Below are 57,671 nucleotides of genomic sequence, written 5' to 3'. Positions count from 1 at the left end.
TACGGCGTCATGCAGGTAGTCGCGCTGCAGGCTGCCGACCGGACGCCGCTTCAGCAGCAGCGCGTAGAGTTGGGTGGCGCGTTCCTCCATCGCCAGCTGCCCTCGCGCTTCCTCGTAACGACCGGCATCCGCTCCGTAGAGGCGTTTCAGGGTGGCATGGACGCGACTGAAATTCTGCACCAGCGGCAGGCTGCGGCGCTTGCGCGTATATGCCAGCCAGGACCGACCCCGTTCGCTGCAGCCGAGCAGGTGCAGGTAGAGCGGACCGCTCGCCAGCGTTCTCTTCATCAGCGCCCTCTCCACGTCCAGCAGCACATAACAGAGCACGCGCTGAATGCGGGTGCGGGTCAACTGGCGTGATTTGACCGCCGAAACCAGAGCGCTGATCTCGCCGCAGCTGCGGGCAGCCTCCACCAGCCTCTTTTCCAGACCATGGTCGACCTGGTAGATCTCCGTGAGCCTTGCCGGGTTGCGCAGGATGACAGTCGCCAACTGCCGGTAGAGTTGTTCGGGATCGACACATAACCCCTCCAGCCGCGCATCGGTCAGGACAGTCGCGCTTTCATGCGGCAGGTAGTCCGCAACCCCCTCACCTTTTGCCAGCATGGCGCGGATACCGGTGGCGCTGGCGATGCGCCCGCTCGCCTGCAGGTCGTGATAGCCGGTCCCGACCCGCTTCAGCGTCAGGGGCCGGATCGGGCTGTCGAACTGCGCCAACGCCTTGAGATACGCGATTCCAAGGATATTGTTGGGGCCGGCCAGCAGGTTCGCGGTCTCCTCATCCGCCAGCTCCGCGACCACCTGCGCCCGCGCCGCCGGATACGTCACCCCCTGCCGCAGCCGTCGCCGGGTTTCTTTCTCAATAGACTCGCGCTTGCGCGACAGCAGTTCGGCAGCCTTCCGCAGCGGGGCAAGAGAGCCACCCTCACTGCCGAAACAGAGCGCGTCAACCCCACCCAGCGCGTCGAGGCAGCGCACCGCCCCCGCGGCAAACACCGGGGCGCTGTTGCAGGCCCAGGCGAAGGGCAACTCCACCACCACATCCACCCCGGCCGCCAGCGCCATCCGCGTCCGCCGCCACTTGTCCACCAGCGCCGGTTCCCCGCGCTGCAGAAAATGCCCGCTCATCACCGCCACCGCCACCTCGGCACCGGCGAGCCTCCTGCTCTCCCGCAGATGGTGCAGGTGGCCGTTGTGGAAGGGATTGTATTCGGTTATCAGGCCGACAGTTTTCATTTTAATCTCTGTTTTCTGACACCAAGAACGTCAAGAATTTCAACGCTGAGACCGAGAGAAGGAGAGGCAGAGAGAAATCATTATGTTTTTGAACACCTCAAACCCGACTTTGAATTGACTCTGCGCACTCTCCTTCTCAGCGTCTCTCCGTTAAAAAGGCTTTTCTTGGCGGCAAACAGGTTTCACAACCTCACCGGCAACCGCACCCCGATGCGGTTTTCCGTTTCGCTGACGCAGGTCCGGTAAGCCAGGACCTCCACCCCCTTGCCGGCCACGTCCCGCAGCAGGCGTCCATACTCCGGATCGATCTCGTCGGCCGGGGCAAACGTCTCGGCCTCCCCGCGCTGGACGAGAAAGAAGATGACCGCCCGGTAACCCTGCTCCAGCGCCTCGGCCAGTTCCCGCAGGTGCTTCTGCCCGCGAAGGGTGACGGCATCGGGAAACAGCGCCGTGCTGCCGCCGTCGGTGAGGGTGACGTTCTTCACCTCGACCAGGGCGCGCTCCGTGCCGCGCTCGACCAGGAAATCGAGTCGACTGTCGCCGAAACAATATTCCGGCCGCACCTCGCCGCCGGCCAGTTCGACAATCGCCCCGCCGCGCAGCCCCTCCTCAACCACCCGGTTGGTGCGCTGAGTGTGGGTATCGACCCAGCAACCGTTCACGCGGATCAGTTCGAGGGTGTATTTCAGCTTGCGTTTCGGGTTGTCGTTGGCCGAGAGCAGGACCGGGAAACCGGGAACCGCACACTGCAGCATCGATCCGGTATTGGGGGTATGGGCAGTGACCAGGGTGCCGTCATCCAGCTCGATATCGGCAAAGAAACGCTTGTAGCGCCGGACCAGTTTACCGGACAGCAGGGGGGAAGGCAGGCGCATGGGAATCCTTGGTGAAAAAGCATTCAATGTCTGACGCAGAGAGCGCAAAAAAGTAGTCTAAACCTCTGGCGCTTTCTCTGTACCTGAATCAGTGGGTTTGTGCCGGATGAAGAGTGTAAGTGCTTGGCCTGGATGCGATTTTCAAAAATCTAAGGCGCACCCATAGGTTCGCCGGTGATTTTTGGGAAGCGCAGGCAGGTCAATGGCTTGCGCTATTCGCCGGTGGCAAGCTCACTGATTCAGGTGTGTCTCCGCGTCTCTGCGCGAGCATACCCTCGGCCCGGTGACAGGTCAATCGGTCGTGCCGATGCGTGAACAGAGGCGGTAACGACTGCCGGGATGGTAGAGACAGGCACAGCTGACCAGCTGCTGCCCCGACCAGGTCCGGCGGGTCACCAGCAGGCAGGGATCGTGACAATCCATATCCAGCAGCCGCCGGACCCGTTCTTCCGGCAGGATCGCCTCGACGATATGCTCCAGCTCCGAGAGGGGAAACAAGGTACTGAGATACTGGTTCGGCGTCTGCCGGGAAAAATCCTGCGCGCCGTAATCGGCCACGATGTCCCGGCGCACATAACGGTCTTCCAACTGCACCGGGACCCCGTTCTCGAGGTGAACCAGCAGCGAATGCCAGATCTCCGCGCCGACGGCAACCCCCAGCCGGGCGGCAATCCGTTCATCCGCCCGGGCCACCTCCAGACATTCCAGGCGGTTGCTGTAGACGTGATGCCGGTCACGAATCTCGTCGGCGATGTTGCGAATCTCCAGCAACGGGGACTCGGCCCGGACGCTGCTGACAAAGGTGCCGACCCCCTGGCGCCGCAGCAGCAGGCCCTCGGCAACCAGTTCCCGCAGGGCACGATTGACGGTCATGCGACTGACAGCGAACATTTCGGTCAGCTGCTGCTCGGTCGGAATCCGCGCCCCTGCGGGATAGTCTCCGCTGCGGATCTTGTCGCTGATATATTCCTTGACCGCCCGATAGCGCGGCTGAACACCCGGACCCTTCATCGATACCTCGAAAATAAACAAAACGTTCTTGCCATTTGTCTAGCATTGTATATACAATTAAGAGACAAGTCAAAGAATACTCGAAGGAGAGCCGATGCACCCCCCCTGGCAGCAATGCGAACAGATCTGGATCAACGCCAACCTGGCAACCATGGACCCGCAGCGCCCCGGCCCCTACGGTATCGTTGAACAGGGCGTCATCGGTATCTGCCGGGGACGGATCCGGGCGCTGGCCCCCATGACGGAGCTTGATCTGAGCGCCCTGCCGGGCCAACCGATCGATGCCGGGGGCGCCTGGCTGACACCGGGGCTGATCGACAGCCACACCCACCTGATCTGGGGCGGTCAGCGCAGCGACGAATTCACCCGACGGCTCGCCGGCGCCGACTACGCCGAAATCGCCCGGGACGGCGGCGGCATCCTCGCCACCGTCAGGGCCACCCGCGCCCTCAGCGAACGGGAACTGATCACCCGGGCACGCCCCCGTCTGCGGGCCCTGCTCAACGAAGGAGTGACGACGGTCGAAATCAAGTCGGGCTATGGGCTGACCTGCGATGATGAGCTGAAAATTCTGCGGGCCGCCCGCGCCCTGGGCGAAGAATTCCCGGTGCGCGTCCGCACCACCCTGCTGGCCGCCCATGCCGTCCCGCCGGAGTTCATCGGGCGGGCCGATGACTATGTCGAACTGATCTGCGAACGGCTGCTGCCCAAGGTGACAGCAGAAGGTCTGGCCGACGCGATGGACGTCTTCTGCGAGAGCATCGCCTTCGACCCGCAACAGACCGAACGCCTGCTGCTGTCCGCGCGGCGCCATGACCTCGGCCTCAAGCTGCACGCCGAACAGCTCGGCAACAGCGGGGCCGCGGCTCTGGGCGCGCGCCATGGCGCCTGGTCGGTCGACCATCTCGAACACCTCGACAATGAAGGGATTGCCGCTCTCAAGTCATCCGGTACCGTCGCCACACTGCTGCCGGGCGCCTTTTACTTCCTGCGTGAAACCCGGCGGCCGCCAGTACCGGAACTGCGCAAGCAACAGGTTTCCATCGCCCTGGCGACCGATCTCAACCCCGGCAGTTCACCGCTGGCCTCATTGCGGCTGGCGATGAACATGGGCTGCGTGCTGTTCGGGCTCTCGCCCGAGGAAGCACTGGCCGGGGTCACCCGGCATGCCGCCCGCGCCCTGGGGCTGGGCGATCAGCTCGGCATCCTTGCGCCCGGCTACCGGGCCGACATGCTGCTCTGGGAGATCGACCACCCGGACCAACTGGCCGCCGAGGTCGGCACCTTCGCACCACGACAGCGCATCTTTGCCGGAGAAATCGACCATGCGCCGTTCAGCTGAAATGAGCCTCTGGCAGGGGCGTCTCGACTCCGCCGACGGGCCGGACGCTCTGCGCTGGCACCAGCGGACCCATCCCTACCGACCGGACACGCCGCCCGGCACGGTGCTGCTCGGCGTTTGCAGTGACGAAGGAGTGCGCCGCAACCAGGGCCGCCCCGGCGCCGCCGCCGGGCCCGATGCCATCCGCCGCGCCCTGGCCGGACAGGCCTGGCATCTTGACGGCCCTCTCTATGATGCCGGCAACCTGATGATCGACGGGGACAACCTCGAAGCGCTGCAGGAGGAGCAGGCCGGGATGGTCGCGACACTGCTGGATGCCGGTCATTTCCCCCTGCTGCTCGGCGGCGGCCATGAGATCGCCTGCGGCAGCGGTTGCGGCCTGCTGCGCCACCTGCAGAGGAAAAAGCAGACCGGCCGCATCGGGGTCATCAACTGCGACGCCCATTTCGACCTGCGCAACGACCCCCGCGCCAGTTCCGGCACCCCCTTCGCCCAACTCTCCGCCGCGACACAGGAGGCCGGATTCAGCTTCCACTACCTCTGCCTCGGCATCAGCCGTCCGGCCAACAGCGCCGCCCTCTTCCGCCGCGCCGCTGAACTGAGGACCGTCATCATTGAGGACCGCGAGCTGGTCCCCTGGAACCTGGCCCCGGTCGAGAACAGGCTGCACAATTTTATCGCCGACTGCGACGCCCTCTACCTGAGCATCGATCTTGATCTCCTGCCGGCCGCCGTCGCCCCCGGCGTCAGCGCTCCGGCAACCCGCGGCCTGCCGCTGGAGATCCTCGAACACCTGCTGGAACGGATCCGCCGCCAGGCGGGAAAGAAACTGCGCCTGGCCGACATCGCCGAGTACAACCCCACGTACGACATCGACGGACGCACGGCGAAGGTGGCGGCGAGGCTCTGCCACCTGCTGCTGAACAACTCGCCACCAAGTCACCAAGAACACCAAGAAAAACAAAAAACTTGAGGATTTCTTGGTGATCTTAGTGCCTTGGTGGCCAATTTGCCTCTATGGCAGAGCGACAAACGCCTGACAAGGAGAACACTCATGTCCAACCGACACGACCCGAACCGGGTGATCCGCGCCCCGCGCGGCACCGAACTGAGCGCCGGCAGCTGGCTGACCGAAGCGCCGCTGCGGATGCTGATGAACAACCTCGACCCCGAAGTCGCGGAACGCCCCGAAGAGCTGGTGGTCTACGGCGGCATCGGCCGCGCCGCCCGTGACTGGGAGTGTTTCGACAGGATCGTCGAAGTGCTCAGGCGCCTGGGCGACGACGAGACCCTGCTGGTGCAGTCGGGCAAGCCGGTCGGTGTCTTTGCGACCCACCCCGACGCGCCGCGAGTGCTGATCGCCAACTCCAACCTGGTGCCGCACTGGGCGACCTGGGAGCATTTCAACCAGCTCGACCGTGAAGGACTGATGATGTACGGCCAGATGACAGCCGGTTCCTGGATCTACATCGGCTCGCAGGGCATCGTCCAGGGCACCTACGAGACCTTCGTCGAAGTGGCGAAAAAACACTTCGGCGGCGATGCCTCCGGGCGCTGGATTCTCACCGGCGGCCTCGGCGGCATGGGCGGCGCCCAGCCGCTGGCGGCGACCATGGCCGGGTTCTCGATGCTGGCGGTGGAATGCGACGAATCGCGCATCGACAAGCGCCTGCAGACCGGCTACCTCGACCGCAAGACAACTGACCTCGACTACGCCCTGCAACTGATCGAGCAGGCCGGCAAAGAACGCAGGCCGGTCTCCGTCGGGCTGCTCGGCAACTGCGCCGAGGTGCTGCCGGAACTGGTCGAAAGGGGGATCTCCCCCGATGTCTGCACCGACCAGACCAGCGCCCACGATCCGCTCAACGGCTACCTGCCGGCGGGCTGGAGCCTGGGGCAGGCCGATGAGCGGCGGCAGAGCGATCCGCAGGGGGTGGTCAAGGCAGCGAAGCAGTCGATGGCCCGGCACGTCGAGGCAATGCTCGAACTGCAGCGCCGCGGCGCCGCCACCTTCGACTACGGCAACAACATCCGCCAGATGGCTCTCGAAGAGGGGGTAAAAACCGCCTTCGACTTCCCCGGCTTCGTGCCCGCCTACATCCGGCCGCTGTTCTGCGAAGGGATCGGCCCATTCCGCTGGGCGGCACTCTCCGGCGACCCAGAGGACATCTACAAGACCGACGCTAAAGTCAAGGAGCTGATCCCGGACGATCCGCACCTGCACAACTGGCTCGACATGGCGAAGGAACGCATCCATTTCCAGGGACTGCCGGCACGCATCTGCTGGGTCGGACTCAAGGACCGCGCCCGTCTCGGTATCGCCTTCAACCAGATGGTCAAGAGCGGTGAACTGCGGGCCCCGGTGGTGATCGGCCGCGACCATCTCGATTCCGGCTCGGTCGCCAGCCCCAACCGCGAAACCGAGGGGATGCTCGACGGCTCCGACGCGGTTTCCGACTGGCCGCTCCTGAATGCCCTGCTCTCCACCGCCGGCGGCGCCACCTGGGTCAGCCTGCACCACGGCGGCGGGGTCGGCATGGGCTTCAGCCAGCACGCCGGGCTGGTGATCGTCGCCGACGGCACAGACGCGGCCGAAAAACGCCTGCGAAGGGTCTTGTGGAATGATCCCGCCAGCGGCGTCATGCGCCACGCCGACGCCGGGTATCAGATCGCCCGCGACTGCGCGCGGGAGCAGGGGCTGGATCTGCCGATGCTGGACAGCTGATATTTTTTAGCCACCAAGGCACCAAGGACACCAAGAAGAGCCTTTTTGATCAAGATCCCCAATAAATAAACCTGGACAAAGGCTTTGCACTCAGTTTTCTTGTTTTTGTCCCGGTTTCTGATTTTCTTGGTGTTCTTGGTGTCTTGGTGGCCCAATTCTCTACCTGAAAACGGAGTCTCACCATGTTCAAACTGCAACTCACTCCCGGCCAACTCGACCTCGCCACCCTGCGCAAGGTCCAGGCGCAGCCGGTTGAACTCAGTCTCTGTCCTGAAGCCGCGGAGCCAATCGACCGGTCGGCCGCCACCGTTCACGACGTCATCGAGCAGGGCCGGGTGGTCTACGGGGTCAACACCGGCTTCGGCCTGCTGGCCAACACCCGCATCCCCAACGACGAACTGGAAACCCTGCAGCGTTCCATCGTCCTCTCCCATGCCGCCGGCATCGGTACGTTCATGCGCGAAGCGACCGTACGGCTGCTGCTGGTGCTGAAGATCAACAGCCTGGCGCGGGGCTACTCCGGCATCCGCCGCGAGGTGATCGAAGCCCTGATCCGCCTGCTCAACGCCCAGGTTTATCCCTGCATCCCGGAAAAAGGCTCGGTCGGCGCCTCCGGCGATCTGGCGCCGCTGGCGCACATGGCGACGGTGCTGCTCGGCGAGGGGGAGGTACTGCACCACGGCCGGCGGCTGCCGGGTCGCAAGGGGCTGGAGATCGCCGGTCTGAAACCGTTCCGGCTGGCCCCCAAGGAGGGACTGGCGTTGCTCAACGGCACCCAGGCTTCGACCGCGTTCGCCCTGCGCGGACTGTTCGCCGCCGAGGACCTGTTCGCCGCCGCCCTGGTCTGCGGCAGCCTCAGCGTCGAGGCGGCCCTCGGCAGCCGCAAACCCTTCGACGAGCGGATTCACGCCGTCCGCGGTCATCAGAGCTGCATCGACACCGCCGCCGCCTACCGCAGCCTGCTCGACAGCAGCGAGATCGAGGATTCCCACCGCAACTGCGAGGCGGTGCAGGACCCCTACTCGCTGCGCTGCCAGCCGCAGGTGATGGGCGCCTGCCTGGAGCAGATCCGTCATGCCGCGCGGGTACTGGTCACCGAGGCCAATGCCGTTTCCGACAACCCGCTGGTCTTCAGCGCCGACTGCGACATCCTCTCCGGCGGCAACTTCCACGCCGAGTCGGTGGCGATGGCCGCCGACAACCTGGCCCTGGCGATCGCCGAAATCGGCGCCCTGGCCGAGCGGCGTATCGCTCTGCTGATCGACAGCAACCTGAGCAAGCTGCCACCGTTCCTGGTCGAGAAGGGCGGCCTCAACTCCGGGTTCATGATCGCCCAGGTCACCGCCGCGGCCCTGGCGAGCGAGAACAAAACCCTTGCCCACCCGGCCAGCGTCGACAGCCTGCCGACCTCGGCCAACCAGGAGGATCATGTCTCGATGGCGACTTTCGCCGCCCGCCGACTGCGCGACATGGCCGACAACAGCGGCGGAATCCTGGCCGTGGAACTGCTGGCCGCCTGCCAGGGTGTCGATTTCCGCAGACCGCTGAAAACCTCGCGGCCCCTCGAAGAAGCCCGGAGCCGGCTGCGCGCGCGGGTCCCCTTCTACGACCAGGATCGCTACTTCGCGCCGGACATTCAACAGGCCGGGGAACTGGTGCGCAACGGGGCTTACAATGACCTGATCCCGGAGAAACTGCTGCCGAGTCTGTAAGGGGAAGGGAACCCTCCCTTTCCAGGGAAGAGGGATTTACTACAGGCCTTCCCGCAGCCGCTCTTCCACCAGCGCGGCCTCCCGCGAGTGCCGTTCTGCATCCCAGCCGAGTTCCCCCGCCAGCAGTTCCAGCACCCGGGATGCCGCCCGCCGGGCCGCGTCCCGGTCAAGCAGGGCCAGCGGCAGACGTCGGGCCAGCACGTCGACGGCATGCACCGCCATTTCAAAGCGGGCGGCGTAAACAACCTCGGCCTCGATGAAGGGATGGTTCGCGTCCAGCCGCGCCGCCAGCCCCCCGGCTGCCAGTCGGGCCACGTCCGGCGCCCGATCGCCATAGGCATGGTAGAGATGCCCGCTGAGATCCGTGGACAGCCCGAATTCCTCCCGCAGCTCGGCTTCGATCACCTGCCGTTCTCCGCCGGCACCGATCAGCGGCAGCTGTTCGGTGCCGCAGTCCCGCAGCGGATTGAGTCCGAAGACCCTGACGGCATGATCGACGGCATCCTGCGCCATTTTACGGTAGGTGGTCCACTTGCCCCCGGCGATGGTCAGCAAACCGGAAGAACTGACCTCAATAACATGATCGCGCGCAAGCCTGGCGGTATCAGAAGCCTTCGGATCGCGCACCAGCGGCCGCAACCCGCACCAGGCGCTCTTGACATCCCCCAGCGTCACCTGCAGGTTGAAATAGCGGCCGACATGCCGCAACAGGTAGGCGATTTCCTCTTCCAGCGGCCGCGGATGTTCACGGACCTCGGCTGGCTCGTCGGTGGTGCCGATCAACGCGTGCCCCTCCCAGGGCAACACGAACAGCACCCGGCCATCCTCAGTCTTGGGAATCATCAACCCCGTATCAGGGGGGGCAAAGCGTTCATCGAGAACAATGTGAATGCCGGAGCTGGCCTCAAGGATCGGTTCCGCATTCGGGGCATCAAAACGCCGGATGCTGTCCACGAAGGGGCCGGTTGCATTGATAATGCCCCTGGCCCTGAGTGTGAAACGCTCACCGGTCTGTTGCTCTTCCAGGGTGGCGCCAACCAGCCGTCGGCCCTCTTTGAGAAGTTCAACCGCGGCAACATCGTTGACGACCAGAGCTCCCTGCTCACGGGCTGTCATAGCCAGAGTCAGGGCCATACGGGCATCATTGAACTGGCCGTCATAATAGAGGACCCCGGCCTTGAGGCCTTCGGCACGCAACAGCGGGAAACGCCGCAACGCCTCCCGACGGCTGAGCAGGCGACTGCGACCGAGACCCCGCTTCCCGGCCAGGAGATCGTAGAGTTTAAGTCCGGCATAGATATAGGGGATATCGAGCCAGCGATAGAGCGGTGTCACCAGCGGCAGACGACAGGCCAGGTGCGGAGCATTGTTGAGCAGAATCCCCCGCTCATGCAGCCCATCCCGCACCAGATTGTACTGCACCCGGTCAAGATGCTTGACGGCCATTTCCAGGTAGCGCACACCGCCATGCACCAACTTGGTACTGCGACTGCTGGTCCCTTCGGCGAAATCCTGTTTTTCCACCAGCGCCACCTTCAGGCCGCGATTCGCTGCGTCGAGAGCAATGCCGCAGCCGGTGGCGCCGCCACCGATGATCAGTAAATCGAAGGGTTCATCTTGCCGCAATTCGGCAAGGATGTCTGCTCTGGGCATGCTTGTTCTCGGCATAAGTTCTTTTCACCTGATTCAATCCTGAATCCGTGAGTCCCTTGTCAGCGGACAGCACAAGTCATTGATCTGCCTGTGCTTCCCAAAAATCACCAGCGAACCTATGGGTGCGCTTCAGATTCTTGGAAATCTCGTTCAGACCAAGCACTTGCACTCTCAATCCAACTGGGACTTACTGATTCAGGTCAATAGCTGAGCGTCAGACAAAACTCGGGGGCTGGAGCAGCATCCTCCAGCCCCCGTATGATGTGCCAGGTCCATCTGGTCCGGCTCAGCGTACCCGACCGTGGCTCCAGGCTTGAAGCAACTGTTCGTAAGGAACCGTCTCCCCCTTCGGTTTTTCATTTGCCAGCTTCGGCTTGGGCGAACCGGGCTGACTCAGCCAGTAGGAGGCGTCCTTTTTCGGGTTGAGCTTGGGACCGCAGGTCTTCTGGACCTTGGCCCTCTCAAGCCGCTGCATCACCCGGTCCTGCTGTGCAGCCAGACTGTCCATCGCCTGCTGTGGAGTTTTTTCACCCGTAACCGCCTCGGCAACATTCTGCCACCAGAGTTGCGCCAACTTCGGATAATCAGGGACATTGGTACCGGTCGGGGTCCAGGCAACCCGCGCCGGACTGCGATAAAACTCAACCAGGCCGCCAAGTTTCGGCGCCACCTTGGTCATCGCTTCGGACTGCAGATCCGATTCACGAATCGGAGTCAATCCAACCAGGGTTTTCTTCAAGGATACGGTCTTCGAAACAACAAACTGGGCATAGAGCCAGGCCGCCTTGCGCCGTTCCACCGGAGTGCTTTTGAGCAGAGTCCAGGAACCGGCATCCTGGTATCCGAGTTTCATTCCTTCTTCCCAATAGGGGCCATGCGGTGAAGGTGCCATGCGCCACTTGGGAGTACCGTCGGCATTAACCACCGGCAGACCGGGCTTGGTCATGTCAGCGGTAAACGCGGTGTACCAGAAGATCTGCTGAGCAATATTGCCCTGCGCTGGTACCGGTCCGGCTTCAGAGAAGGTCATGCCTGAAGCCTCCGGCGGCGCATACTTTTTCATCCAGTCAACATACTTGGTCAACGAATAAACGGCAGCCGGACCGTTGGTCGCTCCACCGCGCTCGACACTGGAACCGACCGGTCGACAGTTCTCAACCCGAATGCCCCATTCATCCACCGGCTTGCCGTTCGGAATCCCCTTGTCGCCGGCACCGGCCATGGAAAGCCAGGCATCGGTAAAACGCCAGCCGAGGGAAGGATCTTTTTTTCCATAGTCCATGTGACCATAGACCCGTTGACCATCAATGGTCTTGACCTTGTTGCTGAAGAAATCGGCGATATCTTCGTAAGCCGACCAGTTGACAGGTACGCCAAGTTCATAGCCGTAGAGCTGTTTAAATTTCTTCTTCAGGTCGGGCCGCTGGAACCAGTCATAACGGAACCAGTAAAGGTTGGCGAACTGCTGGTCAGGCAACTGGTAGATTTTGCCGTCCGGGCTGGTGGTAAAACTGATGCCGATAAAGTCTTTGACGTCGAGTGTCGGCAAGGTTACCTCCTTGCCCTCGCCGGCCATCCAGTCACTCAAAGGAACCACTTTGCCATAACGAAAATGGGTACCAATGAGGTCAGAGTCGTTGACATAGGCATCATAGATATTGCGTCCCGACTGCATCTGGGTCTGCAATTTTTCAATGACATCCCCTTCCTGGATCAGATCGTGCTTGAGCTTGATGCCGGTAATCTCGGAAAACGCCTTGGCCAGCACCTTCGACTCATACTCATGAGTGGTGATGGTCTCGGAGACAACATTGATCGACTGCCCGCGATAGGGAGCCGCCGCCTTGATGAACCACTCCAGTTCCTTGAGCTGCTCGGCACGAGAAAGGGTCGAAGGATTGAATTCGCTATCAACCCATTTCTCCGCGGCCCGCATATACCCGGAGATGTCTTCTGCCTGAACCGGTCCTGTTGGAAACATTCCCAGAACCAGACCAACAGCCAATACTGCCCGCCACCAGAAATGCCGCGGATGCCTTAAATTCTGTTGCTTTGCCATACCTGTCTCCTCCTGAATGGGTTGCACTTCAGTTGCCGACCGCCTCCGGAATCGAGAAAGCCACCATGCTCCTCTTTTCCCCCGGCAGTGAAAAAGGGTCGTCATCAGCGAGGCCGGCCGATGACGGGTTGAGGCGAAAACGGATAGTCATCTTCATCGAACTCAGCCCCGTTTCATCATCAGAAACATAAAAACCAGGGAGATGGCAAACGCCCACCAGAGGCTCAATTCTGTCAATCCGAGCCAGCCGAGATGAATGTAGGCGCTGCCGAGCAGGCCGATGAACAGCCGATCTCCACGAGTCGTCTTCATTGGCAGCCAGCCGCGTCGTTCGCGGGTGGGTGACACGATCTGCCAGAGCGTCATCGCGACCAGCATCAGCACTATGACGCTGAAAAAGGTTGCGGTCCAGGTTGTCCAGGCCATCCATCCCATAAGAGCCTCCCGCTAAACCCGGCCGAGGGCAAAGCCCTTGGCAACATGATGACGCACAAACCAGATCACCAAGACACCAGGCAAGATAGTCAGCATACCAGCCGCCGCGAGGACTCCCCAGTCCATGCCCGAGGCACTGACGGTGCGAGTCATGACGGCGGCGATGGGCTTGGCATTGACCGATGTCAGGGTTCTGGCCAGCAACAACTCAACCCAGCTGAACATGAAACAGAAAAAAGCTGTCACGCCGACACCGGAACGGATCAACGGCAGAAAGATCGTAAGGAAGAAACGGGGGAAATTGTAGCCGTCAAGGTAGGCTGTTTCATCGATTTCCTTCGGAACCCCGGACATGAAACCTTCGAGAATCCAGACCGCCAGCGGAACATTGAACAGGCAATGCGCCAGGGCCACGGCGATATGGGTATCAAACAGACCGATGCTGGAATAAAGTTGAAAAAAGGGCAGCAGAAAGACTGCCGGCGGCGACATGCGATTGGTCAGCAGCCAGAAAAACATATGCTTGTCGCCAAGAAAACTGTAGCGCGAAAAAGCATAGGCTGCCGGCAGTGCAACCAGCAGTGAAATCACCGTATTGATCGACACATAGCAGATGGAGTTCAGATAGCCGCTGTACCAGGACGCATCGGTGAAGATCACCCGGTAATTTGCCAGAGTCAGATGAGCAGGAAACAGCGTCAGGCCGCCGAGGATCTCTTCATTGGTCTTGAGCGACATGTTCAGCAGCCAGTAGATCGGCAGCAGCAGGAAAACCAGGTAAAGCAACAACAGCAGGTAACGTTTCGGCAGTCGCATGGATAAACTCCTCAGCCTTCCTCTTCGGCGCCCAGGTTGGTCATAATGGTATAAAAGATCCAACTGAAGAGCAGGATAATCAGGAAATAAATCAGTGAAAAGGCCGCAGCCGGTCCCAGATCAAACTGGCCGACCGCCATCTTGGTCAGGAACTGGCTGAGAAAGGTCGTGGCATTACCAGGTCCGCCGCCCGTCAACACAAAGGGTTCGGAATAAATCATAAAACTGTCCATGAAGCGCAACAGCACCGCGATCAGCAGAACACCGCGCAATTTCGGCAACTGGATATAGCGAAAGACCGCCCACCGGGAGGCACCGTCGATGCGGGCCGCCTGGTAGTAGGCATCAGGGATCGCCTGCAGACCGGCATAACAGAGCAGCACCACCAGAGAAGTCCAGTGCCAGACGTCCATCACCAGCACCGTCAACCACGCGGCCAGCGGTGACGCCGAGTAGTTGTACGGGATGCCGAGAGCATTGATCACGGCCCCCCCCAGGCCGACATCCTCACGGCCGAAAATCTGAAAAATTGTTCCGACCACATTCCACGGGATCAGCAACGGCAACGCCAGCAGAACCAGGCAGAGAGAAACCATCCGCCCCTTGTTGGGCATACACAGGGCAATGGAAATGCCCAGCGGGATTTCGATCAACAACACACAGCCGGAGAAGATGAACTGCCGCATCAGGGCACCGTGCAGTCGCGGGTCGTGCAATGCTTCCCGGAACCATTCAGTGCCGACCCAGATCCTGGTATTGGCGTCAAAAATGTCCTGTACCGAATAGTTGACCACCGTCATCAACGGAATGATGGCGCTGAACGCAACCAGCGCAAAAACCGGCAGGACCAGAAACCAGGCCTTGTTATTGGGCGTCTTATTCATCACCATCTCCCGAAACCAGGTGACTGTCGGCGTAAAGCCGTGTCCAGGCTGGAGGGAAGTGGACTCGCAAGGAGCCTCCGGGAAGGGGAACGGCCTCATCCAGCTTGATCTTCAACTGCTGACTCCCCATCGCCACCGTGACAATGCGGTAAGTGCCGAGGTCTTCCACCGTACACAGTTCCACCGGCACCCCGCCAGGGCGTGCCGTGTCAGCGAGCTGCAGGAATTCGGGGCGGATACCAACTTCCAGATTGCCCTGCGCATCGGCAGCAGCCTGCAGCAGCCGTGGCTCAAGGGCGATTTCAAAACCTTCAACCTGAACACCATTCACCCCAAGCCGGCAAGGCATGATATTCATGCCGGGGCTGCCGATAAAATAGCCGACAAAGGTGTGACTCGGCGTTTCGAAAAGTTCCTGCGGACTGCCGATCTGTACCACCTGTCCGGCATGCATGACCACAACCTGATCGGCAAAGGTCAGGGCTTCAAGCTGATCATGAGTTACATAAACCATGGTCAGTTTGAAACGGGCATGAATTTGCTTCAGCTTGCGTCGCAGGGACCACTTCAGATGCGGGTCGATAACCGTCAACGGCTCGTCAAAGAGAATGGCCGCCACATCACTGCGAACCAGACCGCGACCAAGGGAAATCTTCTGTTTTGCATCGGCACTGAGATTGGCGGCCCGCTTGTTCAGCACCTCGCTCAACTCCAGCATCTCAGCAACCTCTTTAACCCTCCGGCGAACCTGAGTGACGGCAACTCCACGATTACGCAACGGAAAAGCGAGGTTGTCGAACACCGTCATGGTGTCGTAGATCACCGGGAACTGGAAGACCTGGGCGATGTTGCGTTGTTCCGGCGGCAGAGCAGTCACCTCCAGGCCGTCGAACAGGACCTGTCCCTCAGAAGGCTTCTGCAGGCCGGAAATGATATTCAGAAGAGTTGTCTTGCCGCATCCGGAAGGTCCAAGCAGAGCGTAGGCCCGGCCGTCCTGCCAGCTGTGGTTCATGCGTCGCAGGGCATAATCGTTTTCCCCGGCGGGATGGGGATGGTAGGAGTGGGCAAGGTTTTTTAATTCGATAAGCGCCATGAGATAACGGCCTCAAAGAGATTCAGGCCGGAGCCTGGCAGGGAAAGAGGATGGAGCCGCAAGCAATTGCCCCTGGGAACTGAAAGCAAAAAGAAGACTGGCGTCGACATAGACCTGCAAGGGTTCACCCAGAGAACAACTGTGCACCCCCGGCTGCTGGGCGACCCAGGCATCACCGTTGTGACGGACATGAATAAAGGTTTCCGAACCACTGATCTCTGTCATATCGGCAATCGCCGGAAAGCTGACATCCCGGTCAGACTGAGGAGTAAGGGCAAGGTGACTGGCTCGCATCCCGAAACGATGATGACCGGCAGCCAGTTCGCTGAGGTGCTCCGGCAACGGCACCGGAGGTGCTGTCCCGAGCCGCAATTCACCGTCACCGATTCTGCCCTCGACAAAGTTCATTGCCGGGTCGCTGAATATTTCCGCGATCCGGGTTGATGCCGGCCGCTGATAGACCTCGACCGTCGGCCCGAACTGCACCAGGCGGCCTTCGTCAAGGACCGCGCAATTACCACCCAGCGTCAAAGCCTCAAGCGGTTCAGTCGTGGCGTAAACAACAATCGACTTACGCCGTTCAAAAATACTGCGCAGTTCCCCGCGTAATTCCTCCCGCAGCTTGTAATCGAGGTTGACCAACGGTTCATCGAGCAACAACAGTTCGGCATCCTTGACCAGAGCCCGCGCCATCGCCGTACGCTGTTGCTGTCCTCCCGAAAGTTCTTCGGGAAAACGATCGAGCAGCGCTTCAATGTGGAGGATTTCTGCAACCTCGCGTACCCGACGATCAATCTCGGCATCCGGCACCCGCGCCAATTTCAGCGGAGAAGCAATATTCCTGTAGACAGAAAGGGAAGGATAATTGATGAACTGCTGGTAAACCATGGCGACATTGCGCTTGCGTACCGGTACCCGGGTGACATCCCGACCATCCATCAGCACTCTCCCCGTACTGGGCTTTTCCAGCCCGGCCATGAGACGCATCAGGGTCGTCTTGCCGGCAAGGGTGCGGCCAAGCAGAACGTTGAATGTTCCGGGTTCCAGAGAGAGCGAGACATCATCAATATGCAGATTCGGTCCAACCGACTTGCTCAGGTTTTCAAGCTGTAGCGACATAAGAAAAAAATATCCGGGCTATTGTGGCATTCAAACGAGGAGCGTTCTTTCGATTATGCTCGTTACTGAACATCCGCATTGCCTTCACGGGGCGGGACCGGCCAGATGCAGTGCCGCATGATTTTCATCCAGAATGGCGGTAATTGCCGACGATGGCATCTGATCGGTATAGAGAGCATCGACCTGAGAAAGATGGCCGAGTCGAACCAGCGCGCTGCGACCGAACTTACTGTGATCTGCAGCCAGCAGCAACTGGCGGGAATTCTCAATAATCGCCTGAGCCACACGAACCTCGCGGTAATCAAAATCCAGCAGGGCACCGTCTTCATCGATACTGGATATCCCGATGATGCCGAAATCAACCTTAAACTGCCGGATAAAGTCGATGGTCGCCTCTCCGGTAATGCCTCGATCGCGTTGCCGCACGACGCCGCCGGCAATAATCACTTCAAAGCTTGGATTGTCACATAAGGCCGCGGCAACATTAAGGTTATTGGTTATCACCCGGAGACCGACATGATCCAGGAGGGCCTTGGCAATCTCTTCAGTCGTGGTCCCGAGATTGATAAACAGAGACGCCCGATCGGGAATATGACTGGCCAACAGCGCTGCGATTCTCCGCTTCTCATCCAGACACAGAACCTTGCGCGCCGAATAATCGACATTTTCCACACTCGATGCCGGGGCGGCGCCACCATGATATCGGGTCAGCAATTGCTGATTGCAAAGTTCGTTGATATCACGCCGAATCGTCTGGGTCGTTACGCAAAAAGCCTGCGCCAGCGCCTCGATCGAGACAAACCCCTGATGCTGGGCCAGCTGCAGAATTTCTTCCTGACGTTTATTCATTTTTCCACCGCAGACGCATGACGAAGCCCGAGGGCAACACCGCAAACAATGTTTGTTTCCAAACAATAATATTCACTTCACCCAAAATATTGCAAGATTTTTTTCACTTGTGAAAACGCGACGTGTTGACTTTTCCGCCAGAATATTGATGATAAGAACATCTTTTCAAGGAGACTCCCATGGACAGGACGGCCATACTCGCCATTGATCAGGGAACCACCAGCAGTCGCGCCATTGTTTTCGACCGCAACGGCCGACCTTCAGCAACCGCCCAGCAGGAGTTCCGTCAGCATTACCCGCAAGACGGCTGGGTCGAGCATGATCCCGAAGAAATCCTGCGCACCACCCTTGCCGTCTGCCGCAAGGCCCTTGACGAAGCCGGCAGCAAAGGTCTGACCGTGCAGGCCATCGGCATCACCAACCAGCGTGAAACCACCCTGCTCTGGGAGCGGGACAGCGGCAAACCCATTTACAATGCCATCGTCTGGCAGGATCGACGCACCGCGGATTATTGCAACAATCTGAAACATCAGGGGCATGAGGAGAGCGTCAGTGCCAGGACCGGGTTGCTGCTCGATCCCTATTTCTCGGCCAGCAAGCTACGCTGGATGCTTGAAAACATCCCCGGCGCCAGACAGCGTGCTGAGGCCGGGAAACTGGCCTTCGGCACCATCGACAGCTTCCTGCTCTGGCACCTGACCGGGGGGAAGGTCCATGCCACTGACATCACCAACGCCTCCCGAACCCTGCTGTTCAACATTCACAGTCAGCAGTGGGATCCACATCTGCTCGACCTGTTCGACATCCCCGCTTCGCTGTTGCCCGACGTGAACGATTGCACTGCCGACTTTGGCGAAACCGACCCGGCCATCTTCGGCTGCCGCCTGCCGATCCTCGGCATCGCCGGCGACCAGCAGGCAGCCGCCATCGGCCAGGCCTGCTTCGCGCCGGGAATGACCAAGAGTACCTACGGCACCGGCTGTTTTGTGCTGATGAACACCGGAAATTCGCCGATCCGATCCGGCAACCGGCTGCTGACCACCATCGCCTGGCGGATCGCCGGCCAAACCAGCTACGCCGTCGAAGGTTCAATCTTCATCGCCGGAGCGGCGGTGCAATGGATTCGTGACAACCTGAAACTGATCACCAACGCCGCCGAAACCGAACAACTGGCGGCCGGGCTCGGCTCCAACCACGGTGTCTACCTGGTCCCGGCCTTTACCGGACTCGGCGCTCCGCACTGGGATCCGCAGGCACGCGGCGCCCTCTTCGGCCTGACCCGCGACACCGGCATCGCCGAAATCGCCCGCGCCACCCTCGAATCGGTCGTTTACCAGACCCGCGACCTGATGACCGCCATGGCCGCCGACGGCGCGGTGCCCCCCACCGCCCTGCGAATCGACGGCGGCATGGTCGCCAACAACTGGTTCTGCCAGTTTCTCGCCGACCTGCTCGACCTGCCGGTTGAAAGACCGGAAGTCACCGAAACCACCGCCCTCGGGGCCGCCTGCCTGGCCGGGCTGCAGGCCGGCAGTTATGCATCCCTCGATGAGATCGCCGCACAGTGGCAGTGTCAGTCAGACTTCAAGCCGCAGATGGCCGCAGGACTGAGACGGGAATTGATCGCCGGCTGGGATGAGGCGATCAGCAAGGTCCGCACGGAATGAGCCATACTCCCGCACTCATCGAACAATTGACAGGACGGACAAATTGAGGTAATTACAGGACCTCGATTGTATCGGCCGCTATAGCTCAGCTGGTAGAGCAGCTCACTCGTAATGAGCAGGTCGTCCGTTCGAATCGGATTAGCGGCTCCAGTTGAAAAGAACGCCCCCGGATGACAGCCTCCGGGGGCGTTCCTGTTTCGGCTCCGACGGTTTCCGTCTGCCCTTTTTAAACTGGAATTGTCTGCTTCAACCATGCTACCATTGTATACAGTATACTATCCAGAAGGAGCTGTCCCACATGCATTTTGATCTGAACGAAGCCCTTAAAGACGCGATCCAGACCGAAAAGGACGCGATGGATTATTATTTTTTTGCCGCCGAAAAGGCGGTCGATGAAAGGGTCCGAAAAACGTTCGAGATCCTCGGCCGGGAGGAGCGTCAGCATGCCCTGACCTTCTACCAGGCCTACCCCGGCAATGATCTTCCCGATTTCGACAGCATGATGGCGGCCGCTCCGGACACCGATTCGGACTGGTGGAAGGCGTTGCAGAAGGCGATGCTCAACGACTTCGACGAGCGTCTCGCCCTGGAACTGGCCATCGAACAGGAGGACGCCCTCGAAAAACAGTTGCGGGCGATGGCGGAAAAAATCGACGACGAAACGATCCGAAACGTCTACCTCGCCAACGCCGGCTCCACCCACCAGCACATGCTGCTGGTCGAGGAGGATTACCGCGCCATGCTCGGGCAGTCGGGCTGAAGCAGGAAAATACAATACAGCAGAAATTGAAAAAGCCGCCCCCATTCGGAGTCGGCTTTTTTGTCATTCCGCCTGAAACAACTGATGCAAAATCCCGGCAACCCAGCGCCGAGCGCCCGACGCCCAACACCCGGCGGCCCAAAGGGCCGCCTAAACCATCCGGAACGGCCCGGTCACCACCGGCCAGCCGCTGAGGATCAGGAACAGCACCAGCAGCAGCAGCGCCGCCAGAGTCCAGAAACGTTCCTTCCTCCGCACCAGCGGTTCCAGTGACGGCACCCGCCGCAGCCATGCGTAAAGCCCCGTGACCAGAGTACAGAACACGCCCCCGAACAGCCCCAGGTAGATCGGATAGCCGATCCAGTCATAGCCGCTCTGCAGGATGTCGAAGGGACAATGGTGACTCGGCAGCTGGTAGATGTAGACCGAAATGAAGGTCACCATCGCCGCCAGGGCAAGACCGAAAAAAACGACCCCGCAGACAGCCGCCAGGTAACGCAGCCAGCCTCCCCGGAATCGCAGTTGTGCGGCGAGCAACATCAGCAGCAGCGCGGCGCCGCCGTAGAACGTCCACATCATCGGCACCAGCGGCAGTTCAGCGAGGCCGCTGGCCACCCCGCTGCCGGCGGCGCTGAAGAGTGACCCGCAGCAGGAGGTGATGATCTGCGGTTCCAGCCCAAGGAAAAACTGCAGCTGCCAGACCAGGTCGAGCAGCGCCGGCGGCCAGAGTGCCAGCAGCAGGGCATATTTGAGACGCGTCAGGGGATAATCGGCGGCCAGCCGGGTGATGCTGTTGAAAACCAGCCACAGACCGGCGGCAAAAAAGAGCAGCAGCTTCAGCTTAAGCAGCGTCCAGCCGACCGGATTGGCATTGAAGGTGCCGGTGGCACACATGGCGCCGACAAACTGCTGGTGAAGATTGTCGGCGGTAAAGACGTAGAGCAGCAGCGCCAGCAGCTGAAAACCGCAGGCATAGCTGACCAGGGTCGACAGCAGGTAGGTCTGCCTCTCCAGCAGCAGTTGCCCGGCATCGCTGGAAGCGGGATTCCAGCGCCGCAGCACCCGGATGGCCAGCGGCACGGCCAGGCTCAGCAGCAACAGGGAAAGGCCGGAGCCGAACAGCAACGCCAGGATACCGGGATGAAGTATCACGCCGCCTCCACCAGCAGCCCGTCGCGCAACTCAAAACGCCGGTCCACCATCGGATGCTCGGCCGCCAGACGATCATGGGTGGCGATGATCACCGTGCGCCCCTCCGCAGCGAGCTGCTGCAGGGCCGTCAGCAGCTCGCCGGAAAGACGGCTGTCGAGATGGGCGGTCGGCTCATCGGCAATAATGATGCGCGGATTGTTGATCAGCGCCCGGGCGATGGCGACCCGCTGCTGTTCCCCGCCGGAGAGGGTCGCGACCCGGCGCCGCGCCTTGTCGGCAAGTCCGAACTGCTCCAGCAGCCGATCCGCCCGGCGGCGCATGGCGGAAAAACCCTCGGCGAGTGGATAGAGGGGCAGCAGCACGTTCTCCCGCACCGACAATGCCCGCACCAGGTTGAACTGCTGGAAGATAAAACCGAACGTTTCCCGCCGCACCTCGGTCAGAAACCGCTCCGGCAGGCGCGAAACCTCGCGCCCCTCGACCAGCACCCGGCCGCTGGTCGGACGCGCCATGCAGCCGATCAGCGACAGTAATGAACTCTTGCCCGACCCGCTCGGCCCCCGCAACACGCTCACCCCTTCCGCCGGGATCCGCAGCGACAGCCCACGCAGCGCCTCGACCCGGTCAGGTCGGCGCGGGTTGTAGATCTTGGTGACGTTTTCCAGTTGGATCATGACAGAACCTTGCAATATTCGATGCCGCCAAGACACCCAAAAGGTCAAAACCTGTTTTTAACGCAGAGGCGGAGAGAGGCAAAGATGGAGAGAAATCTTTTTTCTGAAGTGAACTCTACGACCTCTCCGCCTCTCCTTCTCTCCCGCTCTGCGTTGAAATTGTCCTTGAACGTCTTGGCACCTTAGCGGCCCGATAACGGGTTACCCCCGCAGTACCGTATCGGGATCGGTGATCGCCGCTTTCCAGGAGGGAATCACCGTTGCCACCACGTAGGGCGCCACGGTCAGCAGGATCAGCGCCAGCAGCTGCTGCAGTTCGACCCGCGGCACCAGGTCGAAGGCCGGGAAGAGAACCGACCAGCCCTTGACCACCATCGCCAGCAGCGGGGCGCCGAACCAGAAGACATGCACCCAGGCCGCCAGCAGGCCGAGCAGCACCGCCGTCAGCGACAACGCCAACCCCTCCCAGAACTTCAGCAGCAGCACATCCCCGGTATCCCAGCCGATCGCCTTGAGTACGCCGATTTCATGTTTCTCCTCGGCGCTGATCCCGGTTGCCTTATCCCAGGCAAGGATAGCGAAGGCGCTCAGCGCGGCGATGAAAATGGACAGCAACATGCCGCTGCGCCAGTTGAAAACGGCATCGTAGGTACGCAGAATCTCGCTGCGGGTGATCGGCCGGGCATCCGCTTTCAGGCGCACCACCTTGCGGGCCACGGTGTTGACCTCACGCGGATTGTGGACCTGCACCGCGAGGTCGGTCGCCTCTCCTTCCGGCAGGCGGAAAAACTGCCGCAGGGCTTCATCCTCAAGCACGATCAGGTCGTTGGTCAACAGCCGAGATTCCGCGGCGAAAACCCCCACCACCTCAAGGCTGACACCGAGATTGTCACCGTCGATCAGGATCAGATCATCACCGACCTCGACATCGCGCATCTCGGCCACTCCCTGCCCAACCGCGCACTCATCCGCTCCGGTCGGCAGCCGCCCGGCAAGCAGCGGCATCGGCCCCTGCTTCGAACGCACGCCGATCAGGGTGTAGTTGGCCTTGGTCAGGGCATCGTAGTAGTAGCCCCAGATCCGTGGCTGCACCTTGCCGACCCCGGGGATGGCGGCGATGACGGCGGCGTAATCCTCCGGAATCAGGGCATGTCGTCCGGCCGCCAGGCGCTGCACCACCAGTTCGGGCGCATCCTTCAACAGCAGCTCGGCCTCGGTGCGCAGCGACTGAGTGAGAAACAGCACCGATGCCAGCGCCGCCACGGTCAGGACATAGACCACCAGGATGGCAGAGGTTTTCCCCTTGCGACGCCAGAGAGCGGAGAGGGCATATTCCAGCAACTTCAACTGGCGCACGGGTCAGGGCCTCTTCGCTTTGGCAACCCGCAGCCGCGTCAACGGATGCGAAACCGGCGGCGCCAGCAGGGAACCGGCGGGAAAATGCTCCAGGGCCCCGGGGAAATCCTGGAAGGGGGTGAAAAAATCGGCCTGAGAAGGATGCCGGGTGTAACGCGCCTCGGTCCAGATGGCGAAATCGGTCAACTGCAGACCGGCGACCAGTTGCCGACGGGCAGCCAGCAGCGAACCATCTTCCCGTCCGCGGCGCCGGGTACCGGTCAGCCACAAGACTCCCAGCAGGAAGAAAAGCAACAGGCTGAGGGCGGTAAAAATCTGCCAGCGGTGGATCATTGCGCGGCCACGGGATTCAGTTGGTGACCATCGAATTGCAGGATGCGCTTGCCGCCATGGTCGCGGAGAAAGGTTTCCGCCGCCTTACGCCCCTTGACCGGGACCAGGTCCTCTCCCATCGGGCCGAGCACGTCGCTGCCACCGATGAAGTAGACCGCATCGGCCGGAATCGGCTGGGCTGAATAGTACTCGGTGACCCAGACCTCGCGGACGGACTTGAGGCCAGCCTCATCCAGGGAAAAAAACTGCCGGAACAGGTCCTTCGGACCGTCGAAGTAATCACGACGGCCATCGCTGTAAAGGATGCTCGACTGCCAGGCGGCATAGGGCGCGACGAACATGCCGCAGACCGGGCAGCGAACCTTGGGCCCGGGCACCGGCGGCGGGCCGGCCAGGGCGGGCAGGGCTCCGGTGAAAAAGAACAGCAGCAATCCGGCAGAAAACAGGCAGATTCGGCGCATCGGCACTCCAGGCTACAACCTGAGTCAGTGGGTTCATGCCGGAGGAAGAGTTCAACTGTTTGACTTGAATGCGATTTCCAGATCTGAGACGCACCCGCAGGTTCGCCGATGATGTCTGGAAAGCGCAGACGGGTCAATAACTTGTACAGTTCGCCGATAATGAATTCACTGATTCAGGTACAAGTAATGGAAATAACATTGAAACCTTATATCAGGTCTACGGCCGAAGGCAAGTTCCGGAGCCCCTCGAAGCGTCCCCCGGCCAACTTGAAGAACCGTCAGGCTGTGGTAAGCTTTCCTCTGTTTTCACCCCTGAATCCGCCCCTTTACCTAGGAGAAAATTGATGGCCAAACAGCTCGAAGTCTACAAATGCGAACTCTGCGGCAACATCGTCGAAGTCCTTCACAGCGGGGCCGCGCCGCTGGTCTGCTGCAACCAGAAGATGACCCTGATGACGGAGAATACCGTTGACGCGGCACGGGAAAAGCATGTCCCGGTGATCGAGGTCGGCACCGACAGCATCACCGTCAAGATCGGCAGTGTCGCCCACCCGATGCAGGACGATCACTACATCGAGTGGATCGAACTGCTGGCCGACGGCAAAGCCTACCGCCAATTTCTCAACCCCGGTGACGCTCCCGAGGCAACCTTCTTGATCACTGCCACGACCGTGACCGCCCGCGAGTACTGCAACCTCCACGGACACTGGTCTGCTGAGGGGTAGGCGGCTGAAAAAGGTCACATCTGCCATTGCCCCTGGCCTCGTCGCTGCAGCATAGCTGCCGCTACGACTCGCTCCTCGACCTGCGAACGCCTGGCATCTGGCAACCGTGAGGCAAAAAAAACGGGCAACACCCTAACAGGAGTTGCCCGTTTTTTTTGTTTTATCCGGCAACGGAACTCAATTGACTTCCAGCAGTTCAACTTCGAACACCAGCACCGAGTTCGGTCCGATCTGCGGGCCGGCACCCCGGTCGCCGTAGGCCAGTTCCGGCGGGATCACGAACTGGTACTTGCTGCCGACCTTCATCAGCTGCAGCCCCTCGACCCAGCCCTTGATCACCCGGCCGACCTGGAAGGTGGCCGGCTGACCGCGCTTGTAGCTGCTGTCAAACTCGGTGCCGTCGATCAGCGTTCCCTTGTAGTTGACCTTGACATTGCTCTCCGCGGTCGGGGTCGCTCCGCTGCCTTCCTTGAGAACCTTGTACTGCAGGCCGCTGGCGGTCACCTTGACCCCTTCCTTTTTCTTGTTGGCCTCCAAAAAGGCCTTGCCCTCGGCAAGGTTCTTGTCTCCGATCTTCTTCTGCAGCACCGACTGCAGTTCCATAATCGTCCGCTGCACTTCCTCGGGGGTCATCAGGGTCTTGTCGCCGGCGAGCACATCCTTGAGCCCCTGGGCAAGCAGCTCGGGATTGACGGCAAAATCCTTGTTTTTGAAGTCCTTGCCGATATTCATCCCGATGCCGTAGCTGACCCGATCTTCGAGAGAGGTCGGTTTCTTCGTTTCAGCTGCCGCCTGCAGTACCCCGACACAGCAGAAGCCGGCCAGGGCCAGCAGTGTGACAATGCGTTTCATTGATCTTCCTTTCGATTGGGTCTGAATCCGCAAGCTCGTCGCCGGCCGGCGGCACAGATTCACGGATTCGGACGGGAAATAAGATAAAAAACTTTTCAAGTTGTACCCTCAGAAGGGGCGGCTGTCAACTTTTCAGAACCGCTCCTGATCCTCGACCAGCACCGGCAACCCCTTGTTCTGCGCACCGAGACAGGAGAAAACCAGCCCCAGCCCGAGCGCGGCAACGGCGGCAAGCCCGTAGACCACCCCCTCCCAGCCGAAACGGCTGTAAATCGGACCGGGCAGTGACGAACCGACCACGCCACCGCCGTAATAGAAGGCGATGTAGAGCCCGTTGACCACCCCCTTGTGACTGCCGGCCGAACGGTTGAGCCATCCGGAAGCAGTGGCGTGTATCAGAAACATCGAGCCGCAGAAAAGGAACATGTCGGCGAACAGGCCGACGACACTGCTGCCGAGCAGGCCGCCGATAGCCACCAGGTAGCCACTGAAGCCGATCAGCATGGCAAAAATCGCCCCGCCGCAGCGATTGATAATCCGCACCGCGGCAAGCGCCGTGACCACCCCCATCAGGTAGCCGGAATACATCAGCCCGATCCGCAGTTCGCTCGCCTCACTGCTGATTTCCGTCAGCCGGAAGGGAAGATAGTTCATCACCGCGGCAAACACCAGGAACAGGCAGAAGACGGCGAGATAGGTACGCAGAAACCAGCCCTGACGCAGCACCTGCCAGAGCAGGCGCGGGTGGGGTTTTGCCAGCTGAACCTCACTGACATCCTGCAGCCGCCCGAGCAGCCAGGCGCAAAGCAACAGACTGATGCCGAGGACGATGAAACTGCTGCGCCAGCCGAACAGGGTCGCCAATCCCCCGGAACAGAGGCGACCGAGGAAACCGCCGAGAATCGTCGCGGCGATATAGACGGCCATGGAACGCTGCACGGTACCCGCCGTCGATCGCTGGGAGACATAGGTCATCAGGGCGGTGAGTATCGCCGGCACCAGCAGCCCCTGCAGCAGGCGCAGGCCGAGCAGCAGCGGAAAAACATTGGCAGCGGCGAAAAAAAACTCCGACAGTCCCAGCAGCAACAGACTGCAGCGCAGCATCCGCCGCGCGGAGACCGACTGCAGCAGGTAACCGTACAGCAACGGCGCGACACTCAACGGGATAAAGGCGATCGTGGTCAGCAGGGCGACGGCGTCACGACTGACGCCGAATTCACGCGCCAGCACCGGCAGCAACGGCTGGGGAGCATAGAGCGCCGACAGGGTCAGCAGAGTGGTGAGGATGATCAGTTTCATGGCCCTTCGTCCGCCTCCACTAGGGCGGCAACACGCTCCACCACCGGGGGATGGGAGAAATAGATCGCCGCGTAGAGGGGATGGGGATGCAGGTTGCTGAGATTCTCACGTGCCATCCGCCGCAACGCGGCGGCCAGCTCCCCTGGTTGTCCGGTTGCCTGCACGGCGTAGCGATCGGCCTGCCGCTCATGACGCCGTGACAGCCAGCTGGCAACAGGCGTCCAGCAGAACCCGAGCAGGCCGCCGAGCAGGGACAGCACCACCAGCCGCCCGCAGAAGCTCAGATCGGCGGCGCCGACCAGCCGCGGCAGCCAGTCCTGCTGCAGCAGCCACCAGGCGGACAGGCAGGCAGCCAGGCTGACCAGCTGACCGGCAACCAGGCGACGACGCAGGTGCCCGTGTTTCCAGTGCCCCAGTTCGTGGGCCAGGACGGCCAGCACCTGCCCATCCTCCAGCTGCTCCAGCAGGGTGTCGAACAGCACGATCCGCTTGACCCGGCCGATACCGGTAAAATAGGCGTTGGAATGGCCGCTGCGACGCGAGGCGTCAACCTGCTGCACGCGCGAGACCTTGATCCCCGCCCCCTCCGCCAGCTCCCGCACACGGTTTTCGAGCCCGGGACGCCGCAGCGGAGAAAATTTGAAAAAGAGCGGTTCGATCAGGCAGGGGGAGATATAGAGCAGCAACAGGCTGAGCAGCGCCATGAAGCCCCAGACCGGCAGCCACCACCCGTGCGGGCTCCAGAGAACCAGGGCCAGCGCCCCCGACACCAGCGCTGCGAAGAGGAGGGCCGAGACCAGGGAACCCTTCAGCAGGTCCTGCAGCCAGAGCCGCCAGCCGGTCCGGTTGAAACCGAAACGCGCTTCGATGACGAAGGTCCGCCAGGCGCTGAACGGAAGGCCGAGCAGCGCCTGGGCAAGTCCCAGCAGACCGAAAAAAAGCAGCCCCTGGAGCACCAGATGACTGCTCTTCGCCTGCACCCAGGCATCATAATGGGGCAGCAGCAGAAAGGCGAACAACAGCCCCAGGACCTGGCTGAACAACGATTCGAGCAACCCCAGCCGACTGCCGGCGAGGGTGTAGCGGTTCGCCTTTCGCAGCCGGTCCCGGTCGATATCCGCTTCCCAGCCATCGGGGATATCATCACCGTGACGGGCGAGAAATCTCAGATTGAGGGCACGCAGCAGCAGTTTGCCAGCATAGACCGCCAGCAGCAGAAAAAGAAAAGTAGCCGACATGGCCGCGAGAATACAGCAGGAATCGGAGGCAGGCAAGCGCAAGCCTGGAAAAGGAAGCTGCCGGCTGACAGCCGGCAGCTCACAACTTATTCCTCCAACGCCAACTCCGCAAGGAAATCCCGCAGCACGGCGCTGAACATCTGCGGTTGTTCAAGGTTTGCCAGGTGACCGGCTCCGGGAATGGTTTCAAATCGGGCGGCGGGCAATTGCTCGGCGAGCAACTGCGAATGGCCGAGGGCGATGGCGACATCCTGCTCGGCCCCTACCACCAGCGCCGGCAGGTCGAAATGGCGCAACTGTTCGAGATAATCACGTCGGTCACGCATCGCCAGCAGTCCGCCGGCGACCCCGCGCGACGGGGTCGCGAGCATCCATGAACGCACCTGCATAACCAGCTCGGGCCGCTGCTGCGCGATCCCCGGAGCGAACAGAATCGCTTCGAAAGCCTCGGCAATCGGCGTCAGGTTGCCGGCGGCGGCCTCGGCCGCCAGAGCGGTCCGCTTCGCCTTCCCCGCCTCGTCATCGGCCGCGGCACGGGTCATCAGGAACATTGCCGCTGACAACCGCCGCGGGTAACGGTCCAGCAGGTTGCAGAGGACATAGCCACCCATCGACATCCCGCCGACAACCGCCTGATCGAGTTCCAGCTTATCGAGCATTTCGACCAGGGCATCGGCGTAGCCATCCATGCTTGCCTCACCCGACAGCGGCGACTGGCCGAATCCCGGCAGGTCCGGAGTGATCACCCGGTAACCGGCAGCGACCAGTTCATCGACCTGCGGACGCCACATCTTCCGGCAGAGGGGAAATCCATGAACAAGCACCACCGCCGGGCCACGACCGATATCGTCAAAACTGAGCATGACAGACCTCCTTTGCGTTCATCTGAATCGGTGAGTTCCTGTTGGGCGAAGAGTGCAAGTGCCTGGCCTGAATAAGGTTTTCAAAAATCTGAAGCGCACCCATAGGTTCGCTGGTGATTTTTGGGAAGCTCAGGCAGATCAATGACGTGTGCTGTCCGCCGACAAGGGGCTCACTGATTCAGGATTCATGGAGGATACCATCTGGACGAACAATCGCCAATGGTGCGAGCCGGGAAACTCCCAGCTTACGGCGTCCCCGGCACCGGCGCGAGCAGGAATTGCGGGGCCTCGGCACGACCGAGAGTACCGTCGAAGCGATGGTCGAAAAACTGCCGCTGGATGGTGCGGGGATCGGTGGTCCCCCACCAGTTGCGCGGAAAGGCAACATTCCGGCGCTGCTGCAGGCCGAACTTGACCTGGTACTCGCGGTTGTTGACGATGTTGTTCTGTTCAACCAGAACCCGACCGCTCGAACGGGTGACGACAAACAGGCCGACGTCATTGTCACGGATGGTGTTGTGGTGGACGCGGCCGGTGCTGCGACGCTCCTCGTAACGCAATCCGTTGCGATTATGGTGAATCAGGTTGCGGGCCAGCTCCAGGTTGACGGTCGAGAAACGAACCCCGTCGATATTGTACCGAAACTCGGAATCGGTCAGTTGCGCCTTGCTGAAATGAATCTGGATGCCGCTGTAGGCGTACTCTGAGATCAGGTGAGAGATTTCCGCGGGACGGGCGAAATCAAGATAAAGATATTTCCAGTCGGCCGGGGCCGGTTCCTGTTCGGCACTGCTGAACAGAATCGGCTGCTCGCTGCGGCCGCGCGCCACCAGCCGACCTTCGACCAGCAACTCGGCATCACCGATACCGTCACCGTCGCGGTCAACCTTCGCGAACAGCACCCGGGTGCCGGGCAGGATGGTCAGCAAGCCGGTTTTCTTGACCGTCACCACGCCGCTGATCCGCACCTCGCCGCTCCAGGTCTCCGCCCCGGCAATGACATGGTCGCCGAACGTCAGAACGGGCGGTTGCGGCCTGGCGCAGGCCCCCGGCAGCAGCAACAACAGGATCAGCAATCTCCGGCACAGACGCATCAGCTACTCCAGGCGGATCGGTTCGACGACGATCCGCAGCTTGTCGACCCTCTCTCCGGTCGCGACCGTCAGGCCGTGGTCGGCGGTCTCCTGGTAGAGACCGAAGCGTTCCCCAGGCGCCGGGGAGTCGCCGTAGAATTCCCGGGCGCCGAGATAGTAGGTACCGCCGGTCGGCAGAAAAACCTGGAACCGGCCGTCGGCGCCGGTCGGACTCGACAACGCGGCCGGTCGCTGGTGACCGATGACCCGGTTGGTATAGGCAAAGACATGCACCCCCGCCGCCGGCTGCCCGGCGGCATCGACCACCCGGCCGCTGATCCGGGTGGCTCCGGCGGGCAGCAAAGTTTCACTGGCCGCGGCGCTGTGCTGCTTCTCCACCGTCGCCAGTTCTATCTTCAGCACCTTTCCGGCCCGCAGCACTACCGGGTTGCCCGGGTAAAACCCGATCCGATCTCCGGTCAGCACCGGCCCCACCTGCTGGCCGTTCTGACGCTGCCGGGCAAGAACGAAGTAACTGCTTTCCGGCAGATTGTCAAAAAAGAAGCTGCCGTCCGCCCCGGTCGGCGGCGACATCCGGTACCCCTGCCCTTTCAGGCCCTCGGCGGTATCGAGGTAGAGGTAGACGAACGCTCCGGCCAGCGGCTTGCCGGCAAAGAGAACCCGGCCTTCCAGGGCGGCGCTGTACTCGTCATCATAATCACTGACCACGGCGGCACTCACGGGTACCGCCTGCAGTCCCAGCCAGAGGTCATCCTTGCCGACAATGACCGGATTGCGGCCGCTGAAGGCGAACAGCCGATGGTCCCGATCGGCGGCGAAAAAAGCGTAGCGTCCTTCCGGCAGATCGAAATGGTAGAGCCCTTCGGCGTCGCTGCGGGTACTCGCCAGCGGTTCACTGCCCGGCAGCAGGTCCCGGTAGGCCCCGACCCGCAGACCGGCCAGCGGTCGGTCGTCGGCCACCACCCGGCCGGAAACCCGACCGGCAACGGCCGCCTGCGGCAGCAGCGCGAGAATCAGCACCAGCAGCAGAGCCTTCATCTTTGCGGTCCCGCGGCGGCGACCGGGGCATCGAGGACCGGCTGGAACACCACCCGATCGAGCTGATAAGCCTCCGGTCCAAAGCCCTCGTAGACCACGGTCGGCTGATCATGGCGATCCCAGAAAAGATCGTCATTGGTCTTCTCGTCGGCGGCAGCCAGGCGCTGGTTGTCCCCGCCCCACCAGTTCTTCGACACGTCGATCCGGTCCTCGAAGTCGGTCGGCGCCTGGGCCAGCATGCTGTTCTTGCTGCCCCGCTCGCGTGATTTCTGCATCACCAGAGCCTTTGATCCGGACCGTTTTTCCCAGTCAGCGCTCTGGTAGATACCGAGCTTGACCGCCTGGCGGTTACCGAGAAAATTGTTCTCCCGCACCAGCGGATAGGAAGAGTAGTCGCAGAACAGGGCCAGATCATTGTCGGCAATGATGTTGTTGCGGATACGCGGATTCGATTTGCGATAGTTGTAGATGGCGGTTTCATTCTTCTCGAAACGGTTGTTCTCGACGAAGGGCGAGCCGTACTGGTCGTTGCGGATGGCGATGCCGTTGCCGACAAAAACATTGCCGCGCACCCGTGGATAGGCGAAGGCGTAGTTGATCAGCGCGGTGCGGTTGTTCTCGAAACGGTTGTTGAGAATCTGCGGGGTGTCCTTGGTCTGGTTGCAGAACATGGCGATCTCGTTGTCGCGGAACAGGTTGTCGACCACCTTGTCCGGGTAGGGCTGCTGCAGACCGACCCCCTGCTGATTGCCGATAAAACGATTGTTGCTGATCATTCCCCGGCTGTTGTGAGAAGCGAGGATCGCCATCTGCTTGAATCCCCGAAACAGGTTGTCGCGGATGGTCGGACTGGAGCGCATCTCGTTGTCGATGGCGATCTTGCCGCCGATGAAGCGGTTGCCGGCAATCAGCGGATCCGACTCGCGCAGCAGCCGGACACCGAACCGGCAGTTGGAAAACTCACTGTCGGTGACTTCGAAGTGGCTGCCGTAACTGCTCAGGGCCGCCTCACTGTCGGCAAAACGGGCCTGGCGAATGATGCTTTTGCCGTTCGACTCCATGAATTCAATCCCCTGCCAGCCCGGCGGCGTCTGGAACACCACCGGTTCACTTTCGCTCCCCTGGACCAGCAGGGTGCCGCGAACCGTGAGCTTGGCGGCGGGGCTCGCCGCCGTCACCCGACAACCGGCGGCGATGGTCAGGGTGGTTTCGAGCGGCACCTCGACCGGTCCGGTCAGGCGCACCTCACCCTGCCAGAGGCTGTGCCCGAGCAACCGCCCGGAATAATCGGCGCCGCAATATCCGTTGCCCGCCGACAATACGATCAGCAACAAGGCGGGTAGCAGGCTAACGCGCAGAAATCGGTTGAACATGGATTTCGACCTCCCGCACCGGGTTCGCTTCGGTCAACTCGACCCGGTGCTCGCTGTTCCGGGAATACTTCCCGTACAGTTCACCTTCAGCGGCCGGCCCGCCGAAGGATTGCCGCGCCAGCAGGTAGTATCGGCCGGACGGCGGCAGACGCAACGCGAAACGGCCCTCGGCATCGGTGGCGGCGGAGAAGAAATCGGGTGTCCCGGTCATTTTCGGATGGCGATAGGCGAAAACGTAGAGCCCGGCAACCGGGGCACCGTCGGCACCGAAAACCCGCCCGCGGACCCCCTGGAAGGGCAGTTCATCCTCACCCTGTTCCAGGTTGGACAAGCGGGTGATGGTCTCCAGGTGAATCGAACGGATGGTGCCTTTCTCCAGGTGCACCGGATTGCCGTAATAGAAGTTGAAATAATCGCCGATCGCCACCGGCCCGTAACGCCCGCCGGCAAGGCGTTTGCGTGCCAGCAGGTAATAGTCTCCGGGCGGCAGCCGCAGGCGGAATTTTCCCTTCTCGACGGGAACGATATTGTACGCCGGTCCCTTGAAGCCGCTTTTGGTATCACGGTAGACGTAGAGGTAGACCTTTTCCAGCAGTTCCCCCTGGTAGCTGATCTCCCCCTGCAGGCCGCTGCGCCGTGCCTTGCGGGGCGCCGGCTCAGCGGGCACCCGGATCAGGTTGAAGCCGACATTGGTGTAATGTCCGGCCTGCACCTGAATCGGTGAACCGCTGTAGTAGCAGAAATAATCGCCCGGCTTCGGTTCGCCGCTGAAGCTGCGCGCCACCAGCACATAGCTTCCGGGAGGCAGTTCCAGTTGATAGGTACCGTCGAGGGCGGTCGGTTCGGAAACCGCCAGCACCTTGCCGCGGGGGATATCGGCAATCTGGCGATAGGCTGAAATCCGCAATCCCGGAACCAGCTCACCACGCCAGGCGGCGCGTCCCTTGACACCGCTGCCGGCCCAGGCCGGCAGGGCGACGAACAACAGCATCAGCAGAAAAAAATATCTCGCGGGAAATTGTCGCATCCGCTCTCCTTTACCAGACCGCTTCATTCAGCCAGGGCGCGAACCGCACCCTGTCCAGCGGCCAGTTTCGCCCACCCTCCTCGAAGGTCGGCCGGTCACGACCGTCATCGATGAAGGAGGGATTGCCGTCATCACCGATCCGTCCCAGTTCAGCGGTCGCGGCGGTGCCCCACCAGTTGCCGCGGGCGTCGATGGTGCCGTCGAGCTTGCGCGGCCGCCGCTCGGCCTCCCCCACCTCCTGTCGCGGCCGACCGCCGAAGGCACTGCGGGAGACCTCCTGCTCGCGCGCCGCGGCTCCCTTCTCCCGCTCCCACTGCGCCGATTGATATTCGAGAAACAGCGCCGTGCCGTTGCCGGAAAGATCGTTGTCCCGCAGTCGCGGATAGCTCGAATAGGCGATGCTCACCCCGGTCCGGTTGCCGCTGATACGGTTTTTCTCCAGCAGCGGATCAGAGCGCCGGTAACAGCGTACCCCGATCTCGTTGTCACGGATGTCGTTGCGCCGCAGCACCGGCCTGGCCGCCCGGTCAACCAGCACCGCGGTGCCGTTGCCGGTCAGGCAGTTCTCGACCAGTCGCGGGTTCGAGCCGTAATGACTGACCATCAGGCCGGTCGGGTTGCCGGTAAAAACATTGCCGGTGAATCTCCGTGGCTGCGCCTTGTAGAGATAGGCACCGAACCGGCCGTTTTTTTCAAACCGGTTGTTGACCACCGCCGCGGTGGCGCCATCCTTAACGAACAGGCCGACCCGGCTGTTGTCGCGCAGCAGGCAGCCGGTGACGGTGGCGGCGCTCTTCCGCCGCAACTCGATACCGATGCGGTTTCCCTCCAGGGTCAGACCTTCAAGACGCGGCTCGCCGCTTTCGACCAGCACGCCGGTGGCCGCCCCGCTGATCCGGCAGTCGGCCAGCAGGGTGTCGGCGCCGACGCCCTTGAGAACGATACCACTCCAGTTTTTGCCGCCCAGTTCGCACTGCCTGGCGATCAATCGACCGCTCACCGTCAACCCGCCGCCGGCAAAGGTGATCCGGGCCCCGGGTTCGATGCGCAGCGTCGCCCCGGACACGACCCGGACCGGCTCGCGGATGGTCATCGCGCCCTGCCAGCGGGTTTCGCCGTCCAGGGTCATGGCCGACAGCAGGGCCGGCCACAACAAACCGATCAGCAACAGAATTCTCACCACACCTCCCGCACCTGCAACGGAGTGAGTTCAACCACCCGACCCGTGTCGACATCGATCCGGTGTTCCGGCTGTTCATCGTAGGTTCCGACCCATTCCCCCGGCTCCAGCGGTCCGCCGTAGGCACTGCGGGCGCCGATGTAATAGGCCCCGCCGCGGCCGAGATTGAGCCGATAGGAACCGTCGGCCGCGCTCGGCGCCGAGATGTAGGTCGGTTTGCCGACCATCCGGCTGTCGAGATAGGCGAAGACATAAATCCCCGGCACCGGCGCGCCGTCTTCGTCGACCACCTTGCCGGTCAGCGCCGTGTCGCTGAGCGCAAAGCGGCCCTGCTGCTGACGTTGCCGGTAGCGCGCGGCATCGACCGGACGGACCCTGATTTCACCGAGGTCGAGATTCTGCCCGGCGGCGAGGTGAACCGGATTCTGCTCCAGGCTGCCGGTCAGGTCACCCGGTTTCGGTTCGCCCAGTCGTGAGCCGTCGAGATGCTTGCGGGCCGCCAGCCAGAACTCACCGGCCGGCAGGGCGACCCGGAAGCGCCCGTCGGCATCGGTTTCAACCGCGGCGCCGTAGGAAGGTCCCATCAGGTCGACTCCGGCTTCGGTATAGACATAGACGAAAGCGCCGGCAACCCCGACCCCGTCGCGCGTCACCCGTCCCGCCAGCGAGGTGTCGGCATCGGCCACCAGCCTTCCGTCCCGACCCATTTCCCGCAGGCTGAAGGCCGGCACCTCCAGCATCCCGGTGGTCACCTCCAGGGGATTGGCCGGGCACTCCGCCATCAGCATCTGCGGCCGTCCGTCGCTGGATGTACGACGCTGCTTGCCGATGACGAAATAACGGCCGGGCGGCAGCTCCAGCCGGTAGCGGCCGTCACCGTCGGTGGTGGTGACCGCGAACGGCTGCACCGAGCGGTCCTTGTCCGCCTTGAGGTAAATCTCGACACTGGCCCCGGCCAGCGGTTTGCCGTCGAACTGCAACTCCCCGCTCAGCCCCGAGGGGCCGGAGCGTTGACAACCGGTCAGCAGCAGACAGGTCAGAAACAGCAGAAAAATACGTCGCATAGAACCTTATCCGAAAGCGGCCGAGCGCCGCGAAAGAATTGCCAGCAGCGCCAGCAGGTAAACCAGACCGCCGGCCAGCAGGGTCAGGGTATAACCCCAGTTCATCGCCACCACCACCGCCAGCAGTGAACCCAGCACCCCGGTGGCACCGTTCACTCCCCAGCTCCAGGCAACATCCCGGTTATCGGGATGCAGCAACCGCATCCCGAGCGGCAGGGGAAAACCGAGCAGCACGCCGAGCGGAGCCAGCAGCAGTCCGGCCAGCAGGCAGCGGGCCGCCAGCGGCAGAGTCAGCAGGGCATCAAGCAGCGGCGGCAGACCGTAACCATAGCCTTGAGACAGCAAAACCAGTACCAACAACAACGGCAGCAGCAGACGCCGTTCGCCGCCGCGCGGCACCCGGCCGGCGAGCAGCGCCCCCAGGCCGGAAAAAACCAGCAGGGCGAAAAGGATGACCGCCAGGGCGTAAATCGGCTGGCCGAGAAAAAGGATGAAACGCCGCATCAGGCCGATTTCGAGCAACATGAAACCGAGACCGAGACAGGCGAAGTAGAACAGCCGTCGGCCGCTGCCGGGCAGGCGCAGAGCCTTTCGCTGCCAGATCAGCAGCGGCAGGATGATGCACACCAGGGTCAGCACCGCAACCACCACCAGCAGGTTGCGCAGAATCAGCACCGCGCGATCCTCGAAACGGCTCTTGTCCGGAAAAGTGAACAGGGTCAGGAAATCGGCCGGCTTGTACATGTAGTAGAAAAACGGACGATCGTCAGTGGTCGGGGAGATATCGAACGGAAATTCGTCATGAAAGGCCGCGTCCCCGCCACTGCGGACCAGGCGGTGAAAGGGATCGTCACCCTCACGACGGTCGGGCAGCAGCACCTCCTGAAACGCGAGCCGCGCCGAGATCGCCCGCAACCGGGCGATCTCGGCAGCGCTGAAGGGTTTTTTCTTGAGCATGAAGTTGGCCAGCCCTCGCTCCTTGATGACGGCGATATGCGCGGCGGGATCGGCCACCCCCTGCTGCTGCAGGAACGCCAGGCCGAGTGAGACCAGGCGCAGGGTTTCACGCTCGAAGATAAAGCGGGAAATGGACAGCACACCGTTGTCCGACAGGTGGTTCCAGTAGTCAGCGAAGGATTCAAGGGTGTAGAGATTGTTCTCAGACAAGGTGAAGGCCCCGGCCGAAGGCGCCATGCGGCCGAACACCGCCGAGGCCTGGATCACGTCCCAGGTGCGCTGCTGGCGGCGAATCCAACTGCGTCCCTCATCGACCACCAGTTCAACATCGGGACGACGGTAGAGTCCGCCGGTAAAGGCGACAAACTGGTCATCGACCGCCCGCGCGATCAGCGGATTGAGCTCCAGCGCCGTCACCCGGTCGGCGCCGCTGGCCAGGGCGGCGAGGACATCCTTGCCGCCGCCGGGACCGATCACCAGGCCGGTGCCGCCACCTCTGAGCTGGTACGGCAGGGCGATGACATTGCTGCGGAAATAATCAAGAGTTTCCTCTCCCCGCCAGCGATACATGGTGGTATAGCCGGTGTCGTCAACCACCATACCGAGCTGTTCGGGAATCGGGCCGCGATAGGTGCGGGAGAGCCCCCAGGCCTGTTGCAGTTCCTCCCCGCGCGACGGATAAACCGCCACCCGCGAAAAGGAATTCCAGGCGCTCCAGAGCAGGTTCGGCTCGTAACGGCCGCGCACGAAACGCACCCCGGCGAAATCGGTCGCCAGGTTGCCGACCGTCAGACCGACCAGCACCAGCGCCGCCCCGGCCAGCAGCAGCCTGACGCCTCGCGAGCCGGGCCGCGGCAGAAACAGGAACGCGGCCAGCAACCCGAACAGGGCGATCAGCGGCAGGCCGCTGATACCGCCGACCAGCAGCAGCACGCCGATGATCAGCAGGCAGCCGGCACCGGCGCCGAACAGGTCCCAGCTGTAAAGGCGGCCGATCTGGCGCAGATAACGACGCAGCAGCAGGGTCACCGCCAGGCCGCTGAAGAAAAAGGGCAGCGCGGTCACCAGGTACAGCAGGGCCAGCACCGGCAACAGGCCGAAGGGAACACCCTTGTTGTAGAACCCCTGCTGGAACGGCTGATAAAACGGCTGGTGAAAGAAGGAAAGGACCTTGAAGGCGAATTGCGGCTGCAGTCGAAACAGGACAAACAGGCCGAACATCGTGCCGAGGGCCAGGGCAAAACCGAAACTGCAGAGAGAACAGTCGCGCCCGGTCCGTTCCACCGGAAACCAGCCGGGACGCAACTGCACCAGCAACGCGGCGACGGAAAAACCGAACAGCGCCAGACTGATGGCCATGGAGGCGAAATGGTACCACATCAGCACCGAGAAGATCCGGGTCAGGATCAGCTCATACATCAGGCCGGCCAGAGAGATGGTGAACATCCCCCAGCAGGTTCGGCGATCGAGGTCAATGGACATCATAACGGAACTTCAAATAGCAAGCCCTGTGCCGAGCCTTCCCCACGCCGCGGGTGCCTCTTCAGGCGTTTATCGCGACACAAAAAGTCCAGTCATGTCATTTATTTGCCTGTCCCCAACGCCACCGGGCGGAAAAATGCCATGCGGTCGCTCCGGGTCCACGGCAAACGGCCCGTCAAGCGGCTGCGGGACACGCCGCAAGCTGGTATATGATTTGCAAAATCTCTTCGGCTGTGAAAGAGACTTCCGAACAAGACCTCCGCAGGTTCCCGCGCTTTCTCATGCCGCTGATCCTGCTCGGCATCGCCGTTATGATGCTTATCGTCGTCGGCTGCCGCGACCCCGAGGGCAACCGGCTCTACGCCCTGCACCTGGCGAAGGCACCGACCGCCGCCGACTGGGAACGCGCCCTGCCGCACCCGATCATTGTGCGCGGCGGCCGGGTTCACAAGATCGATGTCTTTCCCGATATCGACAAGGACACAGTGCACACCTCGACCCCGTCCTGCCATCACGGCGGTGCCATTCCCCGGCCCCTGACCGTCGATGTCCGGGCCTTTTACACCGACAGCGACCTCTATCTGCGACTGAGATGGCGTGATCTGACCCGTGACGATGCCATGCAGCAATGGCGCTTTGACGGCAGCCGCTGGACCAGCAACGGCCTGAAGGAGGACGGGTTCGGGCTGATGTGGCAGCCGCCCACCGACCAGCGCCCCTTCTCCTGCACCCTGGCCTGTCATATCGAAGATTTCGGCGTGGCCGGCGCGACCTTCCATGCCACCAACAAGATGAAGCTGGAGAAAGCGGGGCGCTGGCTCGATCTCTGGAACTGGAAGGCCGACCGGACCGGCCGGCTCGGCTTTGCCGACGACCGCTGGCTCGACCTGAAAGGCATGCATGGCGACCTGCCGGGCGACCTGATGCGCCCGAACTCACGGCTGGCTTCCGGGCAGACCGGAACAGTCGACCTCTTCGGCGACAAGGACGCGCCGGTTTATGACGACCAGGGGCGCATCATCGGCAAGGAGTTCCGCCCCGCCGGCAGCCTCGCGCCGGGATGGATGGTCGAACGCCCGATCGGCCACCGGGCCGATGTTCGTGCCACCGCCTCCTGGAAAAACGACCACTGGACGGTCATCCTCCGCCGCCCCCTTGTGACCGGCGACCCGCATGACGTAGAATTCAGTCCGGCCCTGACCGACGGCATCGCCTTCGGCCTGTCGGTGATGGACAATACCCTCGATGAACATTACGCCTCACGCGGCAGCGAGCGGTTGATCCTGCTTCCGCCTTCCGCCGCCGAGGCCGGCAACCCGGAGTGATTCGATGAAACATCTGAAATGGCTGTTACTGATTGCGCTTGTCCTGTTGACGCTCGGCTGTCAGCAGGACCAGGGACAGGACAAACCGGGGAAAATGACCAAAATCAGCGGCAAGGTGATGGTCCCCCTGGAGGGCGCTTATCTCTACATCTACCAGAAGGGAATGGACCTCTACGGACCGGCCATGACGGTCTCCCGGCCGACCGGACCCGACGGCAGCTTCGAGCTGAGTCTGCCGCCCGGCGACTATATTGCCGTGGCGCGCAAGCGTAAAAACGGCGAAGCCGCCGGGCCGGTGCGGGCCGGAGATTACAAAAGCGGGTTCATCAATCTCACCGCCGCCGGAACCCCCATCGAACTGACCGTTGCCGCCCCGGTGAAGATAGGCGACGAACGCCGCCTCACCAGCGCCCTGCCGGAATCCGGCACCGGGATCTCCGGAATCATCAGCGATGCGGACGGCAAACCGGTCGAAGGGGCACGCATTCACGTCTACGACCATGTGCAGATGTCCGAACGTCCCAAATACGTTTCCGAAAAAACCGGTCCCGACGGCCACTACCTGATCTACTTGCCGTCCGGCGGCACCTACTACCTGGCCGCCCGGGACAAATTCGGCGGACCGCCACAGATCGGCGACCTCTACGGACGCTATGATCAGGGCACCATCGAACCCTCGGCGGTGGTGGTCCGGGACGGCGAAATCCTCAAGAACATCGACATCACGGTCACCAAGGTATGGTAAGGCTGAACCTGAAAAATCGAGCCGGTTGCCGACGCCTGCTGACCTCGCTGCTGATCCCGCTGCTGCTGGTCTGCGGCTGCAGCAGCGAACCGGCTCTCGACCTGACCGCCCTCGACAACGCCGCCCGGGCCGGTGACGCCAAGGCGGTCAGCCAGCTTGTTTCCCTGCTCGGCCGTACCGACAACGGTCTCAACGACAAGGTCTACCCGCTGGTCACCCAACTCGGCAAAGCCGCCATCCCGGCCCTTATCGACCAGGCTGACAGCGATGACCGGGTGTTGCGTGAATATGTCATCGCCTCACTCGGCACCCTGCAGGCCAAAGAAGCGGTGCCGGTGATTGTCAAATCCCTGCGCGACAAGAGCTTCAGTCGTCGCTACATCGCCGCCTGGGCCCTCGGCCAGATCAGCGACGTCAGCAGCATCCCGGAACTGCTGCAGGCTCTCGACGACGATGACAGCGGCGTGCGCCGTTACGCCACCCGCTCCCTGATCCGCTTCAACACCAGGGCGGTGGCTCCCCTGCTAGGCTACCTGCCGCAGGCCCCGCCGCGCGGCCAGGCCGGAGCGATCCGGGCACTGGGGGATATCGGCGACCCGCGCGCCCTCGAATTACTGCTGAAGGCAGTCGACGGCCCCAACCGGGGCGAAGTCTTCATGGCCCTCGGTAAACTCAAGGACCCACGCGCCGAAAATGCCCTGATCCGGGGCCTGCGGGATGCCGACTGGCGCAACCGGATGAATGCCGCCATGGCTCTTGGTCCGCTCGGCGGTCCGGCCGCGGCCGCAGCCCTGCGACCGGTCCTGGAAGACCCGGTGATGGTGGTCCGCGAATGGGCCGCCCGCTCCCTGGAAATGGTCAGCGGTGAACATGTCCGCTACCGCGACGCCAAGGGCAAGCTGGTGATGCCCTACAAGATTTATCACTGAAAATTTCATTGGGACGCTAAGAAAATTAAAACCGGCCAAGGGCGTAGGGCTAAAGGCAAAAGTCTTGGCCGGGTTTTCCCTTTAGCCATTGGCCCTTAGCCTTTAGCCGCATTTTGATCGATTATTTCTTGGCGTCTTGGCGTCTTCGCGCCTTGGCGGCCCAAAACAGATTCACAGGCCTTTTGGGAGACGGCTGACACATGTTATCCAACCTGTTCGACATCCCCCTGCTGGGGGCGCTGCTGAAATCACGCTGGACCTGGCGGCTGCTGCGTCTCGGCGCGCTGGCCCTGCTGCTGGCGATGATCGCCTGGGGCTGGAAAGAACATGGCATCCCCGGCATCAAGGCCGGTGACGCGCTGATGTACACCAACCTGACCAATCATCTGTTCTGGGTCTGGTGGATCATGGGCGTGGTGATCGTCGCGCTCTTTTTCGGCCGCAGCTGGTGCGCCGTCTGCCCCCTGGGATGGCTCAACGGCCTGGTCACCCGCATCGGCCTGAAGCGGGAGCTGCCGGGCTGGCTGAAAAGCTACATTCCGGTGACCCTGGCGCTGGTGGCCCTGCAGGTGGTGGTCTACCTGTTCGCCATTCACCGCTATCCCGACCTGACCGCCCGCCTGCTGGCGTTGCTGGTGGCGCTGGCGGTCGGCTGCGGACTGCTCTTCCGCCAGCGCGCCTTCTGCATGCTGCTCTGTCCGGCCGGTGCCGTGTTCGGACTCTACGCCCGACTCGCCCCCTTTGAGCTGCGGGTCAAGCAGAACGGCGGCTGCGCCGCCTGCAGCGACCAGTCCTGCGTCTCCGGCGGCAGCGAGTGGCGGCGTTTTTCCCTCGGCCGCGGGGTCTTCTTCTGGCACAGCCGCCGCGATGACTGTCCCGTCGACCTGGTCCCCGAACAGATCCACGACAGCCACGACTGCACCCTCTGCCTGAACTGCGTCCACAACTGCCGCAACGACAGCATCCGGGTCGGCTTCCGCCGCTGGATGGCTGACCTCGGGCAATCACCGCTGCCGGCGGGGGAGGCACTGTTTCTCGTCGTCCTGCTCGGTCTGCTGACCGCCAACTTCAGCAAGGTCTACATCGACCTGCGCGAGGCGCTGCTCTGGCCGCCGCAACAGGCCGCCCTACTGCTCGGCTGGGGGGGAGACGGCTTCAACCTGCTGGCCGCCTTCTGGGTCGCCCTGCTGCTGCCGGTCCTGATGCTGCTGCCGGCCTGGGCCGCCTGGCGACTGGCCGACCTGCAGGTCGCCGCGCTGCCGGCAACAGCCGCGCCTGACGCACCGACGGATCCCCCCCGGACCGAACACGGCTTCTGGCACCGTATCGGCTACCTGGCGCTGCCGATCATCCCGCTGCTGCTGGCGGTTCACCTGGTGCTTGCCGTGGTCAAGATCAACGCCAAGGCCGGCTACCTGCCCTTCGCCCTGCGCGACCCGTCGGGGGTCAAGAGTTTCCTCGCCATCAACGTCATGCACACCCTGCCCGGACCGGGCATCCTGATCCCGCTTGACATCCTCAAGTGGATTGTCCTCGGCCTGCTCGCCGGCGGCATCCTGGTGGCCCTGTCCGCCGCCAGGCGCTGTGCCGGCCAATTACCGACCGATACGTCCCGACGCGGCTACCTGCTCGGCGCCCTGCTGGCCATCGCCCTGCCGTCCGCCATGTACGTCGCCACCCTCATCCGCTGGTTGTTCATCCGATGAAAAAGACAATCCTGATCCTGCTCTTCGCCCTGCTGGTGACCGGCGGTTGTGAACAATCACAACAACCCCCCTCAGCAAGCCCCGACGACGGCCCGAAGACTGAACAGCCCGCGACAACGACCGCCGATGCGGCGTCCTCTCCGACGGAGACCGCCGAACAGACCCCGGTGCCCCCCTCCCCGCCGCTGTTCGAGGACTTCCAGGGGCAGCCGCAGATCTCCCTCTTCCCCCGCGTCGGGCCGGCGCGGCCGGAAAAAGATGACAAGCTTTACCCCTTCTGGGCCACCTATCTCGACCATCTGCGGCGCATCAGCGGCGTGACCGACCGTCCCGTCGAAAGCAACCGGGCCTTTTCCATGCGCAGCATCAACGGCGTCGACACGCTCGGCTGGTTCGCCCCGATCGCCGTCACCCCCGATACCCGCTATCGCGTCAGCGCCACCTTCAAGGCTGATCTTCCCGAAGGAGCCGTCTGCGGCATCGGCGTCATCGAATTCGATCGTTTCCTCTGGATCGGCGACCAGTTCACCCGCAAACAACTGGATGAACACCAGCGAGCCGCCTCCGTACTCATCAACCTGTCCGGAAAAATCGACTGGCAGCCGCAGAGCGCGTCCTTCACCACCGGTCCCGAGACCCGGATGATCCACCTGCTCTTCTTCCGAGACGGACCCGGCGGCAAGGAGCCGGTGCTGTTTGATGATGTGAAAATTGAAAAAGACTGAAAAACCTGGAGGCGGCGAAGGGCCGAAGACTGACGGAATGATGATTGGAATGGGGATCTGCACGAATCCCAGGAAGTAAGATCGGCCCCGAGCGCCCCCCCCCTGTTGAAGGGCGAGAGATTTTGGTTCAGAGCAAGGCGCGGTTCGATGAACGCGGAGACGTAGCGGAAGCTACGTCGCACAAGTGAAGAGGAACGCAACGCAGAGATGGGACGAAAGATCCGCCCCTGGCACAAAAAGAAAAGGGCGTGTCGGGATATTTCCCGACACGCCCCTTTTCTTGGTGCGCGTCCTCAGCAGGGATGAACGTTCCCGCTGCCGACAACACGCGGCTTCAGATATTTTTTCATCGTCGCCTCCTTGTTGGTTTCAGGTTAATGGAACTTGCTTGGTTCTTCTATCCAAGTTTGCTGCTGCTTACTTGTCGATACTTGCCAGCTGCTTCTGCTCGACCACCGAGGGCTCAATCAGTTCAACGGTCTGGCCGGTTTTCAGGTTGTCGAGACGCGCCTGAATACCGCTGGGGAAGGTCGCGACGACATCGTAACGCTTGCTCGCGTCCAGACCGAAATGGGCGACTTTCGGGCTCTGGGCACAGAACCCGGTAGCGGAACGGATTTCCTGCATGCCCTCCAGCCTGGTCTTGCCGGTTTCGAAAACCGTAACCTTGGTGCCGTAGGCATCCTTGCTGGAAATAGTGCCGGTCACCTTGACCTTGAGCCAGTTGTTGTCGTTCTGGTTGTTCAGGTAGAGCCTGTTCTCGGCGCCCCAGTTGATGACATAGAGATCAAGGTCGCCGTCATTGTCGATATCGGCAAACGCGGTTCCCTTGGTGCGCACGGTTTCACATTTGAGAACCGGCTGCTGATCGGCAACATTGTGGAAATTGCCCTTGCCATCGTTGAGATAGAGCTGGTTGGCCAGTTTGCAGTCACCTTCGTAGAGGTCGAGGTCACCATCGTGGTCAACGTCACCGAAGGTCGGTCCCTTGCCCCACCCCTCGTGGGTGGAAGCAATTTTTTCGCTGGCCATGGTGAAATGACCTTTGCCGTCATTCAGATAAAGGTTGTTGGGACCGACGTAATTGGAGACAAACAGATCCTGGTCACCATCCTTGTCGATGTCGGCAAAGGCGGCCCCGAGCCCCCAGTTGGGATCGGCGACACCGGCGGACTTGGCAACTTCCTTGAAGGTTCCGTCGCCATTGTTCATGTAGAGCCGATTCGGCTCACCGACCGGGTACTGGCCGTTGACCACGTAGAGATCGACGAAGTTGTCGTTGTTGACATCGGCCCAGACCGCCATCCAGCTCCAGGAACGGTCACCGACTCCGGCAACATCGGTCACGTCGCTGAAGGTACCGTCACCGTTATTGTGATAGAGGATGTTCTTGGCACCGACACCGTAGTTGGCGCAGTAGATGTCGAGATTGCCGTCATTATCATAATCGACGAAAGAGGCGGCGTAGGTGAAGGCCTTGAGGCCGACGCCCGCCTCGTTGGTCACATCGGTGAAAGTACCGTCACCATTGTTTCTGAACAGACGGTTGGCCTCAATTTCATAGCGGCCGCCGGTGGCAAGGTAGAGATCTTCGAAGCCGTCGTTGTTGTAGTCGCCAAAAACGCTGCCCATGGCGAAACCGGGATAGTCAAGGCCCTCGCCCGCCCTCGCGGTGATATCCTCGAACTTGCCATTGCCCTTGTTCAGATAGAGCTTGTTGGCGCCACCCTTGTTGGATACATAGAGATCCACCAGGCCATCATTGTTGATGTCGGCAAAAGCCACACCCTTGCCGAAACCGGCGTCGGCAACCCCCGCTGTTGCGGAGATGTCCGAAAACTCCTGGGCCATGCTCAGCCCGGCGCCGAACAGCACCATGACCGAAGCCAGCAGCATACACAACGTCTTTTTACACATGCTTCCTCTCCTTTTCACCGACAGGTCCGTCTTCATGAAGAACCCTGAAAGGGATTACGCGACCATTTCCGTATGGGAGGCATCCGCACAGATACCAGACAACCATTTAAAATTAAAAAGAAAAACGTCCAAGAAGCAGGGCAACCGACACATACCGGATAACCGCTCCAGCCATTGTCCAGTCCCTGCTCAATTCAGAGTAACTGCAAAATCCACGCCTGTCAAACCAGCGGAGCGGACCGATATCAACTTCCACTGGTATCGACCGTCAGGCTCATTTACAATAGGCAGAAGCGAGTCAGCGGGACAGCTTTTCATCCTCGCGTACTCCATCAAGGCAGAAACTCGACAGGCCATTGACACCCCCGGAAAGGATCATTCATGACCACCCTCCTCAGCCTGCTGCTGCCCATCCTGCTGCTGCTTTCATCAACCGCAGGTGCGGCACCAGCGACCGGCGACCCCGCAAAACCATCCATTCTGCTGAACACCCCGGTCGCCACCACCCTGGTCGAGACCGACACGGAAGCCCTGCTCGCCTGGCGCAAACGGGCAGATGACAATCCGACCCTGCTGCTGTTTTCCAACGACCCCTTCCTGCTGCCGATTCCCGAGACGGTGAAAAAGGATGCCCTGAACCTGGTTCTCAATGCCGACGCCGGGAACTTTCGTCGTCGGGCGGTCCTGCCGACCAGCGACCCGCTGCTGCTGCCCGGTATGGGAGTCTCCGCCGCCCTGGAGGCAGGAATGTTTTCCCGCCTGATATGGGTTCTCCCTCTGGACGAAAAGGCTCCGCTGCCGACGGTGGAAAAAATTCGCGAACAGTTGCTCAACCATGGTGTCCTGGATAAAACCGAAGCGAACCGGTTGAAAAAAGTCGCCGGGCATTTTACCGGCAGCGTGCGCGGGATCCCGTTGGACATTTATGGTTCAAACAACCTCCCGGACCTGACAGGGCCGCTGGCGGTTCACATCGACCTGAGTTTTTTCTCTGTCCGCTATCGTAACGAGATCAGGACCCCGGTCTACAGCCTGCTCGGAGAGGATCTGAAACGCTGGAAGCAACAGCGGTGGGCGGTCAACACTGTCAGTATCTCGTTCGGCAACCTCTCCGGCCATGTGCCGCTCGGCATCCGTTTTCTCGGGCGGGACCTGAAACAGATCCTTGAACATCCGGCAATGCTGGATGACCCCCTGCCCCGCACCTGGGATCTGCGCGCCCGGGCACTCTACCTGGAGAATTTTTTCAAAAAAGAAGAGATGCTGAAGATCTTCAATGAGATGGATCGTCTCGAACCGGACAACCCCGATGTTCTCTACGGCCTCTACCAGGTCCAGCGACGCTTTAAAAACGGCAACGCAGCCCTGCAACGACTCGCCGAAGCAGTTCGCCTCGACCCCGGCTACGGTCTGGAATATTTCACCCTGGCCGACACCGCGATGGAGAAGAAACGTCCCGACGCCGCATTGCAGATGCTTTCACTGGCGGCAGCGACCCATCCGGAAAGCCCCGCTCCGCTGTTGCGGCAGATGGAGATCCTTGAACAGATCAATCGCCGGCAGCCAATGACTGGTCTGCTGCAACGATTAAAGTCAATGCCCTGGTCAAAGATCTATTACGCAAAGGCTCTTGAACAGATTCAAAACCGCCAACCGCCCCGTGACCATCCGGCAACCGATAAAAACAGATGATGGACTTCGGTAAAGGGCCATCAGTGGTCACTTTGTCCTCCCACACAATTCCACATTACCTGATCCACCAACAAAGATAAAATAAAGGTCCCATATGCGCTCAAAACTATCCATTTTTGGCATCGCAAGTTTGCTTTTAGCCCTGAGCTCCGCCTGTTATGGAACCCCCGGGGGCGGGAAACCACAAGGTGCAGCAGTCAACCTGTTTGAGTTGTCGACCGACGCCCTGGTGAAGTGGCGAACACTTCCGGAACCGGCCACCATGGTGGTTCTGAGCAATGTACCTTTCCTGCAACCCATCCCGAAGCAATTAAGAGAGAAAGTCCAGTCCCTCGTCAAAAACGGGCGCGCGGAAGATTTCGAGAAAAAAGCCAGGTACTTCCGACCCGGTCCCATACTGTTGCCCTCGCAGGCAATCAGCGCCGCACTGCAGTGTGGACTGGTCTCCGACGTCCTCTGGGTCATTCCAAGCCGAATCCCCATTGCGGACTTCGATCTGAACCGACTGGGCGATCGACTGGTCGAAAGCGGAATCCTGACTGCGGAAGAAAGGGAACTGCTGACAAAACGGAAGCACATGATTCTATCCCCTCTCCGGGGGCATCAACTCATGATGACAACAATCATGGACCTTTCCCTAACAGAAAAATTCCATGAAAACCTGATCGTTCATTTTGACCTGAGCTATTTCCAGGCCCTCTATAAAAACGAGGTCAAAACTCCCATTTACGACCTGCTGGAATCGACGTTGAAACAGCTGGTCAAGGCTCTTCCGAAACCGTCCATGACCACTCTTTCCTACTCAACGGAAGAGGAAGGCATGGTTGAGATGAACCTGAGATTCCTCGGCAAGGACATCCAGGCATCACTCAACGCAGAAGGCCTGTCCGCGGCAAGGCGACGGCTACGGGAAACACGAAAAAAAGCTCTTTACCTGGCAACCTTCATGATCAATGACAAGGCCCTCGACCGGCTGAAAAAGACCGTACTCGATTTTCCCGACGACCCTGCCCTGCTCTACGATCTGTACCGCTTTGAACGAAGCGCCAAAGAGGGCGATACCGCACTGAAAACACTCGCCAGGGCGGTTGAACTTGACCCCGGCTTCGGCTATGAATATCTTTCCCTGGCCCGCGATGCCGAAACTGCGGGGCGGCCGGACAAGGCGATTGAGATGCTGCAGAAGGCCAAACTGATTTTCCCCGACAACCACTACATTGATCTTGAAACAGCCGCCGCGTGGAAGAGGGCCGGACACGCGGCAGGTGCACTTGCAATCTACCGCGATCTGCAGACGAAAACCTGGTCTGAAGTCTATTATCCGGATATGCCGACCCGCCTGAAAAACCTGATCTCGCAAGTCAGTGAAACACCCCGGAAGCCCCCTGGAGAGAGAAATCCCACCACCAAGGGCCTGTCAAAATAACGCGTAGATGAAGGGTGTCAGTACGGGAATTTCGGCAAGAAGAATCAGGGCAGACATCAGCACCAGCGCCAGCACCAACGGAGCAAGGACGAATTTTTTCCGTTCCAGCAAAAACCGGGACAATTCTCTTAAAGTCTCGAACCCGCGCATCATCCTAACCCCTTGCCGACAGAGAGGGTCACAGCCTGTCACGCTCTCTTTGCTCTGGACCTGAAATCACCAGCGAACCTATGGGTGCGCTTCAGATTTTTGAAAATCTCGTTCGGACCAAGCGCTTGCACTTTCCATCCAACAAGAACTCACGGATTCAGGCTGGAGGCTAAAAGAGGGCATAGATAAAGGGCGCCAGAGCAGACCCTTCCGTCAGCACCAGCAGCCCCCCCAGGGCAACCAGGAGAACCAGAATTGTCCCCAGCCACCATTTCTTGTTGCTGAAGATAAACTGGATGATTTCCCGAATAATCTCATTTTTCATTAGATCCGGTCCCCCTGCGCTGTTCCATGAAAGTCACCGCCTCCTGCCATGATAACGTTTCAGGCAACCGGCGCGCAAGTTCATCTGCATAGAGGCGATGAGCAAGGATGTTCGGATGGGGGTCCTCCGCGCTGACCCAGAATTCCCGTCCCCCCGATTGCGGCAAAGCCGGGCGCAGATCTATGAATTCAGCACCCGCAGCATCAATCAGCCGCCGCAACCGCAGACGGATGTCCGCAAATTCATCTCTGGCCAGATCATGAAGTTCCGGAAGCATGACAAAAACAATTGGAATACCCCTGCGGCGGCAAAGGCTGATCATCTCCCGCAATGCCGACTGCATCTCTTTGAAACCGGACGAATCCGCCTGAAAGAGATCTTCATAATAGTGATCAAAATCCTTCCGCAACCCCAGTCTGCGCTGCAGGGCATCAAGCCGTCCCCACAACCAGACGGCAAAGGCCGACTGCTTTAGCAGCGGGTGGAATTCCAGAGCTCTGGAAGGTTCGGCATCATTGAGGAAAACACCCACCAGCACCATATCCGGACGGTAGTCCAGGGCATGATTCTTCAACATGGCCAGTTCATCGACCGAGTTGTAATTGCCGACCCCGAAATTCAGTGTTTCAATCTGAAGTCCGGGCTTAACCCCGGCAAGAGTTTTCTCCAGCAGCGCAGGATAGGCATCCCGTTGCGGCACTCCCCAGCCGAAGGTGATGGAATCTCCCAGGATCGCTATCCGCAAGTGAGCTGAATCCGGTTCAGGAGAATGCTCCCGGTCTCTCAGCCCATCACTGTTGGTACAGACCTCGACCCCCATGAGGATTTCGCAGACTCCGGGACGATGCTCGAATCTCATCCCCGGATGATTACTGACGACCTTGACCCGCTCGGCATATTTCCACATTTCGACATCATATTGCGGCCGCCAGATCGTCAGCAGACGGATGCCAACCTCCCCTGCCCCCCAGAAAACCAGGATACCGAACAAAATTGCCGGAACAATGACGCGCAAGGGCTGACGGTCAGCGGACATGACTGCAATCCTTTTCCTCCGCGACCGCCTCATTCCGCAACTCGGCGGGTACATTGTGCACTCCGCGCGGCTCCCGACAAAGATAACGGCCGAACTGCCGAACTGCCTCTGCCCGCTTTCCGAGCCCGCGATAATAGACCACACCCAGGTTCAGATAATGGGTCGACCAGGGATTGCGACCGGCCAGGGCTGCGACAAACGTCTTTTCAGCCTGTTTCCATTGTCCTTGTCGCATCTGGACCAGCCCCAGGTTTTCCCGAGCGGGTTGGCAGCCCGGGGCCTCACTCAAGAGCCCCTGATAGAGATCGGCGGCCTCCTGCAATTGCCCCGCACCTTCCAGAGCACGCCCCCGCAGGGATGCCAGATCACAATCGGCAGGAAAATTCCGAAGCGCTTCGTCTGCCACTCGCAGGACTTCGTCAAACTTCTTCAGCCGCAACAGAAGATCTATCAGAGATGCATAGATATCTTTTCGCGGCGGTCCATTGTCAAGCGCACGACGATACCATTGGACAGCCTGTTCATTCTTGCCTGCATGCTCCAGCAGCAGGGCCATAAACGGATCTGCTTCATGGTAATCCGGATATTTCCCGAACACCCGTCGCAGGAGTTCAAGGGCCTCGGCCTCACGGCCCTGACGATAGCGCACCCTGGCAAGTTCGGCCGCCGCGTAAGGCCCCGGATAACCTTTTTTCAGCGCGAGCTGCAACATCTCAGCGGCACGGCTCAAAGCCCCCTGCCGCAGATAGATCTTTCCCCAGGTAAACGCCAGGTGGGCGTCCATCTCCACGGCTCCTTCATCCAGATCATCAAGCTCCTTTCGCCACCTTAAGATCCGACGCTGATCCGCTTCCGGCCATTCCGGAAAAGATGCCGCAAGCGTCTTCCAGACCGTCCAGGCAATCGCCGCATGCCCCCGCTGGGTCGGATGGGCATAATCGAGAATCATCCGGTTACCGGCCAGCCCCAGGGAGGATCTGCGGTTCAGCTCTCCTTCGAGGTCCGCCAACGGCAAGCCGTTGGCTTTCGCCAGATCCCTGATTTCATTATTCGTTCGTGATGTCGCCCGCACCGGGACAGGATCAAGATCCACCGCCCGGCGCAGATAGAACCGGGCCTGGTCAAGACGGCCGAAACTCCGAAGCACCTGACCGTAATCGAAACAGAACCGGGCATCATCCCGCATCTCCGGTTCCAGACGGGAGAGGATATTCAATGCCTCGTCCGGCCGACCATCCCGCATGGCCACCCGGGCATCCGCAAGCAGGGCATTCGGCTGTTTGCCATTTTCAGCCGGCGGCCAGTCAGCAAGGTTGGCCGGCAGGGTACAGAACATGAGTCGAATTCCTGCCTGCCGGGCGAAGGTAGTCATCTGTGCAAGATTCTTGTTGAAACGGGCGACAACTTCCCGTCGGGTTTCCGCATCGGGGCTGTAAACCGTGCCGTCGATAACCGGGGAGAAAACCACCCCCCCAAGGTTGTCGACAACATCGATGATCTCTCTGCTTGACGGCCTGGGCAACAGATGCCTCATCAATTGCGCCAATCGCAGGCTGCGCAGCAGTCTCCATCCCCGACGGCTGTTTTTGATCGAGGTTCGGTAGGAATCCTCGACAAATTCCGCATCCCCGACACAGACAATGACCAGATCGGGAGCATAATCCGGCAAAGACCGCAGGATACCCAAAGCCCGAGAACTCCCGTAGGCGGTGCCGCCAAGGTTGATCACTTCGAATTTTCGACGGGGATAAAGTTTCTTCAACCCTTCGGCAAGTCTCGACGGCCAGGCAGCTTCAGCAGGATACGGATAACCGAAGGTCGTTGAACCACCGATGCAGAAAATCCGAAAGGTTCCCGTTTCCTTGTGCCGCGGGAACCGCTGCAGACGCAGAGCCCCCAGAAACTCCCGGCGAGTTTCAACAACATCACCGGCAACAATAAAAGGATCAATGCGGGTCCAGGCAAGATCATCCGCCCCGGTTCCCGAGGGAGTCCAGACCAGGCGCAACAAGCCTTCCCCCGCTGCCAGCAGCATCACCCCGAAAAGAACCAGCAGCAATTTTCCATACCATCGTTGCTTCATCGCACCATACCGGAGAGATCCGGCAACCCGCCAGAATCAGAATTGCCTTTCCCAATTTTTTTCAACCGGAGCGTTTGTATCCCTAAGTTGCCAATAACTGACGGCATCCGGATCCGGGCGTTTTTCAAGAAAACATTTTCCGGACAACCGGGCGATCAGGCCGGTGGGAAAAACAACCAGCACGAAAACCACGACCAGCACCAGCCGGGTCATGACTCCACCAACGACAGCAGCCAGCTTCATCCACGGTCCGTAGATCAACATGAGCCGTGAAGGGGCCAGCCAGGCACACAGCAAACCCGCTGCCGCGGCCAGGCAGAGGACGTTTCCGAACCAGGTGAAATATCCCGGACCGACCCCGGCCGCAAAGAACAACAAGCCCCCAAGACCGAGACCGAACCAGCGCAGTCGACTGTCTGCTATGCTCTTCCTCTCCATCCCGGCTCCCGTCAATCGAGTTCCTTCGCGCCACTTGGACCTTGCCATTCAGGCTGCAGCCTCTTATCCAGCAGAAATGGGCCGACAACCAGATAGTCCATGCCGGTCCCCATGAAACAGCGATAAGCGTCCTCGGGGGTACAAACGATCGGTTCACCCCGAACATTAAAGGAGGTATTGATCAAGACCGGGCAGCCGGTCAAACGTTCAAATTCCAGCAACAGATTATGAAACAGGGGGTTCATGACGGCCGAAACCGTCTGCAGGCGGGCGGAATTGTCCACATGGGTCACCGCCGGGATCTCGGATCTCGCCACTCTGAGCCGGGCGAACCCCGACATCTGCGATTCTTCTTCGGTCAATCGACGCAGTTTCTCCGCTTTGACTTGTGCAGTCAACAGCATATAAGGACTTTCTGCGTCGTGGTCGAAATAGTCCCTCACCCGTTCTTCCCGAATGGCCGGCGCAAAGGGCCGGAACCCTTCCCGGAACTTAATCTTGAGATTGACCCGGGTCTGCATTTCCGGAGATCTGGCATCGGCCAGAATCGATCGGTTCCCAAGCGCGCGAGGGCCGAACTCCATCCGTCCCTGAAACCAGCCGACCACATGGCCTGAGGCAAGCAATTCGGCAGTCCGCTTCAACAGCGACGCTTCCTCAAGGCGCTGCCGCGGTGCCTGATACTTGTCGAGAATCGTGCCAATAGCTTCCTCCGAATAATCCGGCCCGAGATAACTGCCGGACATGGAGTCCAGACCTCCCTGCACTTTCCGCTCTTTGTCATGGGCCACATACCAACCGAACAGTGCCGCCCCAACCGCCGCCCCGGCATCACCTGATGCAGGTTGAACCCATATCTTTTCAAACGGGCCTTCACGTAACAGTCGACCATTGGCGACACAATTCAAGGCAACTCCACCGGCCATGCATAAATGAGGCGAACCGGTCTCTTGATGAACATGGTGTCCCATCCGCAAGACCGCCTCCTCGGTCACCACCTGGATGGAACGGGCCAGGTCCATGTCCCGCGTGGTCAATTCTGATTCAGGTTTGCGCGGCGGACCTTCAAACAGCTTGTGAAAACGCTCGTTGGTCATGGTCAATCCGGTGGCAAAGTTGAAATAATCCATATTAAGCCGGAAAGAACCATCCTCTTTCAGATCAATGATTTCATCACGAATGCGTTGGACGTAGCGCGGTTCGCCATAAGGTGCCAACCCCATGACTTTGTATTCTCCCGAGTTGACCTTGAATCCCATATAATAGGTAAAGGCGGAATAGAGCAGCCCCAGGGAATGGGGAAAACGAATCTCTCCCAGCAGATCAAGCCGGTTCCCGCAACCGCGACCGAAACTGACGGTGCTCCACTCACCCACTCCGTCCAGGGTCAAAACAGCTGATTCCTCAAAGGGGGATGGAAAAAATGCCGAGGCGGCATGTGACTGGTGATGCTCGGGGAAATAGATCGGCCCCTGGTAATCGAGATGCTTACGGATAGCTTCCTTGATCCAGATTTTTTCCTTCATCCAGACCGGCAGAGCGGTCAGGAACTGCTTCAGGCCACGCGGAGCAAACGCCAGGTAAGTTTCAAGCAACCTTTCAAACCGCAAAAACGGCTTTTCGTAAAAGACGACCGCATCCAGATCGTCACTGGAAAGGCGTGCCTGCTCCAGACACCAGGTCAACGACTGCAGCGGAAAACCCGCATCGTGCTTTTTTCGGCTGAACCGCTCTTCCTGGGCGGCAGCAACGATCCTTCCATCCCGGACCAGGCAGGCGGCGCTGTCGTGGTAATAGGCTGAAAGTCCCAGGATATTCATGGGTTGCCATTCTTCTTCAACTGATGAATGCCAACATCGTTCCACCACTGCTCAAGTTCTGCATCCGGCGCCGGATGATGTTCAAGGCGCAAAGCCTTGAGATAATGCATCCTTGCCTCCTGTTTCCGACCGGCCAGTACATAGAGATCGGCAAGTTCCTTCTCCAAAGCCGGAACGTCCGTCTCGACCTGTTGCAGCTTGTTCAGCAACGCTTTCGCCGCCCGATCCTGTCCGGTTTGAAAAAGGGCCCTGCAGCGGGCAACATCCAGACGCATTTTCATGCCGTCCGGCCAGGTTGTTTCATCCAGAAGAGCCAGGGCTTTCCGCCCACTCTCCTGCATCAGCAACGCCTGAACCCTGCCGAACCTGATCCAGGGGTCGCCGGAATCAAGCTGTTCCGCCTGAACGAAATATTGCATGGCCTCGAGACCCGCCCCCCGCCAAAGAGCCAGGCTACCAAGCTGCTTGGGAATTTCCGCTTCATCCCGTACCGTTTTCCATGCCAGTTTCAACACCCTTTCCGCTTCTGGATATTTCCCGGCCCAGTAATAAAGCCGCCCCACCCCCCAAAGCCCGCGAGCCCGATAGCGTTCTGGAATCTTTGCCAGTTCAGAAGAAAGATAAGCTCTCGCGTCAACCATGCTCCCCTGCCATTGTTCAGCGGAAAGTGGTACCAGGCCGGCATCTGTCGCAGCATTAAGAACAACCCAGGCCAAAATCTGCTGGCCCTCAAGGGTCGGATGCACATGATCCGCAAAGAGATTGTTCCCCGGGATTCCGCCGGGGGAAATCCTCCGGAAAAACGTCTCGATATCAGCCAGAGGAATCTTTCGGTCCCCGGCTAACTGTCGAATAATGACATTGAATTCATCCAGGGCACGCAAGGGTACAATATCATTCTGACGCGCCCGGTCGAACTCCTCGTAGGCCTTCTGGAACCGCTTCCGGCGTAGATAGATCTTGCCGATACGGTATGACAACTCAGCAAATTGGTCATCAATACGCTCAGCTTGCCGATAGCTGTTCAGGGCACCGGTCAAATCTCCCGCAAGGAACTTTTGCTCTCCATCCTCAAAAGCAGCCTGCCACTGTTGCCATTCCTCTTTTCTCAGACCTGCGCGATGTTCGGATTTGAAGGGTGAAACCCCGGAAAGGTTAACCGGCAGCGTGCAGAGAATAAGCGGCACCTTCCGCCGATTGATCATCCGGGCCATGTCTCCGAGAGTAAAGCGGTACTGACGAATGACCCCTTCCCTGAACCGGGAATCCCGGTGGTAAAGTTCCGGACCGCCGACCTGTTCAAGGACCGCCTCCACATCTTCTCCGAGAACTGTTCGTCCACCCCCCCCCTTGTGATGGCGAAGTTTCGTAATGGTTCGGTAAAGTTCCGAATAAAGCCGTGAGTGGTGAAGAATACCGCGCAGGCGCCTTTTCCCCTCCGGCTCCCGGATCAGGGGATCAAAGGTTCGCTTTTCAAGAAATTCGTTATGACCGGCGTAAATGACGACCAGGTCGGGGTCGTAATTCAGCAATTCCGGAAGCAGGCGCTTTAACCGATAACTGGCATAGGAGATACCCCCGGCATTGATAACTTCGACGTCAAGCCCCGGCACGTAACGCTCCAGCAATTTTTCCAGCCAGGCACCGAACGCGGTCTTTCCGAGATAGGGACGACCATAAGTTGTCGATCCTCCCATAACCAGTATTCGAAAAGCTCCTTTCTTTTTGGGCATTTCAAACTGCTGCTGGTTGAAATAAGCCGCCTTGTCAGGGTTGAGATGAAAGAGGTTTTCGACATTATCATCACGCACAAACAGGGGGCTTTTACCGGCAAAACCAACAAACGGATCCTCCTGGCTGAGGGATGGCACCCCCAGCAGAGCAAGCAGCGACTCCAGCAATACCAGGAGGACAATCCCCACCAGCAGCGCTGCAATATTTTTCATCCAAGCCCTGAACAAGCCAGCCCTCCGAGAACGCATCTGCGCGTTACGATAACACAATCTCGCCGGGCTGAAAAAATGAAAAGGCCGGGACAAACGCCCCGGCCTTTTCACTCGATTACCGCTCAGCAGGGATGAACGTTACCGTTCCCCACTACCCTCGGATGACTATAGACCTTCATAGGAATCTCTCCTCCACTACCAGGGAGTGACCTTGTTCCAACCGTTGCCAACCCCGGCCGAATCACGAGTGTCGCTGGGATCGTTGCCGCCGAGACGATGGCAGTTCTGGGCACTGGTCCAGTTGGAAATGGATCGGCCGTTGTTGTTGCTGCCGCCGCTGCCGTTGACCTGGAAACCATTATCCCAGGTGTTGTGCTTGGTATCGAGACAGTTGGTCTGCATCAGTTTCGGCAGACGGCTGGCGTGCGGATTGTGACACTTGGAACAACTGAACTTGTGGTACTGCGTCTGGGTCGTCGCTCCACTCTCATCAACCCCCCACTCATCACTGTTGTATTTGCGCGGCCGGGTACTGGCGCCATCGGTCAACAATGGACTGTACCGCCAGCCTCTACTGTTCGGGGTCCGGAACCCATATTTTCCGTTGTCAGCCGGGTCGGAGAAACCGTTGAAATGCTGATAAGGATTATTGGTCCTACCGCCCGTTCCGCCACGAGCATCGAAGATATTGGCTTTGGCGGAGCCGCTGCCGCCGATCACGGCGTTGCTGTGGCCATTGGTGCCGACCCAGAGTCCTTCACCGGTCTTCTTGTCCATGCTGTCAACATTTGTACCGTGACAGAGGGTACAAAGGCCGGCCGATGAGGAAAGCGTCCAACCGGCGGTCGGGTTGCCGCTGTTCTGGTCGATCCAGTAGCCGCCCATGGTGGTCGTGGTGGTCGAGGCACGTGGCACCCGACCCCAGTTGTTGTTGTTCGGATAATTGGTTCCGGACTGCGGGGCGCCGTCCTCCTTGTAGGGATTACCCATCCAGGTGCCGCGCA

At 60.6% G+C, this 57,671-nt stretch carries 51 protein-coding genes and 1 tRNA gene (1 of these 52 running past the window's edge); 15 read left to right on the top strand and 37 right to left on the bottom strand.

Annotated elements, in window-relative coordinates; genetic code table 11:
• From B5V00_RS03725 to hutC, 3 genes are all read right to left on the bottom strand, one after another.
• On the bottom strand, window positions 1–1,236 hold the 5' portion of the coding sequence (locus B5V00_RS03725; RefSeq protein WP_085009416.1) for a nucleotidyltransferase. Its footprint begins 9 nt before the window's first position; only the first 1,236 of its 1,245 coding nucleotides appear in the window; it begins with the start codon at window positions 1,234–1,236; the stop codon falls past the left edge of the window.
• Window positions 1,237–1,418: 182 nt separating this feature from the next.
• Window positions 1,419–2,111, bottom strand: a complete 693-nt coding sequence (gene sfsA / locus B5V00_RS03720; RefSeq protein WP_085009415.1) for a DNA/RNA nuclease SfsA — start codon at window positions 2,109–2,111, stop codon at window positions 1,419–1,421.
• A gap of 291 nt (window positions 2,112–2,402) precedes the next feature.
• The gene (gene hutC / locus B5V00_RS03715) at window positions 2,403–3,122 is read right to left on the bottom strand and encodes a histidine utilization transcriptional repressor HutC (protein ID WP_085009566.1); all 720 of its coding nucleotides are present in this window, start codon (window positions 3,120–3,122) and stop codon (window positions 2,403–2,405) included.
• Window positions 3,123–3,216: 94 nt separating this feature from the next.
• Between hutC and hutI the strand changes: the two genes are divergently transcribed.
• The 4 genes from hutI to hutH all read left to right on the top strand — a co-directional run bounded on the left by hutI (window position 3,217) and on the right by hutH (window position 8,901).
• Entirely contained in the window at window positions 3,217–4,464 is a 1,248-nt protein-coding gene (hutI, locus tag B5V00_RS03710; protein WP_085009414.1) for an imidazolonepropionase, read from the top strand.
• A complete protein-coding gene (gene hutG, locus B5V00_RS03705; RefSeq protein WP_085009413.1) occupies window positions 4,448–5,437 on the top strand; it encodes a formimidoylglutamase in 990 nt (329 codons plus the stop codon). The genes hutI and hutG overlap by 17 nt, the downstream gene beginning before the upstream one ends.
• 81 nt (window positions 5,438–5,518) lie before the next feature.
• Window positions 5,519–7,189 (top strand): urocanate hydratase, encoded by a 1,671-nt coding sequence (hutU, locus tag B5V00_RS03700; RefSeq protein WP_139800637.1) that lies wholly within the window; start codon window positions 5,519–5,521, stop codon window positions 7,187–7,189.
• Window positions 7,190–7,371: 182 nt separating this feature from the next.
• Window positions 7,372–8,901, top strand: a complete 1,530-nt coding sequence (gene hutH / locus B5V00_RS03695) for a histidine ammonia-lyase (RefSeq protein ID WP_085009412.1) — start codon at window positions 7,372–7,374, stop codon at window positions 8,899–8,901.
• A 39-nt stretch (window positions 8,902–8,940) separates the two neighbouring features.
• On the opposite strand, the gene B5V00_RS03690 is transcribed toward hutH, so the two are convergent.
• The 9 genes from B5V00_RS03690 to B5V00_RS03655 form a co-directional block, all read right to left on the bottom strand.
• Entirely contained in the window at window positions 8,941–10,554 is a 1,614-nt protein-coding gene (locus tag B5V00_RS03690; protein ID WP_139800636.1) for a glycerol-3-phosphate dehydrogenase/oxidase, read from the bottom strand.
• A gap of 286 nt (window positions 10,555–10,840) precedes the next feature.
• Window positions 10,841–12,535 (bottom strand): ABC transporter substrate-binding protein, encoded by a 1,695-nt coding sequence (locus tag B5V00_RS03685; RefSeq protein WP_085009410.1) that lies wholly within the window; start codon window positions 12,533–12,535, stop codon window positions 10,841–10,843.
• A gap of 106 nt (window positions 12,536–12,641) precedes the next feature.
• Window positions 12,642–12,770: a hypothetical protein gene (locus B5V00_RS17495; RefSeq protein ID WP_281249639.1), complete on the bottom strand. Its 129-nt coding sequence runs from the start codon at window positions 12,768–12,770 to the stop codon at window positions 12,642–12,644.
• 5 nt (window positions 12,771–12,775) lie between these two features.
• Complete coding sequence (locus B5V00_RS03680) at window positions 12,776–13,048, bottom strand: DUF2160 domain-containing protein (RefSeq protein WP_085009409.1); 273 nt, start codon at window positions 13,046–13,048, stop codon at window positions 12,776–12,778.
• 12 nt (window positions 13,049–13,060) lie between these two features.
• Window positions 13,061–13,864 carry a carbohydrate ABC transporter permease gene (locus B5V00_RS03675; protein WP_139800635.1) on the bottom strand — a complete coding sequence of 268 codons (804 nt, stop codon included), beginning with the start codon at window positions 13,862–13,864 and terminating at the stop codon, window positions 13,061–13,063.
• An 11-nt stretch (window positions 13,865–13,875) separates the two neighbouring features.
• A complete protein-coding gene (locus B5V00_RS03670) occupies window positions 13,876–14,748 on the bottom strand; it encodes a carbohydrate ABC transporter permease (protein WP_085009408.1) in 873 nt (290 codons plus the stop codon).
• Window positions 14,741–15,841 carry an ABC transporter ATP-binding protein gene (locus B5V00_RS03665; RefSeq protein ID WP_085009407.1) on the bottom strand — a complete coding sequence of 367 codons (1,101 nt, stop codon included), beginning with the start codon at window positions 15,839–15,841 and terminating at the stop codon, window positions 14,741–14,743. The genes B5V00_RS03670 and B5V00_RS03665 overlap by 8 nt, the downstream gene beginning before the upstream one ends.
• Window positions 15,842–15,853: 12 nt before the next feature.
• On the bottom strand, window positions 15,854–16,960 hold the full coding sequence (locus tag B5V00_RS03660; protein WP_085009406.1) for an ABC transporter ATP-binding protein: 1,107 nt from the start codon (window positions 16,958–16,960) through the stop codon (window positions 15,854–15,856).
• A gap of 84 nt (window positions 16,961–17,044) precedes the next feature.
• Window positions 17,045–17,809, bottom strand: coding sequence for a DeoR family transcriptional regulator (locus tag B5V00_RS03655; protein ID WP_085009405.1), 765 nt, complete (start codon window positions 17,807–17,809; stop codon window positions 17,045–17,047).
• Window positions 17,810–17,988: 179 nt separating this feature from the next.
• Here B5V00_RS03655 and glpK point away from each other — a divergent pair, with 179 nt between their 5' ends.
• From glpK to B5V00_RS03640, 3 genes are all read left to right on the top strand, one after another.
• Complete coding sequence (gene glpK / locus B5V00_RS03650; RefSeq protein ID WP_085009404.1) at window positions 17,989–19,476, top strand: glycerol kinase GlpK; 1,488 nt, start codon at window positions 17,989–17,991, stop codon at window positions 19,474–19,476.
• Window positions 19,477–19,550: 74 nt separating this feature from the next.
• Window positions 19,551–19,626 (top strand) — tRNA-Thr (locus B5V00_RS03645).
• Window positions 19,627–19,774: 148 nt separating this feature from the next.
• On the top strand, window positions 19,775–20,236 hold the full coding sequence (locus B5V00_RS03640) for a ferritin-like domain-containing protein (protein ID WP_085009403.1): 462 nt from the start codon (window positions 19,775–19,777) through the stop codon (window positions 20,234–20,236).
• 150 nt (window positions 20,237–20,386) lie between these two features.
• Here B5V00_RS03640 and B5V00_RS03635 read toward each other — a convergent pair whose 3' ends face one another.
• The 5 genes from B5V00_RS03635 to B5V00_RS03615 form a co-directional block, all read right to left on the bottom strand.
• Window positions 20,387–21,388, bottom strand: a complete 1,002-nt coding sequence (locus B5V00_RS03635; RefSeq protein ID WP_085009402.1) for a hypothetical protein — start codon at window positions 21,386–21,388, stop codon at window positions 20,387–20,389.
• Window positions 21,385–22,062 (bottom strand): ABC transporter ATP-binding protein, encoded by a 678-nt coding sequence (locus B5V00_RS03630; RefSeq protein ID WP_085009401.1) that lies wholly within the window; start codon window positions 22,060–22,062, stop codon window positions 21,385–21,387. The genes B5V00_RS03635 and B5V00_RS03630 overlap by 4 nt, the downstream gene beginning before the upstream one ends.
• A 201-nt stretch (window positions 22,063–22,263) precedes the next feature.
• A complete protein-coding gene (locus B5V00_RS03625; RefSeq protein WP_085009400.1) occupies window positions 22,264–23,418 on the bottom strand; it encodes an ABC transporter permease in 1,155 nt (384 codons plus the stop codon).
• A gap of 3 nt (window positions 23,419–23,421) precedes the next feature.
• A complete protein-coding gene (locus tag B5V00_RS03620) occupies window positions 23,422–23,751 on the bottom strand; it encodes a hypothetical protein (RefSeq protein ID WP_216355449.1) in 330 nt (109 codons plus the stop codon).
• Entirely contained in the window at window positions 23,748–24,212 is a 465-nt protein-coding gene (locus B5V00_RS03615) for a nitrous oxide reductase accessory protein NosL (RefSeq protein ID WP_085009399.1), read from the bottom strand. The genes B5V00_RS03620 and B5V00_RS03615 overlap by 4 nt, the downstream gene beginning before the upstream one ends.
• Window positions 24,213–24,556: 344 nt before the next feature.
• Between B5V00_RS03615 and B5V00_RS03610 the strand changes: the two genes are divergently transcribed.
• Window positions 24,557–24,937: a desulfoferrodoxin gene (locus tag B5V00_RS03610; RefSeq protein WP_085009398.1), complete on the top strand. Its 381-nt coding sequence runs from the start codon at window positions 24,557–24,559 to the stop codon at window positions 24,935–24,937.
• 177 nt (window positions 24,938–25,114) lie between these two features.
• Here the strand turns inward: B5V00_RS03610 and bamJ are convergent, their stop codons facing one another.
• From bamJ to B5V00_RS03555, 11 genes are all read right to left on the bottom strand, one after another.
• The gene (gene bamJ, locus B5V00_RS03605) at window positions 25,115–25,789 is read right to left on the bottom strand and encodes a BamJ family beta-barrel-assembly machinery protein (protein ID WP_085009397.1); all 675 of its coding nucleotides are present in this window, start codon (window positions 25,787–25,789) and stop codon (window positions 25,115–25,117) included.
• A 132-nt stretch (window positions 25,790–25,921) separates the two neighbouring features.
• Window positions 25,922–27,088, bottom strand: a complete 1,167-nt coding sequence (locus tag B5V00_RS03600; protein ID WP_085009396.1) for an MFS transporter — start codon at window positions 27,086–27,088, stop codon at window positions 25,922–25,924.
• Window positions 27,085–28,362 (bottom strand): M48 family metallopeptidase, encoded by a 1,278-nt coding sequence (locus B5V00_RS03595; RefSeq protein WP_281249638.1) that lies wholly within the window; start codon window positions 28,360–28,362, stop codon window positions 27,085–27,087. Before B5V00_RS03595 ends, B5V00_RS03600 begins: the two co-directional genes overlap by 4 nt.
• A gap of 50 nt (window positions 28,363–28,412) precedes the next feature.
• Window positions 28,413–29,189: an alpha/beta fold hydrolase gene (locus B5V00_RS03590; RefSeq protein WP_085009395.1), complete on the bottom strand. Its 777-nt coding sequence runs from the start codon at window positions 29,187–29,189 to the stop codon at window positions 28,413–28,415.
• Between the two features lie 245 nt (window positions 29,190–29,434).
• Window positions 29,435–30,283, bottom strand: a complete 849-nt coding sequence (locus tag B5V00_RS03585; protein ID WP_085009394.1) for a right-handed parallel beta-helix repeat-containing protein — start codon at window positions 30,281–30,283, stop codon at window positions 29,435–29,437.
• A gap of 3 nt (window positions 30,284–30,286) precedes the next feature.
• Window positions 30,287–31,321 carry a carboxypeptidase-like regulatory domain-containing protein gene (locus tag B5V00_RS03580; protein ID WP_085009393.1) on the bottom strand — a complete coding sequence of 345 codons (1,035 nt, stop codon included), beginning with the start codon at window positions 31,319–31,321 and terminating at the stop codon, window positions 30,287–30,289.
• Window positions 31,318–32,694, bottom strand: coding sequence for a right-handed parallel beta-helix repeat-containing protein (locus tag B5V00_RS03575; protein ID WP_085009392.1), 1,377 nt, complete (start codon window positions 32,692–32,694; stop codon window positions 31,318–31,320). Before B5V00_RS03575 ends, B5V00_RS03580 begins: the two co-directional genes overlap by 4 nt.
• Window positions 32,669–33,721, bottom strand: coding sequence for a carboxypeptidase-like regulatory domain-containing protein (locus tag B5V00_RS03570; protein WP_172399611.1), 1,053 nt, complete (start codon window positions 33,719–33,721; stop codon window positions 32,669–32,671). The genes B5V00_RS03575 and B5V00_RS03570 overlap by 26 nt, the downstream gene beginning before the upstream one ends.
• 10 nt (window positions 33,722–33,731) lie before the next feature.
• Entirely contained in the window at window positions 33,732–34,901 is a 1,170-nt protein-coding gene (locus B5V00_RS03565) for a right-handed parallel beta-helix repeat-containing protein (protein WP_085009390.1), read from the bottom strand.
• Window positions 34,898–35,965, bottom strand: coding sequence for a hypothetical protein (locus tag B5V00_RS03560; RefSeq protein ID WP_085009389.1), 1,068 nt, complete (start codon window positions 35,963–35,965; stop codon window positions 34,898–34,900). Before B5V00_RS03560 ends, B5V00_RS03565 begins: the two co-directional genes overlap by 4 nt.
• A 6-nt stretch (window positions 35,966–35,971) precedes the next feature.
• A complete protein-coding gene (locus tag B5V00_RS03555; RefSeq protein ID WP_085009388.1) occupies window positions 35,972–38,407 on the bottom strand; it encodes a spermidine synthase family protein in 2,436 nt (811 codons plus the stop codon).
• Window positions 38,408–38,685: 278 nt separating this feature from the next.
• Between B5V00_RS03555 and B5V00_RS03550 the strand changes: the two genes are divergently transcribed.
• The 5 genes from B5V00_RS03550 (at window position 38,686) to B5V00_RS03530 (ending at window position 43,834) form a co-directional block, all read left to right on the top strand.
• Window positions 38,686–39,729: an ethylbenzene dehydrogenase-related protein gene (locus B5V00_RS03550; protein WP_172399610.1), complete on the top strand. Its 1,044-nt coding sequence runs from the start codon at window positions 38,686–38,688 to the stop codon at window positions 39,727–39,729.
• 4 nt (window positions 39,730–39,733) lie between these two features.
• Entirely contained in the window at window positions 39,734–40,474 is a 741-nt protein-coding gene (locus tag B5V00_RS03545) for a carboxypeptidase-like regulatory domain-containing protein (protein ID WP_085009386.1), read from the top strand.
• A complete protein-coding gene (locus B5V00_RS03540; protein WP_085009385.1) occupies window positions 40,468–41,403 on the top strand; it encodes a HEAT repeat domain-containing protein in 936 nt (311 codons plus the stop codon). The genes B5V00_RS03545 and B5V00_RS03540 overlap by 7 nt, the downstream gene beginning before the upstream one ends.
• A gap of 200 nt (window positions 41,404–41,603) precedes the next feature.
• Window positions 41,604–43,109, top strand: coding sequence for a 4Fe-4S binding protein (locus B5V00_RS03535; protein WP_085009384.1), 1,506 nt, complete (start codon window positions 41,604–41,606; stop codon window positions 43,107–43,109).
• Complete coding sequence (locus B5V00_RS03530; protein WP_085009383.1) at window positions 43,106–43,834, top strand: hypothetical protein; 729 nt, start codon at window positions 43,106–43,108, stop codon at window positions 43,832–43,834. The genes B5V00_RS03535 and B5V00_RS03530 overlap by 4 nt, the downstream gene beginning before the upstream one ends.
• A 417-nt stretch (window positions 43,835–44,251) precedes the next feature.
• On the opposite strand, the gene B5V00_RS03525 is transcribed toward B5V00_RS03530, so the two are convergent.
• The gene (locus tag B5V00_RS03525; protein ID WP_172399609.1) at window positions 44,252–45,751 is read right to left on the bottom strand and encodes an FG-GAP repeat domain-containing protein; all 1,500 of its coding nucleotides are present in this window, start codon (window positions 45,749–45,751) and stop codon (window positions 44,252–44,254) included.
• 381 nt (window positions 45,752–46,132) lie between these two features.
• On the opposite strand from B5V00_RS03525, the gene B5V00_RS03520 reads away from it, so the two are divergent.
• Both B5V00_RS03520 and B5V00_RS03515 read left to right on the top strand, forming a co-directional pair.
• Window positions 46,133–47,443, top strand: coding sequence for a tetratricopeptide repeat protein (locus tag B5V00_RS03520; RefSeq protein WP_085009381.1), 1,311 nt, complete (start codon window positions 46,133–46,135; stop codon window positions 47,441–47,443).
• 94 nt (window positions 47,444–47,537) lie between these two features.
• Window positions 47,538–48,869, top strand: a complete 1,332-nt coding sequence (locus B5V00_RS03515) for a tetratricopeptide repeat protein (RefSeq protein ID WP_139800634.1) — start codon at window positions 47,538–47,540, stop codon at window positions 48,867–48,869.
• On the opposite strand, the gene B5V00_RS17115 is transcribed toward B5V00_RS03515, so the two are convergent.
• From B5V00_RS17115 to B5V00_RS03485, 8 genes are all read right to left on the bottom strand, one after another.
• Window positions 48,861–49,022, bottom strand: a complete 162-nt coding sequence (locus tag B5V00_RS17115) for a DUF5989 family protein (RefSeq protein ID WP_172399606.1) — start codon at window positions 49,020–49,022, stop codon at window positions 48,861–48,863. The two genes, B5V00_RS03515 and B5V00_RS17115, sit on opposite strands and share 9 nt — an antisense overlap.
• Before the next feature lie 166 nt (window positions 49,023–49,188).
• The gene (locus B5V00_RS17110) at window positions 49,189–49,344 is read right to left on the bottom strand and encodes a DUF5989 family protein (RefSeq protein ID WP_172399608.1); all 156 of its coding nucleotides are present in this window, start codon (window positions 49,342–49,344) and stop codon (window positions 49,189–49,191) included.
• Window positions 49,334–50,380: an SGNH/GDSL hydrolase family protein gene (locus B5V00_RS03510; RefSeq protein ID WP_172399607.1), complete on the bottom strand. Its 1,047-nt coding sequence runs from the start codon at window positions 50,378–50,380 to the stop codon at window positions 49,334–49,336. The genes B5V00_RS17110 and B5V00_RS03510 overlap by 11 nt, the downstream gene beginning before the upstream one ends.
• The gene (locus tag B5V00_RS03505; protein WP_085009378.1) at window positions 50,370–52,463 is read right to left on the bottom strand and encodes a tetratricopeptide repeat protein; all 2,094 of its coding nucleotides are present in this window, start codon (window positions 52,461–52,463) and stop codon (window positions 50,370–50,372) included. The genes B5V00_RS03510 and B5V00_RS03505 overlap by 11 nt, the downstream gene beginning before the upstream one ends.
• Window positions 52,464–52,499: 36 nt before the next feature.
• Window positions 52,500–52,706 (bottom strand): hypothetical protein, encoded by a 207-nt coding sequence (locus B5V00_RS16825; protein ID WP_139800633.1) that lies wholly within the window; start codon window positions 52,704–52,706, stop codon window positions 52,500–52,502.
• A 206-nt stretch (window positions 52,707–52,912) separates the two neighbouring features.
• Window positions 52,913–54,721, bottom strand: coding sequence for a carbamoyltransferase family protein (locus tag B5V00_RS03495; RefSeq protein ID WP_085009376.1), 1,809 nt, complete (start codon window positions 54,719–54,721; stop codon window positions 52,913–52,915).
• A complete protein-coding gene (locus tag B5V00_RS03490; protein WP_139800632.1) occupies window positions 54,718–56,760 on the bottom strand; it encodes a GDSL-type esterase/lipase family protein in 2,043 nt (680 codons plus the stop codon). The genes B5V00_RS03495 and B5V00_RS03490 overlap by 4 nt, the downstream gene beginning before the upstream one ends.
• Window positions 56,761–56,862: 102 nt before the next feature.
• Window positions 56,863–57,671: cytochrome c3 family protein (locus tag B5V00_RS03485; RefSeq protein WP_139800631.1), on the bottom strand; the 809-nt coding region annotated here is incomplete at its 5' end.

Origin of the sequence: Geothermobacter hydrogeniphilus, assembly GCF_002093115.1 — a bacterium.
Lineage (GTDB): Bacteria > Desulfobacterota > Desulfuromonadia > Desulfuromonadales > Geothermobacteraceae > Geothermobacter_A > Geothermobacter_A hydrogeniphilus.
Note: the sequence above shows the minus strand (reverse complement) of the source record. Positions and strands in the feature narration are given on the sequence as shown.

Coding starts and splice junctions, on each gene's coding strand:
- B5V00_RS03610 (WP_085009398.1), top strand. CDS start 24,557: ATGGCCAAACAGCTCGAAGTCTACAAATGCGAACTCTGCGGCAACATC.
- B5V00_RS03545 (WP_085009386.1), top strand. CDS start 39,734: ATGAAACATCTGAAATGGCTGTTACTGATTGCGCTTGTCCTGTTGACG.
- hutC (WP_085009566.1), bottom strand. CDS start 3,122: ATGAAGGGTCCGGGTGTTCAGCCGCGCTATCGGGCGGTCAAGGAATAT.
- B5V00_RS17115 (WP_172399606.1), bottom strand. CDS start 49,022: ATGATGCGCGGGTTCGAGACTTTAAGAGAATTGTCCCGGTTTTTGCTG.
- B5V00_RS03535 (WP_085009384.1), top strand. CDS start 41,604: ATGTTATCCAACCTGTTCGACATCCCCCTGCTGGGGGCGCTGCTGAAA.
- B5V00_RS03555 (WP_085009388.1), bottom strand. CDS start 38,407: ATGATGTCCATTGACCTCGATCGCCGAACCTGCTGGGGGATGTTCACC.
- B5V00_RS03515 (WP_139800634.1), top strand. CDS start 47,538: ATGCGCTCAAAACTATCCATTTTTGGCATCGCAAGTTTGCTTTTAGCC.
- B5V00_RS03580 (WP_085009393.1), bottom strand. CDS start 31,321: ATGAAGGCTCTGCTGCTGGTGCTGATTCTCGCGCTGCTGCCGCAGGCG.
- B5V00_RS03685 (WP_085009410.1), bottom strand. CDS start 12,535: ATGTTTCCAACAGGACCGGTTCAGGCAGAAGACATCTCCGGGTATATG.
- B5V00_RS03510 (WP_172399607.1), bottom strand. CDS start 50,380: ATGTCCGCTGACCGTCAGCCCTTGCGCGTCATTGTTCCGGCAATTTTG.
- hutG (WP_085009413.1), top strand. CDS start 4,448: ATGCGCCGTTCAGCTGAAATGAGCCTCTGGCAGGGGCGTCTCGACTCC.
- B5V00_RS03675 (WP_139800635.1), bottom strand. CDS start 13,864: ATGCGACTGCCGAAACGTTACCTGCTGTTGTTGCTTTACCTGGTTTTC.
- B5V00_RS16825 (WP_139800633.1), bottom strand. CDS start 52,706: ATGAAGCTGGCTGCTGTCGTTGGTGGAGTCATGACCCGGCTGGTGCTG.
- B5V00_RS03550 (WP_172399610.1), top strand. CDS start 38,686: ATGCCGCTGATCCTGCTCGGCATCGCCGTTATGATGCTTATCGTCGTC.
- B5V00_RS03640 (WP_085009403.1), top strand. CDS start 19,775: ATGCATTTTGATCTGAACGAAGCCCTTAAAGACGCGATCCAGACCGAA.
- B5V00_RS03495 (WP_085009376.1), bottom strand. CDS start 54,721: ATGAATATCCTGGGACTTTCAGCCTATTACCACGACAGCGCCGCCTGC.
- B5V00_RS03540 (WP_085009385.1), top strand. CDS start 40,468: ATGGTAAGGCTGAACCTGAAAAATCGAGCCGGTTGCCGACGCCTGCTG.
- hutU (WP_139800637.1), top strand. CDS start 5,519: ATGTCCAACCGACACGACCCGAACCGGGTGATCCGCGCCCCGCGCGGC.
- B5V00_RS03520 (WP_085009381.1), top strand. CDS start 46,133: ATGACCACCCTCCTCAGCCTGCTGCTGCCCATCCTGCTGCTGCTTTCA.
- hutI (WP_085009414.1), top strand. CDS start 3,217: ATGCACCCCCCCTGGCAGCAATGCGAACAGATCTGGATCAACGCCAAC.
- B5V00_RS03670 (WP_085009408.1), bottom strand. CDS start 14,748: ATGAATAAGACGCCCAATAACAAGGCCTGGTTTCTGGTCCTGCCGGTT.
- B5V00_RS03575 (WP_085009392.1), bottom strand. CDS start 32,694: ATGTTCAACCGATTTCTGCGCGTTAGCCTGCTACCCGCCTTGTTGCTG.
- B5V00_RS17110 (WP_172399608.1), bottom strand. CDS start 49,344: ATGAAAAATGAGATTATTCGGGAAATCATCCAGTTTATCTTCAGCAAC.
- B5V00_RS03570 (WP_172399611.1), bottom strand. CDS start 33,721: ATGCGACAATTTCCCGCGAGATATTTTTTTCTGCTGATGCTGTTGTTC.
- B5V00_RS03680 (WP_085009409.1), bottom strand. CDS start 13,048: ATGGGATGGATGGCCTGGACAACCTGGACCGCAACCTTTTTCAGCGTC.
- B5V00_RS03560 (WP_085009389.1), bottom strand. CDS start 35,965: ATGCGACGTATTTTTCTGCTGTTTCTGACCTGTCTGCTGCTGACCGGT.
- B5V00_RS03505 (WP_085009378.1), bottom strand. CDS start 52,463: ATGAAGCAACGATGGTATGGAAAATTGCTGCTGGTTCTTTTCGGGGTG.
- B5V00_RS17495 (WP_281249639.1), bottom strand. CDS start 12,770: ATGAAGATGACTATCCGTTTTCGCCTCAACCCGTCATCGGCCGGCCTC.
- B5V00_RS03655 (WP_085009405.1), bottom strand. CDS start 17,809: ATGAATAAACGTCAGGAAGAAATTCTGCAGCTGGCCCAGCATCAGGGG.
- sfsA (WP_085009415.1), bottom strand. CDS start 2,111: ATGCGCCTGCCTTCCCCCCTGCTGTCCGGTAAACTGGTCCGGCGCTAC.
- B5V00_RS03530 (WP_085009383.1), top strand. CDS start 43,106: ATGAAAAAGACAATCCTGATCCTGCTCTTCGCCCTGCTGGTGACCGGC.
- B5V00_RS03620 (WP_216355449.1), bottom strand. CDS start 23,751: ATGATCCACCGCTGGCAGATTTTTACCGCCCTCAGCCTGTTGCTTTTC.
- B5V00_RS03690 (WP_139800636.1), bottom strand. CDS start 10,554: ATGCCCAGAGCAGACATCCTTGCCGAATTGCGGCAAGATGAACCCTTC.
- B5V00_RS03615 (WP_085009399.1), bottom strand. CDS start 24,212: ATGCGCCGAATCTGCCTGTTTTCTGCCGGATTGCTGCTGTTCTTTTTC.
- B5V00_RS03525 (WP_172399609.1), bottom strand. CDS start 45,751: ATGTGTAAAAAGACGTTGTGTATGCTGCTGGCTTCGGTCATGGTGCTG.
- B5V00_RS03630 (WP_085009401.1), bottom strand. CDS start 22,062: ATGATCCAACTGGAAAACGTCACCAAGATCTACAACCCGCGCCGACCT.
- hutH (WP_085009412.1), top strand. CDS start 7,372: ATGTTCAAACTGCAACTCACTCCCGGCCAACTCGACCTCGCCACCCTG.
- B5V00_RS03590 (WP_085009395.1), bottom strand. CDS start 29,189: ATGCTCAGTTTTGACGATATCGGTCGTGGCCCGGCGGTGGTGCTTGTT.
- bamJ (WP_085009397.1), bottom strand. CDS start 25,789: ATGAAACGCATTGTCACACTGCTGGCCCTGGCCGGCTTCTGCTGTGTC.
- B5V00_RS03665 (WP_085009407.1), bottom strand. CDS start 15,841: ATGGCGCTTATCGAATTAAAAAACCTTGCCCACTCCTACCATCCCCAT.
- B5V00_RS03585 (WP_085009394.1), bottom strand. CDS start 30,283: ATGCGTCTGTGCCGGAGATTGCTGATCCTGTTGTTGCTGCTGCCGGGG.
- glpK (WP_085009404.1), top strand. CDS start 17,989: ATGGACAGGACGGCCATACTCGCCATTGATCAGGGAACCACCAGCAGT.
- B5V00_RS03600 (WP_085009396.1), bottom strand. CDS start 27,088: ATGAAACTGATCATCCTCACCACTCTGCTGACCCTGTCGGCGCTCTAT.
- B5V00_RS03660 (WP_085009406.1), bottom strand. CDS start 16,960: ATGTCGCTACAGCTTGAAAACCTGAGCAAGTCGGTTGGACCGAATCTG.